Genomic DNA, 57,358 nt, shown 5'->3' on the forward strand with positions numbered 1-57,358 from the left:
GGTACCATCATCAAGCTCGCCGACGGCACGACGGCGACAGGCATCATCAATCTGCCGGCAATACTGATCATCGCGATCCTCACCACCCTGCTCGTGCTCGGTACGAAGGAATCCGCACGGCTCAACAACATCATGGTGGCGGTCAAGCTGGTCGTGGTGGTGGCTTTCATCGCGCTTGGCGTGTTTTTCATCAAGCCGGCGAACTGGCATCCGTTTATTCCGGCCAATACCGGTGAGTTCGGCAACTTCGGCATGAGCGGAATTTTGCGTGGCTCGGCGGTGGTGTTCTTCGCGTTCATCGGTTTCGATGCGGTGTCCACCGCCGCGCAGGAAGCGAAAAAGCCGCAGCGGGACATGCCGATCGGCATCCTCGGGTCGCTCGTCATCTGTACGGTGCTGTATATCCTGGTTGCCGGCGTTCTCACGGGGCTCGTTCCTTACGGGGAACTGAATGTTCCGGATCCGATCGCCAAGGGCGTCGACGCTATCGGCCTTACCTGGTTCTCCGTACTGATCAAGATCGGCGCACTGACGGGGCTAACCACCGTGATCCTCGTGCTGCTGTACGGACAGAGCCGCATCTTCTTCACGATGTCGCAGGACGGCCTGCTGCCGCCTCTCTTCGCGCGGGTTCATCCGCGTCTGCAGACGCCTCACCTGAGCCAGATCATGATCGGCACCATCGTCGCAATCGTGGCGGCGCTCACACCGATCAGCGTGCTGGGAGAGATGGTCAGTATCGGTACGCTGTTCGCGTTCATCCTGGTGTGCGGCGCCGTGATCTATCTGCGGCGCAGCGACTCCGACGCTTCACGTCCTTTCCGGGTGCCGGGGGTTCCGATCGTGCCGGTTCTGGGCATCCTGTTTTGCCTGTTGCTGATGGCGGGACTGCCGCTCGTCACATGGGTGCGGCTCGTCGTGTGGCTGGTGATCGGGCTGATCATCTATGTGTCGTATGGCCGCAATCATTCGAAGCTGCGCTTCCCCGAACGTCAGTGAGAGACCGGTGGCGCCGCATCGGCGCTATCGCAATATTTCTCACATAGCCGTGAAAAATGCTCGTTTGGCGCACACGTTCCGTCTGCCTATGCTGGTAGACGTGAACGGTGTCGTCATGCGCGGTGTGGTTTTCGCTTCGTCGTGGCGGCTCCCAGACTATGTGGAGTCTTCTCGTGGATATGCCTTTGCTTGAGATTGCGGCTGTCGTGGTTATTTTGAGTGTCGTCGGTATCGTGGTGGTCAGGGCGTTTGCCTCGTCGCGGGTTGATGGTATCGATGTTTTTATGCGGCGAGACATCGCGAATGAGCGTGACGGAAACTAGAAGGCGTCCGGTGTCGCGCGTCAGTTGTTCGATAAGGTGAGAGGATTCGGGATAGTGAGGACTTCCAGGAGCTGGCATCCTTGAGGTGAGGATTTCCAGGAGTTCAACGAAGCCGGGCAATCCACAAGGTGGACGCCAAATGGTGAGGATTTCCAGGAGTCTGTTTTTAACGAGCGTTTCTTTTACCTACCGGACCCATCCTCTCAAAGCATGATATCGACGCGCTGGCTTTGCGCCGTGAGCGGCCCCGACGGTAGCGCCCACACTTCGTCGAGACTGGGCCTCACCAGATCGAGCTCGGTCGACACGCCCGCGTCGCGACGAAAGCGTGTCTTGTTCGCGGCTTGCGCCTCCACGACCTCCTGATCCTGCCGCGCCACCCGGCGCAGAAACGGCCACGCCAGCGTCCGCACCGCCCATTCGGGCGCCCAGCGATTTTCGACGTGCAAGGTGCCGTGCACCTGCGTTAGCGCGTCGCTGATCGGGCTGAAATGGATCGTGAAGTACAGTGCGCTGCCATCCTGGTAGCGGTATTCGAGCTGCGCCGAGCCTGCCGCGCCCGCGGTGAAATGCGCGCGTTCGAGTTCGCGCGGCGACTCGAACAAACGGTACAACCAGCCGCCCTGTTGCGGCTGACCGCGATAGTCCACTTGCAGCACGCCCGCGGAGCGCGTGATGGTTGCGCTAACGATCTGGCGGTTGCCGTCGCCGCGCACGAGTCCGGGGTGCACGAAATGCGTGTGGAGGGGATCGAGAAAATTCTCCAGCGCGTCGACCGCGTGTGCTTTCCACGTCGTACTCCATGTAAAGCGGCGGCTTCCCGTTGGCAGTCTGCGCAGAAATTCGGGTAGATCCTGCGAACCGGCGCTGCCCAATGCCTCGGGTTTGACCCAGATAAGTCCGTCGTATTCCATCGCGCTGACCGAACCGACTCGCACCACTGGTTTGCACGCGTGTGCCGGCAGTCCGGGCAACGCCGTGCAGCGACCGTCGACGCCGAAGGTCCAGCCGTGATAGCCGCATTGCAGCCCTGCGGGCGTGACGCGTCCTGCCGAGAGCGGCGCATGCCGATGCGGGCAGCAGTCGTCGAGCGCGAGCAGTTCGCCCGACTGCAAGCGCGCGAGTACCAGCGGCCGGTCGAGCAGCGTCACGCCCAACGGCTCCGATTTCAGGCGTCGCGATTCGGCGACGACAAACCAGCTTCGATACAGCGCGGGGTTCCATGCGTTCATAGCTGAAAGCGCCTCATGATCGGCACGCCGAGTTTTGTCGTCAGCATTTGCAAGCCGCGTAGCGTGCGGCGCGTCGCCATGGGCAAGTGGCGGCTGAGAACTGCACTGTATTCGATGGCGGGCTCGCCGCCTCTGAGTCGTTTGAAGTGCGCCGCGCCGGCGCTCAGATTGAGCACGGCGTCGCGTTCGAGCGTGGTCTTGAGCACATGTGCCATCAGCAGACGGTACAAGCCGGCCGATGCCGGCCAGCTCGTGTCGTAGCCGACGATCGGCGCGCTCAGCAACGATCCCTGTCCAAACATCCCGACCACCGCGCGCAGTTCCCCGCTGTCGTCCCTGAACCCAGCGAACTCCAGCAGTCCCGCGCGATGCCACGCTTTCAGAAATGCCGCCGTATAGCTCGGATTGAGTCGCGAATACTTGTCGAGGTAAAGCTGCGCGTAGAGCGCTTCGCTGCGCACAAAGTCCGCATCCGTGAACGCGTCGTGGAAGACCGGCGTCAACGGCGTGGTGCGTAACAGATGCAGGTCGCGATGCAGGTTCTGATGCTTCATGGCGCCTTGCTTCATGTCGCGAAAGAGATAGACCTGCCGCGTGGGGATCAGGTCGAAGCCGGCCGTCATCAGCGCCTGCAGCCAGTCCGCGTGCTGGACGGCATTGAGCGAACGGAACCAGAGCGCGTGACGCGGCCAGCGCGCCTCGCACGATGCGGCGAGCGCGGCGAAATCGATGCCCTCGGTTGCGGGGTACAGGTTCGTGCTGAGCAACCAGTTGTTCAACGACACCGCGCTGTCCAGTTTGGCCCGGCGTAGCCACCGGTCGGCCACGCCTATTACGCCGCCCAGCGGTGCCGCAAGTAAGCGTGGCGCGACGCGCCGGGTCTCTTCGAGCGCGTAGCCGCTGTAGGTCGTCAACGGTGAGCAGACCCAGGCGTTTCCCGGCGTGACGCCGTTGACGGTAACGGGCAACGTCAGGCCGCCGGCGTCGAAGGTTTCCACGCGGGCGTCGATGTTCGAAACGAAGCCGCGCGTCGCCACCCCCGCATGCAGCGTGGCGAAGGCCGCGGCCTTGTCGGCGAAACAGGCGTGCGGCACGTACAGGCAGGTGCTCATGCTTCGGGCAGCTCCTGGCCGTCCCACTCGATATCCTGCGTTGCCGCTTCGCGCATATTGCAGCGCTGTGCCAGCGCGAGCCGTGCATACGACGCCAGATCGCGGATCGCGCCGGCAAGCGGACCGCGGTCGTGAGGCGTGCCGATCACATCGGAGGCGCGGCGATAGTCGTGCGCCCAGCGACGCAGTTCGCCGCGCCTGAGCGCATCGATCAGCCCCGCGCTCAGCATCACCGCGCTGATCATGCGCGGCGCGGTCGAGGACGGCTCGATGGGTGTCGTTTGCGTACCGCCGGGCGTGCCGCTGAGGGCGCGGCCAAGTGTGCCGTTGAGTGCATCGGGCAGCGGATCGTCAGGCGTGAAGAGATGGCAGCCGCTGGTCGCACGCGGATTGCATTCGAGCACGCTCACACGTCCATCTGCGTGCTGGATCCAGTCGAACGACAACTGGCCGGTAAACTCGAGCTTGCGCGAGAAGTGTTCGACAAAGCGGCGAATCGCTTCGATACGTACGCCTTCGAAATAGAAGCTCGAACTGGTCGACATTCTCCAACCGGGCCGATAGACGCTATGCGCCACCAGCCGGCCGCGATCCGCCACGCTGTACGAACAGAATTCGCGGCCCTCGGCGAACGCCTGCACCACCCAGTGACCCAACGGCGCGAGAGGTGGCGCTGCAGCGGGAATGCCGTGAGGATAAATCCGCACGTGGACACCGAAGCGCGAGTACTCCGGTTTCAGCACAACCGGTCGTGTGCCGGCCCAATCGCGGGCCTCGTCGAGAGATGCGACGCGTGCCGAGTCCGGCACTTCGACGCCGCAGTCCTGAGCGAGAGAAAGAAAACGCCACTTGCTGTGGACGTCGCGCATTTTATTGAAGTCGTCGGCGACCACGCGCACATGGGCTGGCAGCCGGTCCCGATAGCGCGAGACGAAAAACACTTCCTCGCAAGTGGGCACGATCAGGTCAATGCCATGCGTCAATGACGCGCGCCGCAAGTCGTCCACGAAACGCGCCGGCGTGTGACGCGGCGACGCAACCCGCAGCGTTTCACTCACCGCGCGCGAAGCGCCGCTGATCTGGCAGGGAATGCTGTCGGCCACCCACACTTTCCAGCCCTGATGCGCAAAGCGGCGCGCATGATCGAGCGCCGCGGGCGCACGTCCACCGAGGATCAGGACGTTACGCGCCATGCTGCCGCCTCGCGACCGTGCCATGCCGCAAGCGGAGAGAGCGGGCCGAGCCGTCAGCGAGCTTGCGCATGTCAGTAGACCATGACCATGCCGCCGATCGTCAGGCCCGCGCCCGAGCCGATGAGCATGATCGGGTCGCCGCGCTGCACGCGTCCACCCTTGATCGCGTGATGCAGCGCGGACGGCAGCGACGCCGCGACCTGGTTGCCGAAGTCCGCCAGGATATCCACCGTGCGAGCGGCGTCGACACGCAGCCGTTTGGCGAGGTGGTCGAGCGCGAGGCGGCTGGCCTGATGCGGCACGACGAGACGCAGTTGATCGAGTGTGAGCGCGGCGCCGCCGAGCAGGTCGTTGACGAAGCGCGGCATCTCCCGCGATACGGTCTTGAAGAGGCGCGGTCCGTCCATATGGAACAGCGCCAGCGGATCGATGCTGCTGCTCAGGCGCCTCGGATGGTAGCGCGAGCCGCCGGCCTTAATGTGGCAATACTCCGCGCCCTCGGGATAGGTTTCGATGCGCGAGGCCAGGATGGACGAGCTTTCGCCCGGCGCGGCTTTGCGGATCACGGCGGCTGCGGCGCCATCGCCGAAGATCGCCGATTCGCCGAGCGTCGACCAGTCCAGCGAGAACGTGGCGATATCGGCGGAGACGATCAGAACGTTGCGGTACCGGCCGCTTTCCACCAGATAGCTGAGCGTGTCGAGCCCCACCAGAAACGACAGGCAACTCGCGCCCATATCGAAGGCGGTAATCCGCTTCGCATCGCCGCCGCGCGCCGCCAGAATCAGCGCCGCGTTGTAGGGCAACGCCTGGTCCATGGTGGCGGACGCGGACACCAGGCAGTCAATGTCGCTCCAGCTCAGATCGGCCTGCGCGAGCGCCGCTTCGCACGCTGCGACCGCAAGCGAAGCCGAGTTCTCATGCACCGTGCGATGACGCGTGCGCACACCGTATCGCTTGAAGACCGTGCCGGCCGGCAGGCCGAAGCGCCGGTCGATTTCATCGCTCGTCAACACCTGTTCCGGTACGGCAACGCCGGTTCCGCAGATGCGGATATTGCGTCGATGGTTCGTCATATCTGTTCCTCCGCATAGCGGACCGTGCTTGTAAGCGCTTCTAGCAACAGCGCTTTATTGACTGTGAGAAAGACCTCGCGGCCCTCCTTGCTGCTCTCGAGCAACCCCGCCGACTGCAGCACGCGAACGTGATGCAGCACGGCGGTACGGCTGAGCGGAAGCACGTCGGCGATCTGCTTGATCGTCAGCCGCTCGCCCGGCTCGAAGAACAGCAGGATGCGCTGCCGGTAGCTGTCGCCCAGCGCCGCAAAAACGGCGGCGAATTGCTCCCAGTCCGCGGGAATACTGTTGGCGTATGCGTTTCTCATATCTATAAATCTAGATATGTAGTTATTTTAGGTCAAGTTTTTATTAAGGGGAAATCTACCCGGTGGTGCAACGAGCCGTCCGGCCGTCTTTGCGAGTGCGACGCCTTACGAGGGTTTACTTACAGCAACAAGACGTAGAGGTGTCGCGTGCCGCAAACGGCGCGATAGGCGCGACAACAGCGCCGCGCCGGCCGGATCGAAGTGCTTATTGGCCGGATCGGCGTTAAGCCTTTGTCCGGGTTGTAACGGCGTTGTAAAACACGATCCTTCGCGGGTTGATAGGGTGCGGGCATTGCATTTCACGGGCGCCAAAGCATTGGCGCCTGGGTTCGCAATACTCACGAAGGAGAAACGTATGAGAAAGTTCGCGATAGTGGCGGTCCTGGCGGCGCTGACCGCAACATTGAGCGGTTGCTGGTGGGGACCGGGTTGGGGCGGGCCCGGTGGTCCTGGCGGGGGCGGCCCTGGCGGAGGCGGTCCTGGTGGTCCGGGCGGCGATGGGCCACACGGCTCGATCACGGTCCCCGCTCACGTTGCTCAGGGCTGATGCCTGGCGATGGCTTGCGACGGCATTGCATCCGCCGGCAAGCTTGCGTTAAGCACATGCCCGCGTCATGACCGCGCGCCCCTTGACGTGTCGTTCGGTGCCTGAAGCAGAACGACACGTCACGGAACCCAAGCCTTCAGCACAATGCGTGACTAACCGCGCACATACGTCACGATCTCCACGCGACGATCCGGTTGAAGACAGCGGACCAGATCCGCGTTGTCCGTAGTTCCACATTGCGTCACCGGATCCTGGCTGCCGAGTCCTTCGGCGCGAATCTTGTCCGCCGGCACGCCTTGCTGGACCAGCACCGCTTTCACAGCCTCAGCGCGGCGCCGCGACAAATCCAGGTTATAGCCGTCGGACCCGAGGCGGTCGGTGTAGCCGCGCACCTCGACGTGACCGAACGGACTGGCGCGCAGGCGTGCGGCGATTTGCGCGAGGTCAGACAGGCCGGCGGGACGGATGTCGTTGATGTCGCCCCGGTCAAAAGGAAACAGCGCGTCCGCCGACAGACGCTCGACGCGTGGCGGTGGCGGCGCTTCTAGCGCGGGTTGAACCTGAGCCGGATAGGCGCCGTACACCACCGGTCCTTGCACCACCCAGTCGCCGGGCACCCACACGTAGCGGCCGTGAGCCCACGCCCAATAGCCGTGATGCCACATGTGCCCAGGGCGGGGCGGCGGAACATGCTCATAAACAGGCCCAGGAACAGGAACGAGCACGGCTTGCGCGAAGGCTGCCGGCGCTGCCGCGACGAGGACAGCAGCAGCGGCGATCCTGCGCAAGAGCGTGCGTGACCGCGATGCGCGATTGCGTGACGAGAGCGAGTGGTGTTCGACCGATTGTGATTGTAGGAACGTCATCAGGACAACTCCAGATTGTTATGGGCCGCCATGAGTGGGGGAGGCACATGCGCATTCTAGAAAGAGCGCATATAACAAGCTCTCTCGGTTTGTAACGAGACGTGTGTGCCGTTACGTGTTTGTGATTTAACGCCTGGGCTCACCACGAATGAATTGAAAACAATGGTTAAACGCGCTTAAACGGCTGTGTTGAGCGGCGCGTTCTTGTCGATCACGCTGGATCGATGAAGGTGAGGAGATTCGGGAGCAGGATCAGGCCAGGCACACATTGCGTTGCATAGCGGATGGCTTACCTGGGAATGCAGAATAACGGGCGGTGGACTTCGAAGGTGAGATTATTCGGGAGCTGCGCGTCGTGACGAACAGGTGCGCTCACGCATCTGCATGGTGTTCACCTTTTGTCTATCGTAGGTGAGGGGCATGCTGCATTCGCGTATCACCTTCTCAACCGGGCCGCAGCGTGTTCATCGGTCCGTGAGCGGAAGTCTGCACATGCTTGACTCCTGCGTCATAACGCCAGGCATTTCAACGACTTGCCTTGCTTGCCCGCAAGTTATACACACCCTTGCGAACAGAATCTGTGGACAACTCGTCCATTCGGCCGTGGCTCGCCGCGCAGCAGGAGAAACGGGCCAAACGATATATACTGTTTTTAGTATTTCCCACTCGGAGATGATGACCATGGCCGCACCCAGCACCAGAAAGGCAGCAAAGAAAGCTGTTTCATCGCCTGCTAGCTCGAACGGCACTGCCGTGGCCGCCGGCGCGCCGGCTGAGGCACCGCGGAAGAAAGCGGTGACGGCCAAAGCGGCCCGGCCGACCACACCGCGCGCGAAGCGTGGCAGCCCGGTGGAAGCCGAACCGGTCAGCGTGGCCGCCGAGCACAAGCCGAAGCGCGTGAAGAAGGAGAAGGTTGTCCGCGACAGCTTCACCATGCCGAAACCCGATTACGAGAAACTCGGGGAGCTGAAGGCGAAATGCCTGAGCGCAGGCGTAGCCGTGAAAAAGAGTGAGTTGCTGCGAGCCGGTCTGCTGCTGCTCGAAGCGGCGCCGCTTGCCCAGTTGCTCGAAGCGATTGCCGCGGTCGAGACGGTCAAGACGGGGCGGCCGGCTAAACCGTCGCATCAGACCGCGGCTCACTAAACGGCGCGAGGCCGCGCCACAGCACGCCAAGCTGCGACGGGTTGCGCGGCGTCATCAGCAGCGGTGGATGTGGCCGCCGCGAGTTTGAGTCGCCCGGTTGTATCGCTGCGCTTGCCAAAGGTGAGTCTTTTCGGGAGCTTGAGCCATGCAGAGGCGCTCGCCTCTATTCGCTCGGCACGCCCGATGCGACGCTGGCATCGCGAACGCTAATGTGTCGAATCACACTGCAAACAAAGACGACGCGCGTATCGCTCAGGGAAAGGTGAGTACTTTCGGGAGCGCGAACGCGGCGGCGAATAATGCCGAATGTGGCGATGAAAAGACGGGCGTCACGATCGCGAAGTGCAGGGCATTTTTGTTGACCCGCCACGGCTGTTTCCGCGAAAACAGTATACAGGGTCGCGTTTTATGCTTGCGTGTCGCATAGCGCGATCAGCGCGGCTGAGGTTGCGTCACGTACGCACGTTGGACGCGAGCCCGGGTGCGGGCTCGTGATAGGTGAGAGTTTTCGGGAGTCGAACGCCGTGGACCTGAGGTGAGTCAACCGCGCTGCGTCAACTCACGGATGTCCGCGACGGGTACCTCGCCGAAGACGTCGCTCAATGCGAAGTCGACCAACTGAATAGCGCACTGCTCCGGCGAAACGAGTTGCCCATTGCGTTTGAGTTCTTCGAACTTCTCGCGCAACGGAAATTGTTCTTTACCGCTGCTGCGAATCTCTGCCTGCATGTTGGTGTCGACGACGCCCGGCGCCACGCTGCAAATACGCAGCGCGCGGTTGGCATCGAGGACGACAGCCCGCGCATGGTGATCGAGCGCGGCCTTGGTCGCGCAATAGAGGCTCCAACCGGGGTAGGCATTGCGACCCGCGCCGCTCGAGATGTGCACGATGCGCCGGTCGTTCGCGGAAGTGCTGGCCGTGGCGACGGCGCTCGCCAGCATCAACGGCGTCGCCACGTTCAGGCTGACCGCGCTCGCGATGGCAATCGCGTCCTGCGATTCGAGCGGGCCGATCGGCTGCACCATGCCCGCGTTGTTGAACAACAGCACGCTATGCGCACCGTCGACGAAGCGGCTCAACGCGTCGCCCGCGATCCATTGTGCGACGCGCGCCGGATCGGCAAGGTCCAGCTCGACTTCTTCGAGTGTTTGGGGATACCGCTGTGCGAGCGTGTTGTTGCGTGAGCGCGAGAGCGCCAGCACGGCAATGTTGCGCGACAGCAGTTGTTCCGCGAGGGCAGCGCCGAGGCCGCGCGTATGGCCGGTAACGATGGCGCGAGTGATGGGTGAAGTCATGAGGGTCGACAGAGAGGGCAGATAAGAGCGCGTATTTTCTCACGAGGCACGTTGCGTCTGCAGCCGCGCGCCCCTCACGCCGAGCGGAAGCGCTCCCGGTACTGCGCCGGCGTCGTGCCGATGCGCCGCACGAACACGATGCGCATGCGGTCGGCGGTGCCGAAGCCGCAGTCGTAGGCGATCGCCTTGAGCGCGGCGGTACTGCTCTCCAGCCACTTGCGGGCCGCGTCCACTCGCGCGCGTTCGACGAACTCGTGCGGCGTCACACCGGTTTCTTCCACGAAGACCCGGGCGAAATTGCGCGCGCTCATGGCGGCGACATCCGCGAGCTGCTTCACCGTGAAGCGCTCGCCGATGTGTTCCATCACATGCGCCTGTACTTTCGCCACCGCCGACGTCTCATCCGCAGGGGCGGTCAGATAAGGGCTGAACTGCGACTGGCCGCCCTGACGCTGCGCGAAGACGACTAGCCGCTTCGCGACCGCAAGCGCGGTGCGCGGCCCATGATCTTCGGCGACGAGCGCGAGCGACAGATCGATCCCGGCCGTCACCCCTGCGGACGTGACGAGCCGCTCGTCGCGCAGATAGATGCGGTCGAAGTCGACCCGCGCGAGCGGAAACTGCGTGGCCAGTTGCTCGGCGTGTTGCCAGTGGGTCGTGACGTTGCGTTCGTCGAGCAGACCCGCGTGGCCGAGTGCAAATGCGCCGGTGCAGATCGACCCATAGCGTTTGCAACGCGAGGCGACGGTGGTGAGCCAGCGCGTCAGTCGCGGGTCGGGCGCGCTTTCCGGCAGCGCGGGGCCGCCGGCTACCAGCGCGAGATCGAAGTCGCGCCGGGTTCCTTCGAACGTATCGTCGGCGACGAGCGCCATGCCATTGGAGGCGCGCAATGCGCCCGGCTCCGCGCTGAGCAAGGTCACTTCGTAGTGCGCGGCGCGGGGCAGAAACTGATTGGCTTCCGAAAAGACATCCACCGGTCCTGCGACGTCGAGCGCTTGCACCCCGGGAAAAATCGCAACAGCGACGGTTGGCATCGAATGACCTCAGTGAGATTGGGAAAAGGTGAGGATTTCCAGGGAGTCGATTTTTTCACGCAAAGGTGATCGGTCTGATGACGCGGCACTCACGTGTCGTGATCTCCCGGATAGTCTCACCTTTGTGTGCGTCGCGATGATGATCATAAACGCCAGGCGGTCTCGGCGATGTGTCGCAAAGCATGCAGACGGTGCCTCGATTTGTGACTTATGGTGCGCCGGGTGTTGCGGTTCACATCACCTGCCATGCCAAAGGTGAGGCTTTTCGGGAGGCATGCTTGCATGCCGATTCCGACCGTCACGGCATCACCCGCGTCCATGCTGCGCGGCAATCTCCTGGAGATCGAGGTCGTATTCGAGGATGGTGAGCAGCTCGTCGTCGATCTGCCCCGATCGATGCATCCGCAACAACTCCGTGCGTCCCGCGGCGACGGCTGCCAACACGACGTCGAAGTGGGCGGCGCGCTCGTTGGCTGGGAAGGCGGCTTCGAGTTGATAGGCCTCGGTGATGCGTGCGCGGTAAGTGTATTGCTCGAGCAGGCGTGGATGGATCACGCTGCCGTCCGGACCGTGGACGAGCGGCTGGATCGCGGCGAGCTGAGCCGCTTCGAGACGCGCCCACGCTTGCGGCTCGGTCAACAGACGATCACTGGGTTCGGCCACATGAGCGGGCTGGACCCAACGGATCAGCGGACCGATCGTCGTGCCCTGACCGAGGACGGTCACCAGAATCACGGCAAAGGCGGCGACGAGAATCAGGTCGCGGCCGGGCATCGCATCGGGCAACGACAACGCAATGGCGAGTGTGACGACGCCACGCATGCCGGCCCAACTCGTGACGGTCGCGGAGCGCCAGTCGGGTGCGGCGCTGCTGCGTCGCATGAGCTTGCATAGCGCGCCGTTCAACGCTTCGACACTGAAGACCCACACGAAACGCGAAACGAGGACGGCTGCCAGCACGGCCGCCACCGCCGGCGCGAAGGCGGTCAACGCGTCGCCCACTCCGCCGAGGCGAACGATCACGCCACGCAGCGACAAGCCGATCAGGATGAACACCAGCGCTTCCATCAGAAAGATCACGACTTGCCAGAAGGCCGTGCCGCGCGTGCGCACCGCAGCTGGGAAGACTTCGTGCTGATACCAGCCGAGCATCATGCCGCAACTGACGGTAGCGATCACGCCGGAGACGTCGAGCATCTCGCCGACGATATAGCTGATCCACGCGGCCAGCACCGATGCCGTGATCATCAGATAAGCGTCGTCGAGATACTGGAGCAGCTTCACGACCAGAAAGCCGAGCGCGACACCCACGGCCACGCCGCCTAACGCCAGGACCGCGAAGCTTGCTACTGCATGTCCGGTGCTGAAGGCGCCAGTCAACGCCGCCGCGACCGCGAAGCGAAACAGCACGAGCCCAGCCGCGTCGTTCAACAGGCTCTCGCCTTCGAGCAGCACCATCAGGCGCCGGGGCAGCGCGACGCGTTCGAGCACGGCCTTGGCGGCCACCGCATCCGGCGGCGAGACGATCGCGCCGAGCGCGAAGCATGCGCCCCACGGCAGGCCGGGCACGACCTCATGCGCGACCACGCCGACCACCAGCGTCGTGAAGGCGACCGCGCCGATCGCAAGCAGCAGGATGCCGCCGAGGTTGCGCTTGAATTCGACCCAGACGGAGAAGTAAGCGCCGTCCATCAGGAGGGGCGGCAGGAACACGATCAGCACGAGCGCGGGATCGAGCGTGACGGTTGGCAGGCCGGGCACGAAGGCCATCGCAGCGCCACCGATCAGCAAAGCCGCGGCGGGCGGCAAGCGCAGGCGCTTCGCGAGGAGTTGCAGCCCGATCATCGCGATGAGCGACAGCAGGACGAGTTTGAAGGCCACAACGGAGGACATAGGGCGGTCTCGGTGAGTTCACTTCATGCGGTGGAACTGGGTTTCTACCATATGGCGGGGGTGGGTGGATGTGTTTGGGTTTTGTGTGGACGCAAGAACGTCCGAACTTTAGGAATTGTCCGATATCGAGCTTTCTCAATCTCATTAAAAGTTGCTACGCCCGTCGTCGGCTAAACGAAAAATTAAAGGAGAGAGATGAAAGCGTGGAAGCCTTTTAGGAGATTCTCGGCCGGAATTGGCCGCCTGGTTCTCGCGTCTGGCTTGCTGATGTCTGTTGCTTACACCAATGCTGCGACAGAAGACCAATGCATGCAGCTATTTGCTAAATCCCAAGGAGTTCCAGGTACCCCGATGTGCGCAGCGCTGACTGGTGGCACTATGGCCCTGACAGACGGTCCAGAAGATCCCTACAACCAAATCAATTCGGACCAAGATTGTTAGGGAGCGTACGATGGGTAAGGATATAGCCAAAGATGTGGCGTTAGACGTGAGCAAGCAACTATTGGACGCGTATTTGTCGGTCGAAAACGCGACAAGAATAATTCAGGAGAAATGCTCGAAAGCGGAATTTGAGGGCTTTCGCTCCGAGGCAGGTAAAGTAGCCGGCGGACTTTACCTGCTTCTAGAACCACTTTGGAAGGCATATCCGGACCTTGCACCTGAGGGTGTGGACATGACTCCACGTGAACGAAAAAGAGGGAAGCGATGAGTTATGGACTAGGTCCGATTGTTCGCCCCTAGTCCGTACAGAAATTGGAAGGCCGGATGCAAGGACTAGAGGTTCAACGAAGCATCTGAAGCACCACCAACAAAGCCTGCGCGATCAAACAACGGCTGTGCAGGGCGTGCCGGACGCCAAGGATCTGGATCATTACGCATCCTCGTTTTGCGGGAGCAAGATACGCCGCAGGCGAAGCCGCAATCGATTGATCAAGGAGTAGGGAAGCATGTTTCAGGATAAAACGTCGGCCACGGAACTAAGCAATCGGATGCCGAAGATAAACAGGGTACTGGACGAAGCTGTATCTTTTGTTCAGGACTGGTGCACAGCCGAGGAGCTTGAACAGTTCCAGCTTGCCGTAGGCGAAGTCATGTAGATGGTGTTTGAGAAAGCGCTCATTCCGATATACAGGGAACACCCCGACCTGGTTCCGAAGGGTCAAAGGGTGAGTGGAATTACCGACTGACTGGTCACCTCACCTTAGGAAGCCCCTGTGTATTTCTTCAAGCACCAGGGGCCGACTTCGGCTAATAAAAAGTGCCGTCGTGCAGCATCGGTAACAGGACGCAAAGCGTTGCACGGCAAGGGCGACGAGTGCCTGACCAATGAGCCGGTGACGATGAGATCGATCATGATTCTTCGCAATTCCTCACGAATTTTGATGTCCTGAATCAGGGCATTTGTTGTCGATTTGCATGGCGTCCGAAATTTTAGGAATTGTCGGATAGTTCGTGTGGAACGCTCCTTATAGGGTGCTTGGGTTTCAAACAAGTACAACCAATAAGGATGACTATGAAAAACAACAAAGTTACTGAGAGTCCTGCAAGTATGGCGGCACGCTTGCTGGCTGCATTTGTGCTGCTCCTGGTCGCGTTTGGCGCCAACGCAACGGACTGCAACGCGCTCTATGCGGCTACCGGTGCAGTACCGGGTTCCCCCACCTGCCGGTGGGACGTTTACGGCCGTGTGCCCGGCAGCATGGCCAACTACGCGTGCATCAACACATGGTCCCTCATCGACGCGTGGTGCGCGACACCGACTGCGGAAGAACCCGAAGCGAGTTGTCCCGTCGCTGACCCGGTGTATCCGGGCAATGGTGCCGTCACCTTGACTGAAGCCGACTTTGTCAGCGGCGACGACATTCCGATGCGATTCACACGGACTTATCGATCCAGGTCACTGGGTAGCTCCGCCACGGCGATGGGGCCGGTCTGGTTCCATAGCTGGCAGCGCAACCTGGGACTCGTGAACGCCAACAGCGGTAGCTCGTCCAAAGTGCTTGCGTATCGCGAGAACGGTGAACCTGTCACTTTCAACTGGGCAGCCGGCACGTGGCGTACAGCCGGCTTTACCGGCCTTGCACTGGCACAGAGCGGCTCTGGATGGACGCTGACCGATCTCAAGACCGATACCGTCGAATCGTATTCGGCCCAGGGCGTGCTGCTTTCGGAGAGCACGAAGACGGGATTTGTTCGAACGTTGACTTACGGCGGTTCAGGGCTGCTGACCGCGATTACGCAGCATGCGGCGAGCACTGACGCTAACAACGACATCACGCTTCGCCTCGACTATGACGACAAGAACCGCCTGTCACGCCTGAACGACTCCTTGGGCCGCATGACGCAGTACGGTTATGACGCGAACGGCAATCTTGTTTCTGTTACCTGGCCCGATGGCTATGTACACCGCTATGTCTACGACGACGCGCGTTTCAAGAATGCGCTGACCGGAGAGATCGACGAGGCGGGCAACCGCATTGCGACGTGGAGCTACGATGCTCAGGGCCGTGCGGTAGACGTCAGCCATCCGGGTACCACGCAGAATGCGCAGTTTGCCTATAACACCGGTTCGACGGTCATCACTGGTCGTAAAGGTGCCACCACGCTGAACATGTCGTCGATTGGCGGGATGCTTCGGCCTACGGGGACAACCTCCGCCGCCGGCAATAGCAGCTCCGCGTGGGATGCGTCGGGAAATCTGCTGAAGGACACCGACGCAAGCGGCGGCACTTCTGAATACAGTTACGACGATAAAGGACGGCCAGTCCGAGCGATCGTAAAGGACGTCACCGGTACGTCGATCACCACGATCCGTTATGCCGATGGGACGACTTTGCGTCCCTCGATGATTGCGTCGCCGAAACTGATGCAGTCCTTCGTGTATGACGCGAACGGCAACACGACTGGGGTTAGCGAGACACCGACCACCGATCCAACCGGCGCCACTGGCTTCGAAGCAGGCGAGGCAGATGGGGCGACGATCGCGTATGGGATGACCTATGACGCAATGAACCGGCTCGCGTTCGTTCAACAGATGACCGGCGGGAAGGTCGCCGGCCAGTGGAAGGTCACTCGCGATGCAACGGGCAATGCCTTTGCGATCGTCGCACTAGGGGAGGTTCAGCAAGCCACGGAGATGATCACGCGGGATGCCGCCCATCGCGCGCTGCTGGGTTATAACCCGACGGGCGATTTCAGCTTGCGCTACGACCGACGTGGACGAATCGATCTCTTCAAATTCAATGAATATGCAAGTCCGGCGAACGGCGGTGTGCGACGCGTTTTCAAGGTCAGGTTCGGGTATTCACCCGACGGCCAGATCGTGTCACGTAGTGGCACCGTCGCAAGGAACGGCAGCATTCTCGACCTGAACGACGGCACGGACATTCCGATCAGCAGCGACGAGATCAATCAGTGGATCGATAACTACAACTATGGTGACTCTCCGGTAGGACCGCCGGCCAATCTCCAGGGTGCGCGTCGGTTGCTGGGTGACAACTTGCTGAGCACGTCGACCGTCTGCGGTGACTGTCACTTTTCGGCAGGACTGTTTGACGGCTCTGTGCGCGGTATCTTGATCGTCTATCGACTTTTACAGAACCCGGTAGTCAGATACGGCATCGGTCAGGGTGCAAGAAAGGTCGCGGAAAACTGGGAGCGCATCAAGGAGATGTGCAAGCCCGCGGCTGAGACGGAGGTCGATGGGATTCCGCCGGGGCGGATCACCTCGGAATACACTGATATCACAACGGGGGGTAGTATTCGCAACATCCGAACCGATGTTGGCAAAGCGGAATTTGAAGCGAACTTGGTAGAGAGTGGCTACATGCAGACACTTAGCAAAGACGGCAAGTCTGATATCTTCACCAAAGGAGAGAGTCAGTACACTGTCCGCGACGAATCGAATTCCGGCTATATCACCGCGGACGTGAAAAGTGGCGGCGCAAACATAGCGAAGATCAGGCTGGGGGGGAAATGAGTAAGAGCGAATACCTGACAGACCATGAAGCTTTCGACCATCTGTGGAAGCAGGCGGGCGAAGGGAAGAGATTGGTCGCGGCTGCAGTCGAATCCGGCACGGCGCTTTACTTTGACTCATCCGACATTTGCACGTTTCGGTATCACGCATTCTTGCGGTCGCTTCTTTCGGAGCGGGGAGAAACCGCGTTTGCGGCACTCGTTTTACGGCCCGCGCCGGAAGCATATTTTTATCATCACTTTGGAAAATATCCCGCATTCATTTTCCTGCCCGAACATTCGGATCAGGATTTCGTTGCGTCACTCAACTCCGATCCGGGGGGCAGTTTAGCGGACGCATTCGACGCGAACTCGGAGCAGTATGTCGTCTTTCCGCTCAATGGCGAATGGGTGATTTACGCGGACCGAAAACAGGAGTTGGCTGCAATGGCGGGGCCGGGTGATGTCCTCGAGTTTACGCGTCGGCGCTACCCATTCGTGGTCTTTGAAGAGAATCCCGGGTTTGCGATCAGAGACTAAACCGCTTCCCGTTCTGCGAGTGAGCGGGGTGGGAGTGGGCACAGGGATCCTCGTTTTGCCGGAATATGGTGTTTGAGAAGGCGCTCATTCCGATATACAAGGAACACCCTGACCCGGTTCCGAAGGGTCAAAGAGTGAGTGGAATTATTGACTGACTGGGCATCGCGCCTTGGGGCGCGATAGCCGTCGGATATCTACGTTAACCCCTCAAGCCTTCAACGTCCCCCCCGCCACATCCTCCCTCGACTGCACCTGCAGCACCGCATCCCGCTTATCCAGCAGATGCTGCCGCAAGATCGCGCTCAGGCGCTTGCCATCCCGCGCTTCCAGTGCTTCCAGCATCTCGCCATGGTCATGAACCGCGCGGTCCCACTTAGGAATCTGAAAGTTCGAGCGAAAACGCAGCGCCTGCAATCGTCGGTTGACCGAAATATAGGTCTGCCGCAAGGCTGAATTGCGCGCCGCCTCATTGATCTTGTCGTGGATCGCCTGATTGCGGCTGTAGTACCCCGCCAGATCGTTCTGTGCACGGCACGCCAGCATCGCGTAGTGCAGCGCCTTGATCTCGGCCAGTTCCACCGCGGTGATCCGCTCGGCCGCCAGCTCGCCCGAAAACGCCTCGAGCCCGCTCATCAGTTCGAACGTCTCGCGCAACTCCGCCTCGGACATCTTCGACACCGACGCGCCGCGGTTCGGCCAGATCTCGATCAGCCCTTCGGCCGCGAGCACCTTCAGCGCTTCCCGCAACGGCGTACGGGAAATGCCGAGCGTCTCGCACAACTCGCGCTCGTTGAGCTTCTTGCCCGGCTCCAACACGCCTTCGACGATAAAGCGCCTAATGTGCTCGACGACCGTGTCGTGCAGTCGCTGCCGCTCAACCTTCGGCATGAGCGGGGTGCCAGCCGTGTCCGCCTCGAAATCCGAATTTTGCATACAAAAACCCTCATACCTATTTCAGGCAATTTTATAGGAACCTGATGCATAAAGGCATTAGGTAAGATAGCGGGTAAACACCGGTCCGGACCGTGCATATTTGCCTTGGGTTCGTCATCGAACTGCTGATATAGTTTTTTGCATGCAAAATTCAATCGGAGAAGACCCATGCTGAAACTCGACTTTCATCCCGCTGGCCGTCACTTCCTGCAGATTCCGGGGCCGAGCCCCGTGCCGGACCGCATCCTGCGGGCGATGAGCTATCCCACCATCGATCACCGTGGCCCGGAATTCGGCGCGCTTGGCCTGAAGGTGCTCGACGGCATCAAGAAGATCTTCAAGACCCAGCAGCCGGTGGTGATCTACCCGGCCTCGGGCACCGGCGCATGGGAAGCCGCGCTCTCCAACACGCTGAGCCCCGGCGACCACGTCCTGATGTTCGAGACCGGCCACTTCGCGACGCTGTGGAAGAAGATGGCGGAAAGCCTCGGGCTGAAGCCGGAGTTTCTCGGTCTGCCGGGCATCGAAGGCTGGCGCCGTGGCGTGCAGCCGCAGATGATCGAAGCGCGTCTGCGCGAAGACACGCAGCACGCCATCAAGGCCGTCTGCGTGGTGCACAACGAGACTTCGACGGGCGTCACCTCCGACATCGCCGCCGTGCGTCGCGCGATCGACGCCGCCGGTCACCCGGCCTTGCTGCTGGTCGACACCATTTCGGGTCTGGCCTGCGCCGACTATCGCCATGACGAATGGGGCGTGGACGTCACGGTGTCCGGTTCGCAAAAGGGTTTGATGCTGCCGCCGGGCATCAGCTTCAACGCGGTCTCGCCGAAGGCCATCGCCGCTAGCAAGCAGGCCAAGCTGCCGCGCAGCTTCTGGGACTGGACCGAGATCATCGAAATGAACAAGTCCGGCTACTGGCCGTACACGCCGAACACGAACCTGCTGTACGGCTTGTCGGAAGCGCTCGACATGATTCTCGGCGAAGGGCTCGACAACGTGTTCGCGCGTCACGAGCGCCTCGCCGAAGCCAGCCGCCGCGCCGTGCGGGCGTGGGGTCTCGAGATCCAGTGCGCCGACCCCGCTGTCTATAGCCCGGTGCTGACGGGGGTGATGATGCCCGAGGGAATCGACGCCGACGCGGTACGCAAGACCATCTACGAACGCTTCGACATGTCGCTCGGCACGGGTCTCGGCAAGATGAAAGGCCGCATGTTCCGCATCGGTCATCTGGGCGACTGCAACGACCTCACGCTGCTGGCGACGCTGGCCGGCTGCGAAATGGGCCTGAAACTGGCGGGCGTGCCGGTTGCTGCGAGCGGCTTGCCGGCGGCCATGGAGTGGCTCGCCAGCCAGGCGCAAGGCGCAGGATTGAAGGCCGCCGCCTGAGCAGCGGCGGGACATGACGGGGAGGGTGGGGAGCCTTCTCCTGACGGTAAGCGGGCGTAGCGGTTCATAAAGCGCTACGCCCAGGCAGCGCACGCTAGGGGATCAACGACGCAGCGCGCCGTTCCAGGCACGCGGTCGACACCAGCAACGGAGACGTACGATGAAGCGGTTTCGTGTGACCAGTGCGAGCAGTATCGTTTTATTGATGCTATGCATCATGTACTTCATTACCTACCTTGACCGCGTCAACGTCAGTACCGCAGCAGCCGGCTTCGGTAAGGAGTTCCAACTTTCTCATACTCAGATTGGCCTCGTCTTCTCGGCCTTCGCGTATCCGTACCTCGTGTTTCAGATCATCGGCGGCTGGGTGAGCGACCGGTTCGGCGCGCGGCGCACGTTGATCTGCTGCGGCGCAGTGTGGGCGCTGGCCACCATCCTGACCGGCCTCGCCGGCGGCCTCACTTCGCTGCTCGCCGCACGCTTGTTGCTGGGTTTCGGCGAAGGGGCGACGTTTCCGGCCGCAACAGCCGCGATGGCGCGCTGGGTCGCCAAAGAAAAGCGCGGCTTTGCGCAAGGCATCACACACGCGGCCTCGCGCATCGGCAATGCGGTGGCGCCGGGTGCGATCGTCCTCGTGATGGCCACCTGGGGCTGGCGCGAATCGTTCTACATCTGCGGGATATTCAGTCTCGTGTGGGTGATCGTCTGGGCAATCACGTTCACGGAGCATCCGAAAGACCATCCGCGCATCACGGCTGACGAACTCGAGGTCCTGCCGCAGCCCAAGCCGAAGGCCGCCAACGTACCGTGGAAAGCCCTGTTTCGCCGCATGGCGCCGGTCACGATTGTCTACTTCTGCTACGGTTGGACGCTGTGGCTCTTTCTTAGCTGGATTCCGCAGTACTTTCTGCATAGCTATCACCTCGACCTGCAGAAGTCGGCCATCTTTGCTTCGACGGTGTTTTTCGCGGGCGTACTCGGCGATACGCTCGGCGGTATCGTGACAGACAGGATCTTCACCCGCACCGGCAGCCTGAAACGTGCGCGTAGCTGGATGGTGTCGATCTGCATGCTGTTGACGCTCGCCGTGCTGGTGCCGCTGATGTTCGCGCACAACCTCTATATCTCAATGGCATGCCTGTCCGCCGGTTTCTTCTTTGCGGAAATGACGATTGGTCCGATGTGGGCGATTCCGATGGACATCGCGCCGGAATACTCCGGTACCGCCAGCGGCATGATGAACACCGGTTCGGCGCTGGCCGCCATCATCTCGCCGGTAGCCGGCGGCTTTCTGATCGACCGCTTCGGCAGTTGGGAATTACCGTTCGTCGGCAGCATGCTGCTGATGGGCATCGGCGTGGTACTCGCCTTCCGCATGCAGCCGGAAAGCAAATTCGAAGCGAACGCGACACCGGACGCGCAGCCGGCAACTGGCTTCAAAGTCTGAGCGCGCGCAGCACGCCCGGTTTTTAATCTCTGACCCGTAACGACGTAACGATGACCTCTACCGACATTTCCCCCTTGAGCCAGCGTCTCGCCGATGCGCGCGCACATCACCTGACGCTCGACAGCGTGCCGACGGAAATGATCCCAGTTGACGCAGACGCCGCCTACGCGATTCAGCACGAGATTCTGCGTGCATCGGGCGCGCGGATCGGCGGCTGGAAAATCGGCGCGAAATCCGAGACCGGCCCGATTCAAGGTGCGCCGCTGCCGGCCGGCGATGTGTATGACGACGGCGCGAAACTCTCGCGTGAAGCGTTTGCGCCGCTCGCGCTCGAACTGGAGATTGCGTTTCGCTTCGGCCGCCGCTTCGAACCGGCAAGCGAACCGTACAGCGAAGACGAAGTGTTCGCGGGTATCGGATCGTTTGGCACAACGATTGAAATTGTCGCGAGCCGCTACGCCGCATGGCCGAACATCGACAAGCTCGCGCAACTCGCCGATCTGCAAAACAACGGTGCGCTCATCGTTGGCGAATTCGCGCCTTATCGTGACGACTTTCCATTTGTCGCGCCGTCGCTGCGCTTCAGTTTCGAAGGGCGCGATGTGGTGCTCGCCGCCGCGGCGAACCCTGCCGGCGATCCACGCCGCCTGCTCCCGTGGCTCGTGAATCACTGTGCAGTGCATCGCGGTGTGGCCGTTACGCCGGACATGGTGATCACGGCCGGTTCATACACGGGCATGTTTTTCCCGCAGAGCGCAGGCACGGCGAGCGGCCGCATTGAAGGGCTCGCGCCCGTCAGTGTGACGCTCTTCTAGAGATTTCTTCGGGCCGACGATATGACGAATGCCGCTTCCCCCTTACTCGTCAAACCCATTCACCTGGTTCCGTCCAGCGCGCGGTTGACGACGCCGCTCGCGAAGCGTCTGCGCGAAGCCTTGCGCGGCGACGTGCTGTTCGACGCAGCCAGCCGCGGCCGTTACGCCACGGATGCGTCGATCTACCAGATCACGCCGATCGGCGTCGTCGTGCCGCACGATCAGGACGATCTGCGCATCGCGCTCGAAGTCGCGCGCAGCGAGAAGGTGCCGTTGCTCGCGCGCGGCGCCGGCACGAGCCAGTGCGGACAGACGGTGGGCGAAGCGCTGGTGATCGACACCAGCAAGTGGCTGAACAATATCGTCGCGTTCGATGCCGAGGCGCGCACCGTGACGGTCGAACCGGGCGTCGTGCTCGATCATCTGAATGCCTGGCTCAAGCCCCATGGGCTGTGGTTTCCGGTGGATGTATCGACGGCGGCGCAATGCACGATTGGCGGGATGGCCGGCAATAACTCGTGCGGCTCGCGCTCGATCGAGTACGGCAACATGGTGCACAACGTCGAGGCCATCGAAGCGATCCTCGCCGACGGCAGCGAGGCGCGCTTCGCATCGCTGCGCGAGGTGCCGCAAGGGGCGCGTCTGCAGGAGATCGTCGAAGGCGTGAAGCGCATCGCGCTGCGCGAACGCGACGAGATTGTCGCGCGCGTGCCCAAGGTGCTGAGGCGCGTGGCCGGCTACAACCTCGACGTGTTCGATTGCCAGAATCCGCGCGCCTACACCGACGATGGCATCGCCAACCTCGCGCATCTGCTGGTTGGCTCGGAGGGCACGCTGACGTTCAGCCGGCAGTTGACGCTGAAGCTCGCGCCGTTGCCCGCGCACAAGACGCTCGGCGTGGTCAACTTCCCGACCTTCTGGCAGGCGATGGACCTGACGCAGCACATCGTCAAGTTGAAGCCCGTGGCGGTTGAACTGGTGGACCGCACGATGATTGATCTGGCGATCGGCAATCCGGCGTTCCGCCCGGTCATCGAGAAAGCGCTGGTCGGCCGTCCCGAAGCGATCCTGCTGGTGGAATTCGCCGGCGAAAGCCGTGACGCGCAACTCGCCGGTCTCAAGCAACTGACCGAACTGATGGCCGACCTCGGCCTGCCCGATTCGGTCGTGCAGATGCCGGACGCAAACGAGCAGAAAGCGCTGTGGGAGGTCCGCAAGGCGGGTCTGAACATCATGATGAGCATGAAGGGCGACGGCAAGCCGGTGTCCTTCATCGAAGATTGCGCGGTGCCGCTCGAGCACCTCGCCGAGTACACCAGCAAGCTGACCGAGGTGTTCCACCGTCACGGCACGGAAGGCACCTGGTACGCGCACGCGAGCGTCGGCACGCTGCACGTGCGGCCGATTCTGGACATGCGTCGCGACGGCGCGCTCAAGATGCGCGCGATCGCGGAAGAAGCGGCCGTGCTCGTGCAGGAATACAAAGGCGCCTATTCGGGTGAGCACGGCGACGGACTGTGCCGCGGCGAATGGGTGGCGTGGCAATACGGCCCGCGCCTGAACCAGGCGTTCAGCGAGATCAAGACGCTCTTCGATCCGGACAACCGCTTCAATCCGGACAAGATCGTGCGGCCGCCGAAGATGGACGACACGCGCAATTTCCGCTTCGCACCGGGCTATCGGGAGCGCGCGGTGGAGACGGCGCTCGACTGGTCCGCATGGAATGTCGAACGCGATCCGCTCACCGGCGAGGAGAGCTTGCCGGGGACAGGTAACGATCTGTCCGGCGGCCTCGCCAAGGCCGTGGAGATGTGCAACAACAACGGCCATTGCCGCAAGTTCGATGCGGGCACGATGTGCCCGAGCTACCGCGTGACGAAGGACGAGCAGCACGTCACACGCGGCCGCGCCAATACGCTGCGGCTGGCTATTTCAGGGCAGCTCGGCGAGGCAGGGCTTGCGAGCGACGACGTGAAAGACACGCTGGATCTGTGCGTGTCGTGCAAAGGCTGCAAGCGCGATTGCCCGACCGGTGTCGATATGGCGAAGTTCAAGATTGAAGCACGGGCGGCGCGCGTCAAGCGGCACGGTCTGAGCATGCGCGACCGGCTGGTGGCGTTCATGCCGCGCTATGCGCCGTTCGCCAGCAAGGTGCCGGGCCTGATGGCTTTGGCCGACAACGTGCCGGTGCTCTCCACGTGGTTCAAGCGGACGGTGGGTTTTGCGCCGCAACGCACGTTGCCGCGCTTCAGCAAATCGTTCCTCGCAAGTGCTGTAGCCAGCGGAAGAGCCACCGCGGCAAAGACACGTTCAGATGCAGACGGCGTCGTCAAAGAGGTGTTGTTGTTCGTCGATACGTTCAACAACAACATGGAGCCGGAGAATGCGCGAGCGGCGCAGCGAGTGCTGGAGGCCGCCGGTTATACCGTGCACTTCAACACACGCGAGGGAGAGCGGCCGGTGTGCTGCGGCCGTACTTTCCTCGCGGCGGGTCTGGTGGACGAAGCGAAACAGGAAGCGCGGCGCATGCTCGACACGTTCCGGCCGTTTGTCGAACGCGGTGTGCCGATTGTCGGACTCGAACCGTCGTGTCTGCTGTCGCTACGCGACGAGTTTCTCCACTATGGTTTCGGCGAAGAGGCACAACGGCTGTCGAAGTCGGCATTCCTGTTCGAAGAATTTCTGGTGCGCGAGCAGAAGGCCGGGCGTCTGGCGCTGGAACTCAAACCGTTGCCTACACCGACCGCCCTGGTGCACGGCCATTGCCATCAGAAAGCCTTCGACGCCTTCACGCCGGTGCAAACCGTGCTGAAATGGATTCCGGAGCTGACGGTGTCGACGGTCGAATCATCCTGCTGTGGGATGGCGGGTAGTTTCGGCTACGAGGCCGAGCATTACGAAACCTCGCAGGCGATGGCGGAGTTGTCGTTGCTACCTGCCGTGCGCAAGATCGGCGCCGATACGGTGATGGTGGCCGACGGCACCAGTTGCCGGCATCAGATTCACGATGGTGCAGGCGTCGACGCGGTGCATGTGGCGCGTGTGCTGGCGATGGCCTTGAAGTAACCAGACCTACGCCGCTGCGCTCACCGCTTGCCGGTATAACACCGGCGCCACACCCACCGCTTCGCGGAAGCGGTGGCTGAAGTGGCTCGCATTGGCGTAACCGCAGCGCGCCGCCACCTGGGTGATCGGCAGCGTGGTGGTGCGCAACAGCACCCGTGCCCGCTCGATGCGCTGCTGCGCGATCCACGCAGCCGGCGGCAAGCCGAACGAGGTGCGGAACATGCGGGCCAGGTGGTACTCCGACAGACACGCCACCTCGGCCAGATTGCCGAGCGTGAGCGGCTGGGTCAAATGCTCGTCGATGTAATCGCGCAGCCGCCGGCGTGTCGCCACCGAGAGCCCGCCCTTCAGTTCCGCACCCATGCGGCTCACGCCTTGCGAGCGCAGCAGCAGGCTCAGGACTTCGTGGGCCGTTTCGTTGGTTCGCAACAGACCATCGGCGTCGTCCCAGCTTTCGTGGGTCAAGGACTGGCACAGCGTGGCAATGCGGGCGTCTTCGAAATAGGTGCGGTCAGCCAGCGTCACTTCGCGCGGTTCCCGGTCAAGCTCGCGCACGGCGCGCTGCGTGAAATGTTCCGGCAAAAAGTACAGGTGCATGAAGTGCATCTGGCCGCGCACCCACCAGCGCGATTCGTGGTCGCCGGGCAGCGCGCAAAGCCGTGCCGGCGCGCCGTACAGTCCCGGCATTTTCTGGCGCTCGGTGCGGTAGCCGCCGTCGAGGTAGCACGACAGCGTGTGATGGCCGGGGTTGTCGTAGACGGTTTCGTCCTCTTTGGTCACGCGGGTCCACTCGGCCACTGCCAGATGGTCGCCGAGCCACGCGAAGCGCTGCAGCGTCGCATTGGCGTCGCGCAGCGTGTGACACACCGACTGGAGGCCAAATGGCGTCTCGGTGGGGTCAGTGGCGGCGCTAGGCAGGTGGGTGTTCACGGCGCGAGAGAGTGGCGAATAGCATAGCTCGCAGTATAGAGCGGGCGTGGCCGTCCCCGCTCGCCGCGGCCAACATGTGCGCAATCCTGGACAAGTGACGGGCGGTTCGCGGGCGCACAGTCGGATGATCGAATCCCCGAACCTCTTTTCCGCCAGCCTTGCCATGAACCTGCTTCTCTACGCGATAACCGTCCTGATCTGGGGCACGACCTGGATTGCCATCAAGTGGCAGCTCGGCGTGGTGCCGCCGCCGGTGTCGATCGCCTGGCGCTTTGCGCTCGCCGCGCTCATCCTGTTCGCAGTGCTGCGCATCCTGCGCCGGCCCATCTGGCCGCCGCGCGCCGCATGGCGGTATCTGGTGGCACAGGGGCTGGCGCTGTTCTGCTGCAATTTCCTGTGCTTCTACTACGCCGAGCAGATCGTGCCGAGCGGTCTGGTCGCGGTGATCTTCTCGATCGCGCCGCTCCTGAACTCGATCAACGGCCGGCTGTTCATGGGCCGTCCGCTGCAACCCACGGTTATCGTGGGGGCGATGCTCGGGCTGATCGGCATCCTGTGCCTGTTCGTGCCGCAGATGGCCGGACATCTCGGCGACCGCACCGCCTGGCTCGGCCTCGCGATCGCGTTTCTCGGCACGCTGTGCTTTTCCACCGGCAGCCTGCTGTCGAGCCGGATGCAGTCGATGGGCCTGCACCCGCTCGTCACCAATAGCTGGGCCATGCTGATCGGCGCCAGCATCCTGACGGTGGGCAGCGCGTTGGCGGGCTTGTCGTTTGCTGTCGAGCCCGATGCGCGCTATCTCGGCGCGCTGGCTTATCTGGCCGTGTTCGGTTCGGTGGTCGGCTTTACGGCCTATCTGATGCTGGTCGGGCGGATGGGCCCGGAGCGCGCCGCCTACTGTACCGTGCTGTTTCCGATCGTGGCGCTGGCGGTATCGACCGTCTACGAGGGCTATCACTGGACCGCACTGGCCGCCGTCGGCCTGGTGCTGGTGGTGGCCGGCAATCTGGTGGCATTCGATCTGACGCGGCGGTTCTTCGCGCGGCGCGCGACGGCCTGATTCAGCGCCGCTCGGCGGTGAGGGTCTGCCAGGCGCGTTGCACACCGGCAAGTCTTTGAGGTGAGGCTTTCCGGGAACTGATCCGGTGCAGTGTTTCCCGTAGAACCGCAGAAGGTGAGAACTTACGGGAACGCTGAATTCGCTGAGCCTAGCGAGCGTGCACACCGTGGCCCTCACCCTCGCGCCATCTCGGCGCAAACGCCGACATCAGCGCAGCGGCTGCGTACATCACAAAGCCTACACCGCCGACCCACCACAGCGCGATCGACACCCGCGGTGCGAGAATCGTCGCGGCGCCGGCAATCGCCACGCCGAACAGACTGCCCGCCTGACGCAAGGCGTTCAGCAGACCCGCGGCCACCCCAGCCAGCTCGCCGGGCACCTGTTCCAGCACCGTCGAGATCATCGGCGCTACCGAGAGCGCGGTGCCGCAGCCGAACACGATCATCGCCGCATACGTCAGCACCCACGGCGCGCGCATCTCCAGGCTCGCGGCCATCAGCGGAACAGCGACGGCGGCAAAGCCAAGCCCGCTCGCCATCAGTTGCGTTGCGTTGAAGCGGCCATGCAACTTGCCCGACAGCAAATTACCCAGAGACAGGCTAGCAGCGATCGGCAGCAGCGTAAGACCGGTCTGACGTGCATTCATGCCCATCTCGCCGTGCAGGTAAAGGCTCAGCACGAACAGCAAGCCGAAATAGCCGACGTACACCGAGGTCCCTGCCAGATTCATCGCGACGAACAGACGGTTGCGAAACCACTGCGGCGGCACCATTGGATCGTGCGTGCGCCGCTCGACCGCAATCAGCGTCAGCGTCGCCAGCACGGCGATTAGCGCGGCGCCCCACACCTCACGCGCCGCGATGCCGCGCGACGGCAGTTCGATTGCCGCATAGCACAGCGAGCCCAGCGCGACGATGGTTGCCAGTTGACCGGCCCAGTCGAAGCGGCGCGCACCGCTGCGCAGGCTGTGACGCACCACCAGCCACGCTCCGCCGAAACCGACAATCCCCGTCGGCACGTTGATCAGAAAGGCGCTGCGCCAGCCATACCCTTGCACAAGGATGCCGCCAAGCACCGGCCCGACCGACGCCGCCACGGACGCAATCGTGGCCCATACCGCAATGGCCCGCGCCCGTTCGACAGGGTCGTCGAAGGTGCTGCGGACAATCGCCAGCGAGGCCGGCAGGAACAACGCCGCACCTGTGCCCTGGACGAAGCGCGCCACGACCAGCGCGCCGACATTCGGCGCGAGCCCACAGGCTGCCGACGCCGCCACGAACAACGCCAGCCCGCACAGATACACAGCCTTCGCGCCGAAGCGATCGGAGGCGACGCCGCCTGCCAGAATCAGGGCGGCGAAACTGAGCGTGTACGCATCGACGATCCAGGCGAGGCCGCCCACCGATGCTCCGAGCGTGGCATGCATCGCGGGCAGCGCGACATTGACGATAGTCGTGTCGAGCACCGCCATGAACATGCCGCTCGCCACCAGCGCCAGCGTCAGGCGCGGGCGGGTGGTGGGTTTCGACGCCATCAGGGTGGCGGGGGCAAGCGTCTCGACAGCGCATTCGGTCATGTGCGGCTCCGGGGTCATCGCCGAAGTCTAGACGGCGCGGGCGCTGCAACAAAGCCATGAATACGCATCGGTATGATGCAGAATTGCAGTACGGAGGACGCCTTCGATGATGAACTGGGACAACGCCCGCTTCTTTCTCGCCGTCGCGCGCACGGGCACGTTGCGCGGCGCGGCGGTGCAACTGAACGTCGACCAGGCCACGGTCGGCCGCCGCATCGCGGCGCTCGAAGAGACACTGGCGGCGACGCTGTTTTTGCGCACGCCGGCGCTGTTCGTCCTGACGCCGGCGGGCGAGGCCTTGCTTGGGCCCGCTGAGTCGATGGAGCAGGCGGCCCTGCTGATCGAACGGCGCATCGCCGGTCTCGACGATCAGTTGGCCGGAACGATTCGCGTCGCGACGACGGACTCGCTCGGCAAGCGTTTCGTGGTGCCGGCCATCGCCAAGGTGCGCCGCGCGCATCCGGGCATCGAGATCGTCTGCGTGACTTCGGCGCAGATCGCCAACCTGACGCGGCGCGAGGCGGATCTCGCCATTCGCACGCTACGTCCCGATTCGCCGGACCTGATCGCGCGAAAGCTCGCGCAACTGGAATCGCGCTTATATGCGTCGCGTGACTATGTCGCGGCGCGTGGCGAGCCGCGTGAAGGCGAGGCGTTCGAGGGCCACGACCTGGTGATGTATCAGCAGCCGGTTGTGCCCTCCATGTGGAGCGCGTTGTGCGGCGAGCCGACTTCGCGCGGCCGGGCGGTGTTTCAGACCTCGTCGACGGCGATGCTGTTCGAGGCGACCATCGCTGGAATGGGCATTGCGGAGTTGGCCTGCTTTCGCGCCGAGGACGAACCCGAACTGGTGCGCGTCATGCCGCATCGCTACAACCATTTCGACGTATGGCTGGTGGCCCACGCCGATCTGTATAAAACCGCGCGCATGCAGGTGCTGGTCACGGCCGTAGTGGAAGCATTCGCGACTGCGGTCTAGCGCGGCATGGTTGCGCCGTCGCGCGGAAAACTTTGCCCAATGCGTAATATTTGAAAATATATATCGGCAAAAGAGGCCGCCATTTCAAATTTGGCAATGCGGATTGCATTATGATTTTTGATAATTTATCAAAGAGATTTTTTATCGATTAATTTCCACAAAAAGTATGCGAGGATAAATCGCCCCTCGCAAGGAAACGATCGTGAAACTCTCCTCCCGCTTTGGCGCAGCACTGCTCGCTTTACAGAGCATCGTGCCCTGTGCCGCGCTTGCTCAATCGCAACTGACCTACACTACCTCCTGGATTGGCAATAGCTTTGGATTCGGTGACGGCAATTGGATGCAGCAGGATATTCAATCCATCAATGTCGCGCCGAATGGCACTGTTTATACCAATTCGCCGTGGGATGAAAGCGGCAGCGAAATCGCGTCCTATCAGAACGGCAATAAACTTGCCGTAGCCGGCAATACGCACGGTTGGGGCGCGGCCGGTGGCGATGCAGTGGCCACCAACAGCACGTATCTGTACGCGGCGATGTCCATCGGCAATGAGAGCAACGCGCTGGTCGGCGCGGACTATCCGCCGCAAAACCAGACGTGGTTCGGTCTCACGCGGCGCCTGTTGTCGAACATCGCCACCGGTGCGCCGTTTGCATCCGGCATCGGCAACAGCGCTAACGCAACCAAAGACAGTTTCCTGCGCGTCGAGGCGGTAACCGCCGGCGTCGACGCGGGCATTCGCGGACTCGCCGCCACCGACAGCGAAGTGTACGTGGCCGATACCTACGGCAACCGGATTGTCGTGCTCGACGCACAAACCATGCGGCAGTTGCGCTCATGGAGCGTGACGGCGCCGGGCCGCATCGTGATCGATACCGACACGACGTTGTGGGTCATCAGCGGTTTCGATTCGGCGAGCGGCGCGAGTGTCGTGCACTACTCGAACACCGGCACTCTGCTGGCGGGCACCTTGCCGCTGCCGGCGGGCACGATCCCCACCGCCCTTGCGATCGCACCGTCAGGACAGATTCTCGTGGCGGACAATGGCCCCTCGCAGCAGATTCTCGTGTTCGACAAGCTCACCGGCGGCCAGACGCAACTCGACACTGCGCTCGGCACGCGCAACGGCCTCTTCCATACGGTCGAAGGCACGCCTGGGAACTGGCGCTTTAACGGCATCACCGGCATCGGTTTCGATCAGAGCGGCAATCTGTATGTGGGGCAGAACAACGAGGGGCCGCGGCCCCTCGGCTCGGCGACGGTTGGCGAGGGCGCGGTGCTCGAGAGTTATGGATTCGCGTCGCAGCAACTGAACTGGCGTTTGTACGGGCTGACCTTTGTCGACAGCGGCGACTTCGACCCGGCCAATCCCACTAGCGTGTATAGCGGCTCGAAACGCTTCACGCTCGATTACAGCCAACCCACCGGCAAAGAGTGGTCGTATGCCGGCTTTACGCTGAACCGTTTCGCTTACCCCGACGACCCCTCCTTCTATCTCACTCGCAACGTGCGCGGCGAGCCGATGATGCGGCGGATCAACGGCCAGCCGTATCTGTACACGCTTGACCCGTACTCGCACTATCTGAGCGTGTATCGGTTCGACACGGCCCATGGCGAAGTCGCGATTCCCTCTGGCCTGCTGGCCGAGAATCCGATTCCGGGCACCTGGCCGGCCGGACAGCCGACCTCCGGCGAGTGGATGTGGCGCGACAGCAATGGCGACGGCGTGGTCGATGCGAACGAGATCACCAGCAACCCGTCCACGGGCAGCACCGTCGGCGATGGCTTCTGGTGGGTGGACAGCGCCAGCAACGTCTGGCTCGCGACGCCCGTGAGCGGTATCCGCGAGATGCCTTTGCAGGGGCTCGATTCGTTCGGCAATCCGATCTATCAGTACACCGGCGCGAAGACGTTCGCAATGCCGTCGCAGTTCACCCGACTCGGACGGGTTGTCTACGTAGCGCAGACCGATACGATGTACGTGACGGGCTTCACGAGTGCGAACCCATGGAATTCGACGCTCTGGAAAGAAGCCGGCCCATTGCTCGCGCGCTATGACAACTGGAGCAGCGGCAACCCGTCGTTGGTCTACACCGTTGCACTGCCGTGGAATACGCAAAGCGATCCGCAGGTGACCACGGTGGGTGTCGCGGTGGCGGGCAATTACATTTTCGTGGCCGAGTTGTTCACGCAGAAAATCGATGTGTACGATGCGCGCTCGGGTCAGGCAGTCGGCTATATGACGCCCGGCGCGAGTGTGGGTAACACGAGCGGTTGGGTCGACGTGGAACTCGGCATCAACGCAGTGGAGCGCGACAACGGCGAGTACGACGTGCTGGTGGAGGACGATGCCCGCGCCAAGATCCTGCTGTACCGGTGGACGCCTGCGTCTTAACGGCTTCGTGTGCGGCGAATGGACGAATGGACGACCGATCGCGATCGGTATATAACAACATTAGAGATTCATTCACCCCTGCCACACATGGAGAGATGGTCCATCATGACGCGTGATGTTTCGCAAAAGCAGGAAACGGGCGAAAGGCCCGATCTCGAACACCTTGACGCAGCCATCAGCCACGTCGACCAGTTGGTGAGTTCGGGCGGCATTGCATCGGGCGCGGCCAAAGGGCTGTTGTATAGCCTGATCGAAACGCTGGGCACGCTGGTGGGCGATCCGGATCTACCGGAGCACGCCCGTTCCGGCTATGAAGGCTTGCTGGAAACCGCCCGCGAATTACGGATCAAGCTCGAACACTGAAATTGATCTGGAGATTCACGCTTCCGCGCTTTCTTGCGCGGCTAGCGCTTCCAGCAGAGCCTCCGGCGCCGACGTGATCTGCACGTTCGGCGTGCCATGCCAGTCCGCACAGCGCTGGAACGCGCGCTGAAGGTCCGCGGCGAGACGGCCGCTGACGCGCACTCCCGGTTCCAGATGAACCGCCTTCAGTTCGAAGATGCCGCTCGTCCGGTGCGCCTTCGCATCGGCGCGGCCTACCAGCTTGCCGCGGCTCAGGATCGGCAGCACGAAATAGCCGTACTTGCGTTTGGCCGCCGGCGTATAGCATTCGATTGCATAGTCGAAGTCGAACAGCGCGGCGGCGCGCTTGCGGTCCCACACGACCGGGTCGAACGGCGACAGCAAGGTCGTCACGGTCGAGGTCAGTTTGCCGTTGATGGCATCGTCGATCAGCGGTGCAAACTCATGATGCACGTAGGTGTCCTGCTTCCAGCCATCGACGCGAACCGGGATCAACTCGCCTTCGTCGGCCAGTGCGTGCAGCGCATCGACATAGGGCCGGCGCGGCAGGCGGTAGTAATCGGCGACCCAATCGGCGCGCGCGACGCCCAGGGCGCGGCAACTGCGCCGCAGCACTTCCTGCGCAACCGCCTCTGCCGGCTGCAGATCGCGCTGATCGTTCCAGCCCGGCAGCACCCGTTCGGTCAGATCGTAGACACGATGAAAATTGCGCCGCTCGGCCACCATCAATTGACCGATGGCGAACAGCACTTCGAGGTGGCGCTTCTCCGGCTTCCAGTCCCACCAGCCGTTACTCTTGCCCGCCTCACGGACAAAATCCGCCGAGCGGACCGGTCCGTTTGCGCGGATCTGTTCGAGCAGGCGCGCGATTTCCTTGCGGTATTTCTTGTGCCACTCCGCCGCGTATTTCCAGCCCATACCGCTGGGGTCGAGCATGCGGTGACGCAGCAGGCCGTAGTCTTCGATCGGCACGAAGCAGGCCTCGTGCGACCAGTATTCGAAGAGCTGGCCTTCGGCGAGATGCTCGTCGAGCCACTGCGGCGTGTAGGCGCCGAGGCGGCTGAACAGCACGAGGTAAGGGCTGCGTGCGACGACGTGAATCGTGTCGATCTGCAACTGCGCCATGCGGCGAATTGCGTCGAGGACGTCGGCTTTGGTGGCTTTGCGGCGCGGCGGGGTCAACAAACCTTGCGCGGCCAGATGGAGGGTGCGGGCGGCGGATAACGGGAGAGTCTTCACGCGGTCGATCGCTGAGTGGAGGGAGCGGCGCAGCGGCGCTGACGAACTGGCGCCTGGGCGGACCCCGAAGAGGCGCCGCCCGGCCGGACAACCGCTACTTTAGCGCGAATGCGCCAGGCGTCATGCGCCCAGTGCCACGGCCTCCGGCTCTCCCGCGGCGATGGCCAGCATCTGATGGATCTGCGAGACCACGGCAGCCCCTTCGCCCACTGCCGCTGCCACGCGCTTCGTCGAGCCCGCGCGCGCATCGCCGATCGCGAACACGCCATCAACCGTGGTGCCGAGATCGCAGGTGGAGTTCAGGCCTTTTTCGCCGGTCAGCACGAAGCCTTTCGGGTCGAGTTGCACACCGCAGGTTTGCAGCCACTCGGTGTTCGGATCCGCGCCGGTGAAGAGAAACAGATGACGCGTGTCGAAACGGTCCGTGCCGTCCGCCAACGGCGCCTTCAACACCACCGACGCGAGACCGACCTCATCCGCATCGAGCCGCCCGATCTCCGTATGCGGATGCACGAACACATTCGGCAACGAGCGGATCCGGTCGATCAGATAGCGCGACATGGTCGCTTCGAAGCCGCTGCGCCGGATCAGCACATGCACTTTCGCCGCGTGCGTGGCGAGATAGACGATGGCCTGACCGGCGGAATTGCCGCCGCCCACCAGCACGATCTCTTCGCGCTTGCAGAGCTTGGCTTCGACAGGCGAGGCCCAGTAGTAGACGCCGCGTCCATCGAAACGCTCGAGACCCTCGATGGCGGGCCGCCGGTACACGGCGCCGCTCGCAATCACGATGGTGCGCGCTTTCACGCTGCCGCCGCACTTGAGTTCGAGGCGATGTGGCGACTCCTCGCAATGCAGGGATTTGACCCTGACCGGAATGGCCACGTGTGCGCCGAACTTCTGCGCCTGCACAAACGCGCGGCCGGCCAGCGCCTGACCGCTGATGCCGGTGGGAAAGCCCAGATAGTTCTCGATGCGCGAACTGGCGCCCGCCTGGCCGCCTGGCGCGCGGCTGTCGAGCACGATCACCGAGAGGCCTTCCGAGGCCGCGTAAACCGCGGTCGCGAGTCCCGCCGGGCCGGCGCCGACGATGGCGACGTCGTAGATCAACGACGCATCGAGTTCGGGCAGCATGCCGAGGCAGGTCGCGAGTTGCGGATCGCTCGGATGACGCAGCACGGAACCGTCCGGACAGATCACGAGCGGCAGATCGTCAGGCTGCGCGCCGAACTGTTCGATCAGGCTGAGCGCGTCGTCGTTGCGTTCGTCGATCACCGAATGCGGGTGACCGTTGCGCGACAAAAAGCCTTGCAGCGAGACGAGCCGTGCGTCGTTGCTCTTGCCTACCAGGATCGGGCCGCCCGCGCCCTTTTCGATCAGCGAGACGCGCCGCAGGATCAGCGCACGCATGATGCGCTCGCCCAGTTCCGCTTCCGCCACGATCAACGCGCGTAGCCGGATGGGGGGAATCAGCAGCGCCTCGACGGGTTCAAGCGCCATCCCGCTGACGAGACAGACACGCCCGGACAGTTGACCGACTTCGGCTAGGAACTGCTTGGGACCACGCTCGGAAATGAGGCGCTCGCGTCCCAGTCCATCGCGTTGGAAAACCTTGACGCGTCCTGCCAGCGTCACGAACATGCCCGGCCCGATATGACCGGTTTCGAACAGCAATTGACCGGGTTCCCAGTGTTGCACTTCGCCGAATTTGCGCAGCCGGTTGATTTCTTCCCAGGTCAGTTCGGGGAACATCTGATGTTCCCGTGTCGCCAGCGAAGAGAACGGCGCGTCGGCAACCACAGCTTGTTGTTGTTGCACTTCGGCTTCTTGAATCTCAACCATCAAACCGCTCCTTCTGTTTTATGGTCCAGCTTATGGTCCAGCATAGGGTTCGGCGACGAGGGCAGACGCCAGGCAAACGGGCAACCGGCCACAGGCGATCGGCAAACCGTGCGAGGCCAAGCGGCGTTTTTACACCGCCGGCGCTACGCCCGGATGCACTTCGGAGACCGGCTCTTCGTCCAGCGGCTCGAGTTGCCGCCCGGCGTCGCGCCATGCGTCGAGACCGCCGCGCAGCGGCAGCACGTCGCTGAAACCGGCTTCGTTGAGTTGCTTGGCCATCCAGGCCGCCGAAATTTCATTCGGGCACGAACAGTAGATGACGAGTTTCTGCTCGGGCGAGTACTTCGCGACGATTTCATTGAGTTGGCGCTCGTCGGCGAACTGCGTGCCCGGAATCACGAACGGATCGAGCTTGCGCTTCTCGCGCGAACGAATGTCGAACAACACCGGTGGCTTGCCCTCGGCGATCAGCGCGTAGAGCTCATCGACTTCCATCCGAGCAGTGGCGAGCTTGTTGATGAGCTGGCGCCGGCGGATCCAGCGGTAAGTGGCATAGAGTAGCAGCAACGCGAGGATCGCCACGCCCGCCATGCGGCCAAGGCGGCCTGCGCCGGCCATCAGCATGTCGATCTGCTGCGCGAACAGCGCGCCGATGACGAGACCGGTACCCGACCACAGGGCGGCGCCGATGCTGTCATAGGTCAGGAAGGTGCGGTAGGCCGTGCCCATCGCGCCGGCCATCGGAATGGAGACGATCGACAGGCCCGGCACGAACTTCGCCACGGCGAGCACGCGCACGCCCCAGCGGCCGAAGAAGCGCTCGGTCTTCTTCACGCAGGTGTCGCGCGAGAGCGACAGCTTGCAGAGTGTCTTCAGCGTGTTGCCGCCGTAGATGCGGCCCGCGAGGTACCACACGCTGTCGCCGATCAGCGTGGCGAAGATGGCGAGGATGAGCACCGACGCGAGTTGTGTGCCGACGGTGGCCGGATGCATGGCCGCCATCGCGCCGAACAGGACGAGACACGGCATCGCGGGCACGGGCAGCCCGAGCGATGCGGCGAGCACATTGGCAAAGACGAGTGCAGGCCCGTACTGCTCGACGAGGTCATGTAGCATCGGCTTACTTCCGTGGCCGTTTCCGGTGGGAAGCGAAGAGGGAACTTATCGATTATGGACGCATTTCCGTGACGTGCAAGCGTCCGGTAATGTGGTGTGCGGGTAAAGCCGGAGAAGCCTTGCTGGGTCAGCCGCAGCGGGCAGAAAGCCGCGCGTGGAGCGACGTTCCGGCCAGCCGGTCAAGGTGGGCAAATGCGGCTGGCGGACGGGGGTTGCAGACGAGGGGCGCGCTTGCGGTTCGGCGGCAGGTGTGCGGCATTCGCGTGCGCCAATGCCGCCACCCCTGTCAACTACGGTGATTGTGCTGTTCGCCCGGCAGTTCGGCACCGTGCGCGCGAATGGCCGCAATCAGTTCCGCCGGGGTGATTTCATAACGCACTTCGCGGTGGATGCCCGGCTTGCGTTCGTCGACTTCGATCAGAAGAATACCCTTGCCGTCTTCTGTCGATTCGAGGCGCAGCGAGCGAAGTTCGCGCGCCGTTGCGTCGTCGTATTCGGTGAGCAGGGCCATTGACCCGGAAGACCCGGTAGTGCGCATCGAAGTTGTCCTCGTTCCGTTGTTGATCAAACCCATTGTACGGGCAGCTTGGCGCGCCGTGTTTCGCGCATGGCCGATACCGTGACATCCCACGCACCTCGGAGAGCCGCGCCACGCAATGTTATCCGGCCTGCGGCTGCGTCGTGGCAACCAGTTTAACGCGACTCATTGCGTCGCAAGATGCATTTTTCGTGCCCCGCTGCGGTGCAACCATTCCGCCCGATTGTCACGGCCCTGACGCGCGGCCGGGTTAGGCGGTTGCGCCGCGAATGTGCGCAGCGGGCGTTTAATCCGGGGCCGCTGCACGCGCTTAGGGCACGCGTCGGGCACGCTTACGGCACCAGCCGCCGCCCTTTTGCTGTAAACGGTGCGACCCGTTCCGCCGTTGACCGGCGTCGCCATACTCATGTCCGAATCTGGCCAGTGACGCACCCGGGGATGCGCTACATTGCCAGCATGACTCTCGATCGTGAAACCTGCTATCAGGCGGTACTCTCGCGCGACCGGCGCTTTGACGGCTGGTTCTTCGTGGCGGTGACGTCGACAGGTATTTATTGCCGTCCAGTGTGCCCGGTCCGGCCGCCGAAGTTCGCGAATTGCCGTTTTTACGCGAACGCTGCGTTGGCTGAGCATGCGGGATTTCGACCGTGCTTGCGGTGCCGTCCGGAACTGGCGCCCGGTCACGGCTTGCTCGATGTCTCGGCGCCGCTCGCACAGGCGGCCGCTGCGCTGATCGACGGCGGCTTTCTCAACGACAGCAACCTCACCGCGCTGGCCGCGCGAATCGGCGTGAGTGCGCGACATCTGCGGCGCATATTCGAAGCGGAGTTCGGCGTGTCGCCGATCGATTACGCGCAGACGCAACGCTTGTTGCTGGCGAAGCGTCTCCTGACCGACACCACGTTGCAGGCCGCGGAGATTGCCTTGACGGCGGGCTTCGGCAGCGTGCGTCGTTTCAACGACCTGTTCCGCAGTCGCTACGGCTTTAGTCCGGCGCGTTTGCGCCAGCGTCGGCGCGAGGCGGTGAGTACCGACACCTTCACGTTCGAACTGGGCTATCGGCCGCCGTTTGCATGGGATGCGCTCCTCTATCACCTCACCGACCACGCGATCGAAGGTGTCGAACAGGTAACGGAGCGCAGCTATGCGCGTGCCGTCGATATCCGGCAGGACGGCCGGCACGTCACCGGTTGGCTGCAGGCAGAGGACGTGCCGTCGCGGCACGCGCTGCGGCTCACGGTGACGGCTTCGTTGACCGCGGTGTTGCCGCGTCTGCTGTCGCAGGTGCGGCACTTCTTCGATCTCGATTGCCGTCCTGATCTGATCGACGCCCGACTCGGCGAACTGGCCGCATCGCTGCCGGGCATTCGGGTGCCCGGCGCGTTCGACGGCTTCGAAATCGCCGTGCGTGCCATCGCCATGCGTCAGTGGCCGCGCGCCGACGCATGTGCATGGCTGCGCCGGATCGCCGAGACGTTCGGTGCGCGCGTGACACAGGCGCCGGAGGGCTTGCGTGCGGCGTTCGCCACGGCGGACGTGCTGGCGCAAGTGCCCGCTGAGACGCTGCGGGCAACCGGACTATCGGCACGGGGTGTCCACCTGTTGCTGAAACTCGCTGATGACGTCGTCCAGCGGCGGGTGTTTCTCGAACCTTTGACCCCGCTCGAGGAGACGCTTGCGCATTTGCGCACTGAGGTGGGCTTCGACGAGTGGTCGGTCCAATACATCGCGATGCGGGCGATCGGCTGGCCGAATGCATTTCCGGCGGGCGATCCGTTGAGTGCCGCAAGTGCGGCAAGCGCCGCATCGACCGACAGCGCCGCGCAATGGGCGCCGTGGCGCGCGTATGCGGCGCAGCACCTCGCGCTCGTTCACGAAGAAAAGGCACACGCGGCATGAAACACTACCTGTCGATTCCCAGTCCGCTCGGTACGATGTTGCTGCGCGCAGAAGACGACGCGCTCACCGGCGTGTACTTTGTCGGCCAGAAGTACTTCCCGCTGGATGCTCCGAACGCGGCCAACATGGCGGTCGCTGCGCCGTCACGCGTACTGGCGGAAAGTGCGGAGCAACTCGCCGAATATTTCGCCGGCGAGCGGCAGCGTTTCACTGTCCGGCTGCAGATGGCGGGTTCGACGTTTCAGCGGCGCGTCTGGAGCGAACTCGTGAAGATCCCGTTTGGGGAGATCGCAAGCTACGGGCAGCTCGCCCTGCGCCTCGGTCTCGCCGCGGGCAGTGCGCGTGCGGTGGGGGCGGCGAACGGGCGCAACCCGGTGTCGATCATCGTGCCGTGCCACCGGGTGATATCGAGCGCGGGCGAACTCACCGGATACGCCGGTGGACTAGAGCGCAAGGCCGCGTTGCTGACGCTCGAACGGCCCGCGGCCGCGCAACCACGGCAACTGGAATTGCTCGATACCGAAGGCGTGCGATAGTCCACATCCGGCGCGCGAACGCAGACGCAACATAGGCAAAAGCGCAGATAAAAAATAGCCCGTCCGCAATGGGACGGGCTGCCAAAACGCCGTTATTACTCGGGTCAGCCAGCCCCGCACAACCAGGGCACTGACGGGCTTATCCTGAGCCGCACGCGCGCCTTTGTCGAGGTGGGAGTAACGCCGATCTATCAGACTAAAGCGGCTTCCTTCGACTCGGCCTGGCGCGCCTTCGCGTTGCGTTGCAAGGGCCTCGAAGGCGCTGCGTGGGCAACCGGCGCGACGTCCGCCACCGTGAACAGGCGCACGGCTTCGTCCAGCACATCGGCCTGTTCCGCGAGACGTTGCGCCGTCGAGGCGGCTTGCTCGACGAGCGCGGCATTCTGCTGCGTGGCGCCATCCAGATGCGAGACGGCCTGATTCACCTGACGGATACCCTCCGCCTGTTCGCTGCTCGCATTTGCCACTTCGACGATGATCGACGAGACGCGGCTGACAGCCTCATCGATCGCGCGCATTTGCGAGCTGGTGCGCGCCACCAGTTCGGTACCTTGCGCGACTTCGGTGGTGCTCGCCTCCACGACCGACTTGATCTCTTTCGACGACGCCGCGCAACGTTGCGCGAGCATGCGCACCTCGCCGGCAACGACGGCGAACGAGCGACCCGCTTCGCCGGCGCGCGCCGCTTCGACGGCCGCATTCAAGGCGAGGATGTTGGTCTGAAACGCGATGCCGTCGATCACACCGGTGATGTCCGCAATGCGCTTCGAAGCGGCGGTGATGCCCGCCATGGTCTGCTCCACCTGGCCCGCGATCTTGCCGCCCACCGCCGCTGCGGCTTGCGCGTCTCTGGCCAGATCGAGCGCGCGCACGCTGGCGTCGGCGTTGGCCTGCACGGTGGTGGTCAGTTGCTCCATGGTCGCCGCGGTTTCTTCGAGTGAAGCCGCCTGCAATTCGGTGCGGCGCGCCAGATCGACATTGCCGCTCGAAATTTCGCGGGCGGCGTCGAGCATGCCGCTGATCTGCGTGCGCACGTCGTAGACGATCGCGGCGAGATTCGCTTTCAACTGGTTCAGCGCCTGCAGGACTTCGCCCAGGTCGTCGTGACGCGCGATCACCAGGTCGGCGGTGAGATCGCCGGCGGCCAGACGCGTCGCGAATCCTGACATCTCGCGCACGGGCTCGGCCAGATGACGGGCAAGCAATTGCCACGAGCCGACGCTGATCAGCGAAGTGACGCCGAAGGCGATCCAGAACGGCAGCGGCGGATGTCCGCCCCACGCGGCGACACCCGTCAGCAGCAACGCGAGCGGCGCCAGCGCATAGCCGAAGGCCGCGCGGCTTGCGACCGGTAGCCGCATCATCGCCTGCAGTCGCCCCGCCAGGCCGGTCCTTACGACCGTGCCGCGATGCAGCTTGTGCGAGCGCGAGTTGCCCTCGCGGATCTTCGCGTAGAGCGCTTCGGCTGCGCGCACGGCCTCGCGGGCCGGCTTCACACGCACGCTCAGATAGCCCACCACGGCGCCTTTTTCGACCACCGGCGTGACGCTCGCGCGTACCCAGTAATAGTCGCCGTTCTTGCGCCGGTTCTTGACCAGCGCGGTCCAGGGACGGCCGTCGCGAATGGTTGTCCACATGTCGGCGAAGGCTTCGCGGGGCATGTCCGGATGGCGAATCAGATTGTGCGGCTGGCCGATCAGTTCGTCTTTCGTATAACCGGAAACCGCAATGAACGCCGGATTGCAGTACTCGATGCGGCCGGTCAGGTCGGTCGCGGAGACGAGCATCTGTGAGGAGGGGAATTCAAACTCTTGCTGTGTAACAGGCTGATTGTTGCGCATGGCTTTCCTTGCAGGGTGGGCGCGCACACGGCGCAGCCCTTTCGTCGCTGCAAGGCTTAACGGCAATAACCGCGTGAGCTTGAGGGTTATCCTGGTATTCCGCTCAGGTTTTGTGCTCGCGTTGCCGTTATTGCAGGGTTTGCTAGTAGCATGCGGGGTCCGCCGGACAGCCTCCGGCGCATCTGTGCCGATGCCCTGTGCATCGTGCTTTCAGGGCACTTCAAACGGGTTACACTGCGCCGGAAGACGCGGTCTGGCCTGCGGACGACGCTGCCAGCAATCACGACTGGCAGCAGTCCGCGAGTACCAACGACGTTATCGACGCGACCCTATGCAGAAGACTCTCGACCGTACCCAGGCGTCGCTCGCCCAGGCGTTCGCCTCGCTGGCGAGAAATGCGAAGCGCCAGCAATCGCTCTACCTGACGGCCATCGTCACGCTCATGGCGATCGTGGTCTTCTCGGCACTGCTGCTGGCCGTGCTGGCGGTCGACAACCAGCTCGATTACCGCCGCTCCCTCGTCACCCAATATGCCGCCGACATCTCCTTGCTCCTGCATCGAGAGGTCTCGTTCCTGCGGCGAACCGAACTGACGGTGGGGTACTACCGCCACTCGGGCGACGTGCGCAACCTGCCGGATGGCGTCGAAGCGTCGATCCGGCAAACCGGCATGGCGCGCTGCCATGCCGATGCAGCGGATGCCAGCTTCGACCTGCTGATCGCCGACGCCACGCGCAACGCATGGGACGCCACGCTGAACGACAAACTCCTGTGGCTCTACTGGGCAGGCCAGTCCACGCTGGTGACCCAGCAAGCGTTCGAACTCGATCACCGTGCCATGCTGATTGGCGTCAGTGAGGACTACGCCATGATCCTGCCGGCGGTCGAATCGCAGACGGGAGCCCATACGCCGCGTCTCGCGCCCTCGGACGTGATTACGCTACGCGATACGCTTGAGCGTCAGCTGGCGGCGCAGACCGGTCGACGCGTGCCGGCCAGAGGCGAGCGCCTGTGGGTGGGGCCCTATGTCGACCCGTGGCTCGGCGTGCCGGTGATGACGGCGGTCAGTGCGTACTACGAAGGGGACGTGCCGGTCACGCTTGTGACCATGAGCGTTCCGGTGGACTGGTTGATCGCGCGGCTCTCGCGGCAACCTCGCGCGGGCACGCTGCTGCTGTTGGCGGACGACCAGCGAGCGACGGTGTCGTCGCCGCCCGTGAGCGCCGCGCTCGAGCGCGAGCTGCGCACGATCGGCGCGGAGCTGCCGGATGGCGGCTATCGGTACACGCGTCATGGCGCGGTCTTGCGCGAGCCCATCATCCCAGGCTTCGGCTCGTTGATCGGCTATCTATCCTGGGGCGTGTTGATTGCTACGATCGCCTGGCAACTCGGCGCGGTTGCGGGCGTGGCGTTATGTCTGCTGGTGGGCATCGCGCTCACCGCACGGTTCTGGGGAATGCGCCTGCTGCGCACCAGCCACGACGAAACGACCCGTGCGCTCGAGAACGAGGCGATCAACCATGTCCTCGTCAGCGCCACGCCCATCGGCCTTTGTATTGTCCGGCAAAGCGACTATTCGATCCTGACGGCCAATGCGCTCGCAGGTCAGTTGCTGGGCATCGAGCCATCCGCGAACATGCTGCCCGCGCACATCGTGTCCGCCTTCCAGACGCAGTTCGCCACGCAACCCGGCTCCGTCAATGGCTCGAAGATCGCGGTATTCGCCGTGCCGGCCCAGCCCGGGCAGGCCGATCCGGCGAGCGGGCAGTTCCTGCAACTGACGTGTGCGCCGGCGCGCTATGCCAACGAGGATGTGCTGTTCTGCGCGATCCTCGATGTCACCGCGCAGCACGCGCTCGAGCAGCAGTTGCGCGCCGCGCAGCAGGCGACCGAGACCACCATGCGGGCGCGCTCGACGTTCTTCGCGTCGATGAGCCATGAGATCCGTACGCCGCTCAACGTGCTGCTGGGCAACCTGGAATTGCTCTCGCGTACACCGGGTCTGGAGACACACGAGCAGCGCCTGCGAGCGCTCGGCATGGCCGCCGACGCGCTGCGCCGCATCGTCAACGATATCCTCGATTTTTCGAAGATCGACGCGGGCGAGATGAAGCTCGTGAGCGAGTCGTTCAGGCCGATCGACGACCTCGAAAATCTCGCGCTCTCGTATGCGCCGATGGCCGAGGGCCGGCCGATCCGCTTCTACTCGCATCTGTCGCCGACGCTGGATCAGGTGCTGCGCGGCGACCGGACCCGCATTGCGCAGATCGTCAATAACTTGCTCAGCAATGCTTATAAATTCACGTCCTGCGGCAAGATCATACTCAATGCCGAGGTGCGCGAGGACTTGCAGGGCCGCAGTATTTTGCATTGCCGCGTGTGCGACTCGGGGATCGGCATGGACCCGGCGTTGGTCGCGCGCATCTTCCACCCCTTCATCCAGGGCGAAAGCAGCACATCCAGCCGGTATGGCGGCACGGGCCTCGGGCTCTCGATCTGCGCGAGCCTGTGCGAGTTGATGGGCGGTCATATTGCCGTGGACAGCGTTCAGGGCGTGGGGAGCGCGTTCAGCGTGTCGATTCCGCTGGCGCTTCCACCTGAAGACGAGCGCGTACCGGTGGCCGCGCCGGCGCGGCGCGGCAACGCGATGGTGTTGTGCCAGGAGACGGAGTCCGGCCAGATTATCGATGGCTGGCTCGCCAGCGCAGGATGGTTCACGCGCAGTGTGAACGCGTTGCGCGCCGCCGAGGATTGGCTGCGGGGCAACCAGCCCGATGTGCTGGTGGTCACCGGGGAGTACGGCCTCGAGATCATCGCCGCGTTACGCGCTTTGCAAGCGGTGAAGGCGGTATGGATTACGCGCACGGGTCCGCATCGTCCGACGGCGCGTGGCGAGGGCGTGTTCGAAGTGAGCGAGTTCAGTCGCGTGGCGATTCTGGCGGCGGTGGAATTGGCGGCCAACAAGGCGCATGCGGGAGCGACAGGCGAGGCTTTGGCGACGCCGGATGCGCGTCGTCCGGCCCATGCCGCTGCACCGCCTGCAGCCTCCGCCTCCGGCGAGCCTGCGTTGCTCGGTCTGGCGATTCTCGTCGCTGAGGATAACCCGCTGAACCAGTCGCTGATTGTCGAGCAGTTGAAGGCGCTGGGTTGTGAGCCGATTCTCGCCGGTGATGGTCGCCAGGCGCTGGCGATGCTCGAACACACGGAGGTCGACGTGGTATTGACCGACATCCACATGCCCGTGATGGACGGCTATGAGCTGCTGGCGGCGCTGCATCGGCTTTACCCGGGCTTGCCGGTGTTCGCCTTCAGCGCGGTCACCGATACGCAGCAGACCGACGAGTGGCGTCAGCGTGGTTTCACCGGCTACATTTCCAAGCCGACTTCGCTCGCCGAGCTGGAGGCCGCGCTCAGCGTGTTGGGGGCGAATGAGGAGGAGGGGACGGCGCCTGCGCTCGAGTCCACGGCCGGTGACAGCCTTGACGCCAGGCCCGATTCCACGCTGAAGCCAGCCCCTGAGCCGCAGCCGGTGGCAGGCTCCGCACAGTCCTTCGACGCGGAAACCCAGGCGCGTTATATCGCCATGCTGAAAGAACACCTCGGCACGGACCTGCCCAGGCTGTCCGCAATCGTCGAGCGCCGCGACCGGCTCGCGCTGCGCGATTGGGCCCATAGCGCGGCCGGCGGCTTTCTCATCGTAGGCGAACCGCAGTTCGCGGCGCAGTGCCGCGAGCTGCAAACCCTTTGTCAAAAGCAGGCGCAGTGGAGCGAGCAGTTGGCCGGCCTCGCCATCGAATTGCATGACGGCGTGCGCCATCACTTCGGTCTTGACGAGGCTTCGACGCACTGACGCGCGTCTTCCCCTTCCGCACACGTTCTGTTCTCCCTACGGTTTCTTTGAAGACGAGCCTCAAGATTCCTGTGAGCGCGTCGTAAACGAGCTTGTCTGGGGCGCATGCATTACGCATGCGGCCATGTCCCTCGGGTAGCACCCCGCCTCAGTCATCTCTCCACACGATTCGACCTCACGGGAATTAGTACGATGAAACGCTTGGTTGTCGCTTTGCTTGCAGGCCTGACTGCGCTGTACGGACCGCTTGCGATGGCGGATGAAGTGTATGGGCAGATCGGCACCGAAGGCGCGGGGATTGGCTACGGTCACTCGCTCGGTTCGCTCGCCAACCTTCGCGCGGAATTCAACGGCGTCAGTTTCTCCCATAGCTTCAATTCGGGTGGGCTGCATTACGACGGCACGGCAACGCTCGCACATGCCGGCCTTTATGGCGACTTTTTCCCGGCTCCGACAGTCGTGCCGTTTCGCTTCACCGCCGGCCTGCTGATTGGCGGCGACAATGTGGATGCGAACGCAACCAGCATGTCGGGCACTTACACGATCAATGGCGTGGCGTATTCGACGCTCGGCGAGAGCATTCACGCGAAGGCGACGTTCCCGGCCGTGCGTCCGTACCTGGGCATCGGCTTCGGCCATTCGCCGCTCGCGACCAAGGGCTTCTCGCTGTTTGTCGATGCAGGCGTTGCCTACGGCAAGCCGCGGGTGGACTTCGACGTGCCCGCCAACATCGTCGCCGAAGCGGGTCAGGCGAACGTCGATGCCGAGAAGCAATCGCTGCAGAACACCGCGGACCGCTTGCGCTTTTATCCGATCGTGAAGGTCGGCGTCACTTACCACTTCTAACCTAACGCGCGCTTTCCACGCGCACGTCTAACCCGCGGCTTTGAATCGCGATTCTGCAGCGAAGCGTCGATGCGCGGCGCCCGGTCAGATTCAGCCGGGCCGCTTCGCGATGAAATCGATTTCCACGAGCGCGTCACGCGCGAGGCCCGTGACGCCGATGCAGGTTCGCGCCGGCAATGCATCCTGTGGAAAGTAGGCGCGGTAGGCCTCGTTCATCGCCGCATAATCGCGTTTGAATTCGGTCAGGAAAATGCGCGCCACCAGGACGTGTTGGAGTCCGAGGCCGAGACCTTCGAGCACGATCTTCAGGTTGTCCATCACGCGCTGCGTCTGTGCGCTGACGCCTTCGGGCAGCGGCGCGGCGTCGTCGGTGGGCGAAGTGGGCATCTGTCCCGTCACGAATACCCATCCGTCGCTTTCGCTTGCATGCGAAAACGGCGCGACCGGGGTCGGCGCGTTCGGAATCATCCAGAATGTGGGGCCTTGCGTCATACCGCTTTCTCCATTCACAACGTTGACTTTGAAATAGCCGGACTCGCCGGCTACGTCGAAAGTAACTCGCCAAAATGGATGGAGCAGTGGATGACGCCGCTCGGTGCAATGTCACGCGGACGGCATTTTTCGCATGCTACGATGGTCCGCGATGCGACTGAGGGGCGAGCGAACCATGGCAACCCTATACGACAAGCTGGGTGTTCAGCCGAACGCCACCGTTGAAGAGATCAAGCGCGCGTACCGCAAGGCCGCGATGCGCTGGCATCCGGACCGCAATGCCGGTGCGGAAGAGGCGGCACGTGCCGCGTTTCAGGACATCAAGGACGCCTACGGCATCCTGTCCGATGCGGCCCAGCGTCAGGTGTACGACGCGGTGTTTGCCGAGCAGATGCGCGAATGGGAAGCACATCATCAGCGCGCGGAGCGGGAACGGGCCGAGCGTGAAGAAGCGGCCCGCGCTGCCGAACAGGCCGCCTACGCGAAGATGGTTTCGCTCGCGATGCGCTACGCGGATGAGGGTTACAACCGCGACGTGGTGTTCGGCGTGCTGTTAGGGCATCAATGCGATACAAGCCGCGCGGCACAGATTGCGGATAGCGTGCTGGCGCTGCATGCGTCGCGTCAACAGGCTAGTGTGCCTGAGGAATCTTCATCCGACGAGCCGCAGCAACCATTTGAACATGCTGCGTCGCGAGACGCTCATGCTACGGCCGGGCACGGCGGTACGCTCGGCGGATTGTGGTTTCAATTCCTGAACAGTCTGCGATTTTAAGCCGCGCGCTATCGTGGCGTCCGTCGAAAAAGAGCGTCGCGGCCGCGCTGGCATTGCTTATAGTAGAAGTGTGCCGGATCGGAGAAGAGACGGGTCTGCCGTCTCTTGACGTGCACATCTGACGGGGGAACGGTGCGATGACAACAGCAGCCGGTTCAGCCTACGCAATGCGAACGAGTACGCCCGCCTCGCTACGGGAGCTCGCCAACTATCTCGAACTGGCGCTCGACGCCGGCCAGGCTGTCGTCGTCATGCGCTATGGCACGGGTCAACGTTCGGTGTATATCGGCGACCCGGAGAACTCGCTCGATGCGCTATCCAGTAGCGACGCAGTCCCGGCCCACCTCGCAGAGGAGATGCTTGCGCTCACCGAACCGGGTATGAACCGCATCACCGCTGACGGCCAGGTGTATCGCTTTACGCGAACGCATCGCTATATCGAGGACCGCCAGGCCGTGATTTTCGCGCCGGCATGAACGGGCCCATGCAGGGTCGTCGCGATTGCGCCCGCAGAAAATCAAAAAGCGAACCGAAGTTCGCTTTTTGAAATGACCGACCGCTTGCTGGCGACTAACGAAACGTTACGCGCCGGCCGATACGGTTGCCACGAATTGCTTGGCCGCCTTGGTGGCCGATTCGTACGTAGCGTTGGCTGCGGAGAAGGCCGAGTTCCATGCTGCTACTGCGCCTTCGCTGCCGGCCGGAGCATTCTTCGTGAGGCTTTCGATAAAGCCTTGGGTTTCTTTCTGGGCCTTCTGAAATTGCGCGGTGGCGGCGCTCGAGAACTCAGCTTGCGCACCCGACAGGATTTCGTGCACGTGACGGCCGTATGCAGCCGCCTTTTCCGATGCGGGTTGCGACAGGCTTGCCGACAGTGCGATCAGTTCGCTCGGATCTTTCACCGACGCGGCCCTGGTCACGATAGCTTGCGTTTCGGCGAGCGTGGCTTTGCCGACTTGCAGATTCAATGCAACCAGCTTTTCGATGCTCGCAAACGCCTGGTTCGCGAAGCCGAACAGGGTTTCGAGGCTGGCTTGCTGTGCGGCGATCAATTGTTGGGGGGTAGGCGTGCTCATCACTGCTCCAAAGGGTAAGGCGGCGAGTGCGAGGTGGCTCTGAGTAACACAAGATCCGCGCGCCGCAAGGGCTGAAGGTTTATTGCTGCAGTGCAACAAAACCCATTGTACGGGGGAATTTTGGGATGTCAACCGATTTCGGCGGGGATCGAGCTGGAGCGTCGCCTTCAGGATGCGGATCGTAGCCCTCGGCGTGCCACCGTGGCATAGTGCGACCCATTCACAGGTGATTGCGGGAAGGAGCCGGACGACTTAGATGAACAGCACCCTTGATTCTCATCAGCAGGACCAGGTTGTCCTGCTGGACGACGTGCCGAGTCCGGCCGCCGATGCTCCCGAGCCGTTTGTGGTGGCCAATGAACGGCGTGTGGTGATTGCCTACCGGATCGCCAAGGCGAACTTCGAGCGCTTCGGCCCGTTCGACGAAGACGACGATCCGTTCTGCGCGGTCGAATTTTCGATGGCCGCGTTTCATCAGTTCGGTCCGCCCAACGACGAGGGGCTTTATGCTCATCCGTTGGCGGCGCAAGGCTTACGCGGATATTCGGCGCACGAAATCGTGAACTCGACGCTGGTGGCCGATTCGTGGGGGCCGGACGCGGCGCAGGACGGCTTTCGTCACTATGTCCTCACGTTTCAGGACAGCACCTATGAGTGCGTGGCCGCGGATTGCACCGTGGTCGGCATTTACGGTAACGGCGATATTGCTGCGCGCGAAGCGTTTTCGCTGTGCAAGTGACGGGGTAACGGCGCTTGCGAGGGCGCCGGGTGCGTGAGCTAGTATCGGAAGCCGTCAAGGCGTTTTATCGCTGTTTTTCATGACGGCCTCAACATAAGTTTGTCGCTAATGACAGACTTTAGCTTTGCCAGCAAAACACGCACCGCACCCCCACCCCTTAAACCAACCCCGTCGTGTAATACACCGCAATCACAAAGAACACCGCCAACGTCTTGATGATCGTCACGGCGAAGATGTCGCGATACGACTCGCGGTGCGTCAACCCCGTCACGGCCAGCAACGTAATCACCGCGCCGTTGTGCGGCAGCGTATCCATCCCGCCGCTTGCCATGGCCACCACGCGGTGCAGCACTTCCATCGGGATATGCGCCGCTGTGGCCGCCTTGATAAAGGTATCCGACATGGCGGCGAGCGCGATACTCATACCGCCCGACGCCGACCCGGTGATCCCCGCCAGCGAGCTTACCGACACCGCCGCGTTAACGAGCGGATTGGGAATGCTCTTGAGCGCATCGCTCACCACCAGAAAGCCTGGCAGTGCCGCGATCACGCCACCGAAGCCATATTCCGACGCCGTATTGAGCGACGCCAGCAGCGCACCCGACACAGCAGCCTTGGTGCCGCTAGCGAAACGTTCGCGCATGCGGCGGAACGCGGTCAGCATGACCAGCACGATGCCGAGCAACAACGCACCTTCCACGGCCCAGATGCCGACCACGGTTTTGATCGCCGTCGTGACCGGCGCATGAATGCCGGGCAGCACTTCCGGCGCAACCGTGTACGACGCGCCGTACCAGTCGGGGATCAGCTTGGTCAGCGCGAAGTTTGCGACGCCCACCAGCACGAGCGGTGCGACCGCCAGCAGCGGATGTGGGAGCTGCTTCGACTCGACGCGTTCCGGCTCATTGACGAGCGACGTGCCGTAGCCTTCGCCCTTTGCCATCGCCGCGCGCCGGCGCCATTCCAGGTACGTCAGCCCGACGATGATGATGAACACCGAGCCGATCGTGCCGAGCCACGGTGCGGCCCACGAGGTGGTCTTGAAGAACGTGGTCGGGATGATGTTCTGGATCTGCGGCGTGCCCGGCAGCGAATCCATCGTGAACGAGAAGGCGCCCAGCGCGATCGCACCCGGCATCAGGCGCTTCGGAATATTGCTCTGGCGATACAGCTCGGCCGCAAACGGATACACCGCGAACACCACGACGAACAGCGACACGCCGCCGTAGGTCAGCAGTGCACACACCGCGACGATCACCGCATTGGCCCGCGAGCGTCCGATGTAGCGGATCGCAGCGGCCACGATGGACTCGGAGAAGCCTGACAGTTCGATGACCTTGCCGAACACGGCGCCGAGCATGAACACCGGAAAGTAGAGCTTCACGAAGCCGACCATCTTGTCCATGAAGATGCCGGAGAACACCGGCGCGACAGCGGCGGGGTCGGTCAGCAACACGGCCCCCAGGGCGGCAATCGGCGCGACCAGAATCACGCTGTAGCCGCGATACGCGGCAAACATCAGAAACGCCAGAGCGGCGAGGACGATAACAAAGGACATTGAGTCTCCAAAGCTTGGTTGTTCTACGTGTCCGCGCGCCCGGTGGCGCAGCGACCCGGGCCCCTGAATGCAGGTTCCGTGCCACTCGAGCCAGACCGGCCTGTTGCCTCGCTTTGGCTGCGAAGCGCCGGCGCGCGATTCGAACGATTGTACCGAATCGTCTCAATTTCGGGATGCTGGGCGTCTCAATCTCGATCGTGCGGACCGAGGCGCCTTATTTGACGGGCTTGCCGGTGATCTCCGCAATGAGATAAGCTTGTCTACAAATCGAGACAACGATAACGATAACTGCTTTGCATGGGACCAGAGTAAGCGCTAAAGCGCCAACTCGGGTCGACAGGAGACCACGACGGCATGATGAACGACTGGGCGGGACTGCCCGCCAACTACAGCGATGTACTGCGCAGGGCGATGGAATCGCTGTTTCGGACCTTCGAGAATTTCAGCGAGGGGACGTTCATTGTCGATGCCGATGCCCGCGTGGTCTGGATCAACAAACGCTACGCTGCCCGCTTTGGCTTTGCCGATCCGCAACAGGCGATCGGCCGCGATTGCGAGGCAGTGATTCCCAACAGCCTGATGCGCGAGGTCGTGAAGACCGGCAAGCCGATCCTGCTCGATATCCTCGAGACGGACCGCGAGCCGCTCGTCGTGACGCGTCTGCCGTTGAAGGACGATAGCGGCGCAACGGTCGGCGCGGTCGGCTTTGCCCTGTTCGACGAACTGAAGGCGCTGACGCCGCTCTTCTCCCACTATTCGCGGCTGCAGGAAGAACTGATCGCGACGCGCCAGTCGCTGGCGCAAGCGCGGCGGGCGAAATACACCTTCGCGAGCTTTGTGGGCACCAGCGCGGCGAGTCTCGAGGTCAAGCGCCAGGGGCGCCGCGCGGCCCAGGTCGATTCGCCGGTGCTGTTGCTCGGCGAGACCGGCACCGGCAAGGAACTGTTGGCGCATGCGATCCACGGCGCGTCGGGGCGGGCCAACCAGCCGCTCGTGACGGTCAACGTGGCGGCCATTCCCGACACGCTGCTCGAAGTCGAGTTCTTCGGCGCGGCGCCCGGCGCCTACACCGGCGCCGATCGCAAAGGCCGGGTCGGCAAGTTCGAGCTGGCCAATCGCGGCACGCTGTTTCTCGACGAGGTCGGCGATATGCCGCTGCCGTTGCAGGGCAAGCTGTTGCGCGTGCTGCAGGACAACGAGTTCGAGCCGCTCGGCTCGAACCGCATCGTGCGCTCGGATGTGCGCATCATCGCGGCGACCTCGGCGGATCTGCCGGCGCTGGTGGCGGCAGGGCGTTTTCGCGCGGATCTGTTCTATCGCCTGAACGTGCTGACCATCCATGCGCCGCCTCTGCGCGAACGCATCGCGGATATCGAATCGCTGGCTTACGCGATGCTCGAGGACCTCTCGGCGCGGGTGCACGGCGGCGCTCATTTCGAACTGCAGGAAGACGCGCTGCGCTTCTTGTGTTCGCACACGTGGCCGGGCAACGTGCGTGAATTGCGCAATACGCTGGAGCGTGCGGTGATGTTGTCGGATAGCGAACGCATCGATGCCGACGCACTCGCGTCTTTCATCAGTCCGCTGCCGGCGGGTGGTCATGGGGCAAAGGGCATGGCGTTTGCGCCGGTTGGGCAGAGTGCCCCGGCCGTATCGCAGGCGTCGGTTGCTTCGCCCGAGGCCGTGCAGGCGTCGTGGGCCGAGGCGATGGCCGGCTTCGAGAAGCGCTTTCTGAGTGACGCGCTGCGCGCCAACGGTGGGCGCGTGATCGAGGCGGCCGCGCAGATCGGCATGGGGCGCGCCACGCTCTACAAGAAAATCGCGGCGTACGGGATCGAGGTCTGAGCAAAGGCGGCTGCCGCGTCGCGACGGCGGATGCATTGAGCGGTTTGGTCAATCGATGCAGTCGGAGGTGTCATGAAACCCTGGCCTGTCGCAATCCTGCCATTCCTGCTGAGCGCGGCGCTTCATGCTCAGGAGCCCGAACTCAAGAACTGGTACAACGACCCGTTCTTCGCGCTTTCGCAAGGCTTCGCCGACTGTCCTGTGCCTCTCGGGCCGTTCATGAACCACGCGGAAATGGAGGACGACGCGCACTACCGTGTCGAGCGCGGCACGACCTGCTGGCTGGCGCACAAGTGCACCAAGCCAAACTCGTATATGTACGACGCGGATATCGCCGGGGCGATTCGCGCCCACTTCACCGATTCCCATGTCTTCGACGGCACGAGCGTGTGGATTACCGTGCAACGGCGCTTTGTCTACGCCGAAGGATGCGCGCCGCGCGCGTTCGATGTTCATGCGCTGCAACAACAGCTCGAAGCTATTCCGGATGTCGAGCAGGTCTTCGTGCGTATCAGCGCGGATGCGCGCGGGCCGCTTCCCTACAAAACGCTTGCCGCGCCTAACCAGCCCGCAAGCGAACCCGCGAACGATCCCGCTACTCACGAGTGACGCAGTGCAGCGCGCGCGTGGCACAATCGCTGGGTCGAAGAATTAGAAAGGGATCGGGGTTCTCAATGAAACGCAGCTACACATCCTCTGTTCGAACCAGCCGCCTTATGCGTACCGCGCTTGGCGCGACCGGTCTCGCTGTGCTGGCGGCGCTCGCCGGGTGCAGCAGCAGCCCGCCGCTGTTCCTGCCGGACGGCCGTCCGACTACGCTCGTGCAATGTCCGGAAGGCTCCGATTCGTGCGCACAGCAGGCACGCGCCAATTGCAGCGGCCAGTTCGAGGTGGTGCGCCAGTCGAGCGACAACGGCACGCTCAGTCTGATCTACGCGTGTCCGGTACGGGCACAGTAGAGGCGGGCACCGCCGTTCGTGCCGGGCAAGTGCAGCGGCGGACGGATGACGATGGATCATGACGGATCAGCTCAGGCTGGCGCCAGATTGAAGGCGCCAGCCGGCGTGTCACGCCTTGGCGTTGCCTCTCCCATACGACGATGACCTGAACCAACGCCGCGCCGAAACCGGCGGGTGGCCCACCGCGTACAAGAATCCCCCGCGCGTTGAGCGTTCAATTTCCCATCGCATCATCAGTGCGGCGCACAAAACGGTCATATTGGTCAGGGCTTAATTCAACTATGAGACCGTCTCGCGAATGTATTGCCAGACGGGAGTGATTCATTGTCCGATATTTATTTCGAGAATATGAAATAGATGGGTAGCCTCCGCCTCGCCATCTTTAATGGATTTAATTTAATCACCGGCGTTGCCTGATCGATGAACTCATGTCGTTCAGTGCGGCGGCCAACGGAAGCTCGCTGTATCTGCCTTTATCGTCATGGGTAGAGCGCTCCCGCAGTCGCGTCCATGTCAACGGGCCGACATATTGCCAATTCGTAGCGAAGAAAAGGCAGGCGAGGAAAATTTCCGGTCTACGGTGAAAGAGGCGCCGCGCGGCACGTTTCATGCTTTTGTGTTCGGTCTGATAAGAATTTCCGGGGAAAGCAATGAATCACCACCAACTCGAAAAAGACATTGAGCATCTGGAACACGTGATTACGCGGATTTCCGCCGCGGACCGCATTCCGCTATCGTATTGGCGGAGTCGGCTCAAATCGATATTGGGCGCGGCTTTGGTGCCGTCGCAGGCGAGCCGTCTCAAACGGCTCAACGACGCGCTTAGCGCGCTCGAGGCAAGAGAGAACCTGGCGCCCAGCGCGGGCAATGTGCGGTAACGTTGAGCTGGTGAAGCCATAACGTTACGTATCATTCTTACCTGGCAGGCCGAAGCGACCTGCAGATTCTGCCGGGCCGTGCCGGTTGCAATGAGCGAGGTTCTCGGGGCCGAGAACCGGACGTCAGCCGATGCGCCCTCAACAACGTAGCGACGCAGGTTCACTGCGCACCCAGGACGACCGATGCAGAAAGCAGGCTTTTCCGCGGCAAGACTCGCGCAATTGACGTCGGCCATGCAGGGCTATGTCGACCGGGGTGAGGTAGCCGGCGTCGTCACGCTTGCCTGGCGGCGCGGCGAAACGGCGCACTTCGAGCCGTTGGGGTGGCGCGACGACGCCGAACAGCTTCCCATGCAACGCGACACCCTGTTCCGAATCGCCTCCATGACCAAGCCGGTCACGAGCGCGGCCATCATGATGCTGATCGAACAGGACCAGCTCACGCTCGACGCACCTGTTGCGCAATGGTTGCCTGAACTGGCGGCGCCGCGCGTGCTGCGCGATCCGGCAGGGCCGCTCGATCAGACGGACGCCGTGCGCGCCCCGCTTACCGTGCTCGATCTGCTCACCCACCGCGCCGGCTTCGCATACCACTTCACCGCCACCGGGCCGCTCGCCGGGGCTTACGAGACTGTGTTCAACGGCGTTGAATCGCGGGCGACGCCCGACGCCTGGCTCGCGCGGGTTGCGACGCTGCCGCTGATGTTCCAGCCGGGCACGCGCTGGCACTACGGCATTGCGACCGATATTCTCGGCGTGCTGATTCAGCGTGTGAGCGGGCTGACGCTTGGCGACTTCTTCCGCACCCGCATCTTCGAGCCGCTCGGCATGCGCGATACGGCGTTCTGGGTGCCCGAGCCGCAACTCGCCCGGCTGGCGACAGCCTACGGCATCCAGCCGGGCACGCGCCAGCGGATCGTCGAGGATCGTCCGGCGACGAGCCGCTGGGCAAATCCGAAGCGCTTTCAAGGCGGCGGTGGCGGACTGGTGTCCACTGCCGAAGACTATCTGCAGTTCGCGCGTTTGCTGCTGGGGCGTGGACGGGTTGGGCAGACACGTCTGCTCTCGCATCGCTCGGTCGATCTGATGCGCTCCAATTTCCTCAGCCGCGATCAGCGCCGGGTGCCGGCGTTCGGACATATCGTCTGGGCGGGCCAGGGTTTCGGGCTGGGCTTGTCGATTGTCGACGACCCTGCGCAGCAGTTGCCGCTCGGCTATCGGTCAACCGGCTCATTCGGTTGGCCGGGCGCATACGGCACGAGTTGGTTTGCCGATCCCGTGGAAGATCTGATTGGTCTGATGTTGATTCAGCTGCGCGCGCTCGAGCCGTTTCCGATGCCGATCGAATTCGAGCGGCGCCTTTATGACGCTATCGACGACTGACCGCATGGCTTGTTTCGGTAGCGCGAATCCGGGAATGCGTGAACGAGTGCTATCCGGCACTTTTTCGATCTGATAGGGTCACACTGCAGTTATCCAACCGACTGGAGACGACGCTTCATGGCCACTTACAAACAATTGACTGCGCAGCTCGAAAAGCTTCACAAGGAAGTCGCTGTCGCTCGTGAAAAGGAAATAGAGCTGGCGATTGCCGATATCAAGCAGAAGATTGTGGAATACGGCATCACCGCGGAGGAACTTGGCTTCTCGAGCAAACGTGCGGGGGCGAAGAAGACGCCGCTGCCGGCGAAATATCGCAACCCGAAAACCGGCGAGACCTGGAGTGGCCGCGGCCGTTCGCCGGGCTGGCTGGCAGGCAAGAATCGCGAACGCTTCCTGATCACCGATTAAGCGTTACGTACGGGACGGCGCGTCCTGCAACGACGTGCCTTCCCCCACAAGTGAAGCGGCGGCGCCGATTTTGCGCACCGCCCCACTGGTCCCGAAAACCCTCACCTTTCGTATTTGCCGCGGCCGTTGGGCTCCTGCGCGACCGGGCTTTGCGCTCGCGTGACGCCGCTCTCCTTGATCCCTCTTCGTTGAGCTTGCGTCGTGCGCATGCACGGGTCATGAGCGCCGTTGTGCGCGCTGACCGGCGCCTCGCGTGAAGTTGGAATCCCTTATCTGATAAGCGTTTGCGCGTTTTATTACGCCGTGTGGCTTGTCGCTCGCCCCGCTTCTGTCTGCCTCGTTTCGTCTATCGTCGCACCATCGATTTATCCGGGAGTCCAGAATGTCCGGTGCGCGCGGCATGCCCATCCACATCACCTCAAGCAGCTGTTGGGCTGTTTTCGCCGCTGGTCCCGAAAACCCTCACCTTAACGTCGAAACCGTTGCCAACGCATCGGTGTGCCCAGGACAAACCCGGAGTTGAGTCCGTCTCATACCCCGGATCAAAAAACATCGATTCATGGTGGCGCAACTCGAATAGCACAATCCGCTCATCCACCCAACCCTTGACGGGATCAGACATGAGCGTATCGACGGAAAAGCAGTTGTATATCGGTGAAGGTTTTGAAGGCCCGGGCGTGAACCTCGCGCACATCAATGTATTGGTCGGTCCGCGCAATGGACCGGCAGGCCAGGCATTCGCCACCGCGCTGTCGACGCCGTCCGCCGGTCATGCGCCGTTCGTCGTGATCGCCCGTCCCGGCATTCCGACCAAGCCGCTCACGCTCTATGTGAACAAGGCACAGATCGAAGGCGACTTTCACGGCAACGCAACGTGGGGTGCCTCGCAAGCCGGCATCGCCAAGGCGGTCGCCGAATCGCTCGAGAATGGCACGCTGCCGCCGGAAGCGGAAAACGACTGGGTCGTCGTGTCGGCGAACTGGGTGAATCCGAAGACCGACGATCTCGATGCCGTGTTCGAGAACAACTACCGCGCGTGCAAGAACGCGATTCTCGCGGCGAT

Annotated in this window: 49 protein-coding genes (2 of these 49 cut by a window edge); 29 read left to right on the plus strand and 20 right to left on the minus strand. The window is 62.9% G+C overall.

Annotated elements, in window-relative coordinates:
- Both BUS12_RS01630 and BUS12_RS38640 read left to right on the plus strand, forming a co-directional pair.
- Positions 1-999: the 3' portion of an amino acid permease gene (locus BUS12_RS01630; protein ID WP_074293934.1), read on the plus strand. It extends 462 nt beyond the left edge of the window; the window shows 999 of its 1,461 coding nt (coding positions 463-1,461); its start codon lies off the left edge, out of view; its stop codon occupies positions 997-999.
- A gap of 173 nt (positions 1,000-1,172) precedes the next feature.
- On the plus strand, positions 1,173-1,322 hold the full coding sequence (locus BUS12_RS38640) for a hypothetical protein (RefSeq protein ID WP_171991574.1): 150 nt from the start codon (positions 1,173-1,175) through the stop codon (positions 1,320-1,322).
- A 203-nt stretch (positions 1,323-1,525) separates the two neighbouring features.
- Here the strand turns inward: BUS12_RS38640 and BUS12_RS01635 are convergent, their stop codons facing one another.
- From BUS12_RS01635 to BUS12_RS01665, 6 genes are all read right to left on the minus strand, one after another.
- Positions 1,526-2,554, minus strand: coding sequence for an aromatic ring-hydroxylating oxygenase subunit alpha (locus tag BUS12_RS01635; protein ID WP_074293935.1), 1,029 nt, complete (start codon positions 2,552-2,554; stop codon positions 1,526-1,528).
- Positions 2,551-3,666: a GNAT family N-acetyltransferase gene (locus tag BUS12_RS01640; protein WP_074293936.1), complete on the minus strand. Its 1,116-nt coding sequence runs from the start codon at positions 3,664-3,666 to the stop codon at positions 2,551-2,553. Before BUS12_RS01640 ends, BUS12_RS01635 begins: the two co-directional genes overlap by 4 nt.
- On the minus strand, positions 3,663-4,859 hold the full coding sequence (locus BUS12_RS01645; protein WP_074293937.1) for an ATP-grasp domain-containing protein: 1,197 nt from the start codon (positions 4,857-4,859) through the stop codon (positions 3,663-3,665). The genes BUS12_RS01640 and BUS12_RS01645 overlap by 4 nt, the downstream gene beginning before the upstream one ends.
- 71 nt (positions 4,860-4,930) lie before the next feature.
- A complete protein-coding gene (locus BUS12_RS01650; protein WP_074293938.1) occupies positions 4,931-5,935 on the minus strand; it encodes a 3-oxoacyl-[acyl-carrier-protein] synthase III C-terminal domain-containing protein in 1,005 nt (334 codons plus the stop codon).
- Positions 5,932-6,243 (minus strand): ArsR/SmtB family transcription factor, encoded by a 312-nt coding sequence (locus BUS12_RS01655; protein ID WP_074293939.1) that lies wholly within the window; start codon positions 6,241-6,243, stop codon positions 5,932-5,934. The genes BUS12_RS01650 and BUS12_RS01655 overlap by 4 nt, the downstream gene beginning before the upstream one ends.
- 699 nt (positions 6,244-6,942) lie before the next feature.
- On the minus strand, positions 6,943-7,656 hold the full coding sequence (locus tag BUS12_RS01665) for an OmpA family protein (RefSeq protein WP_083640198.1): 714 nt from the start codon (positions 7,654-7,656) through the stop codon (positions 6,943-6,945).
- Positions 7,657-8,337: 681 nt separating this feature from the next.
- On the opposite strand from BUS12_RS01665, the gene BUS12_RS01670 reads away from it, so the two are divergent.
- On the plus strand, positions 8,338-8,799 hold the full coding sequence (locus BUS12_RS01670; protein WP_074296979.1) for a hypothetical protein: 462 nt from the start codon (positions 8,338-8,340) through the stop codon (positions 8,797-8,799).
- 540 nt (positions 8,800-9,339) lie between these two features.
- Here the strand turns inward: BUS12_RS01670 and BUS12_RS01675 are convergent.
- The 3 genes from BUS12_RS01675 to BUS12_RS01685 form a co-directional block, all read right to left on the minus strand.
- Positions 9,340-10,095 (minus strand): SDR family oxidoreductase, encoded by a 756-nt coding sequence (locus tag BUS12_RS01675; RefSeq protein WP_074293942.1) that lies wholly within the window; start codon positions 10,093-10,095, stop codon positions 9,340-9,342.
- A gap of 74 nt (positions 10,096-10,169) precedes the next feature.
- The gene (locus BUS12_RS01680; protein ID WP_074293943.1) at positions 10,170-11,129 is read right to left on the minus strand and encodes a GlxA family transcriptional regulator; all 960 of its coding nucleotides are present in this window, start codon (positions 11,127-11,129) and stop codon (positions 10,170-10,172) included.
- A 306-nt stretch (positions 11,130-11,435) separates the two neighbouring features.
- Entirely contained in the window at positions 11,436-13,022 is a 1,587-nt protein-coding gene (locus BUS12_RS01685; protein WP_074293944.1) for a Na+/H+ antiporter, read from the minus strand.
- Between the two features lie 451 nt (positions 13,023-13,473).
- Between BUS12_RS01685 and BUS12_RS37995 the strand changes: the two genes are divergently transcribed.
- The 4 genes from BUS12_RS37995 (at position 13,474) to BUS12_RS01700 (ending at position 17,519) form a co-directional block, all read left to right on the plus strand.
- A complete protein-coding gene (locus tag BUS12_RS37995; RefSeq protein ID WP_143788226.1) occupies positions 13,474-13,731 on the plus strand; it encodes a hypothetical protein in 258 nt (85 codons plus the stop codon).
- A 238-nt stretch (positions 13,732-13,969) separates the two neighbouring features.
- The gene (locus BUS12_RS39190) at positions 13,970-14,119 is read left to right on the plus strand and encodes a hypothetical protein (RefSeq protein ID WP_253189981.1); all 150 of its coding nucleotides are present in this window, start codon (positions 13,970-13,972) and stop codon (positions 14,117-14,119) included.
- 416 nt (positions 14,120-14,535) lie between these two features.
- Positions 14,536-17,001 (plus strand): DUF6531 domain-containing protein, encoded by a 2,466-nt coding sequence (locus BUS12_RS01695; protein ID WP_074293945.1) that lies wholly within the window; start codon positions 14,536-14,538, stop codon positions 16,999-17,001.
- Complete coding sequence (locus BUS12_RS01700) at positions 16,998-17,519, plus strand: hypothetical protein (RefSeq protein WP_074293946.1); 522 nt, start codon at positions 16,998-17,000, stop codon at positions 17,517-17,519. The genes BUS12_RS01695 and BUS12_RS01700 overlap by 4 nt, the downstream gene beginning before the upstream one ends.
- A gap of 207 nt (positions 17,520-17,726) precedes the next feature.
- On the opposite strand, the gene BUS12_RS01705 is transcribed toward BUS12_RS01700, so the two are convergent.
- Complete coding sequence (locus BUS12_RS01705) at positions 17,727-18,452, minus strand: GntR family transcriptional regulator (protein WP_074293947.1); 726 nt, start codon at positions 18,450-18,452, stop codon at positions 17,727-17,729.
- A 168-nt stretch (positions 18,453-18,620) separates the two neighbouring features.
- On the opposite strand from BUS12_RS01705, the gene BUS12_RS01710 reads away from it, so the two are divergent.
- The 4 genes from BUS12_RS01710 (at position 18,621) to BUS12_RS01725 (ending at position 25,169) form a co-directional block, all read left to right on the plus strand.
- Positions 18,621-19,841, plus strand: coding sequence for a pyridoxal-phosphate-dependent aminotransferase family protein (locus BUS12_RS01710; protein WP_074293948.1), 1,221 nt, complete (start codon positions 18,621-18,623; stop codon positions 19,839-19,841).
- Between the two features lie 160 nt (positions 19,842-20,001).
- Entirely contained in the window at positions 20,002-21,288 is a 1,287-nt protein-coding gene (locus tag BUS12_RS01715; protein ID WP_074293949.1) for an MFS transporter, read from the plus strand.
- A gap of 50 nt (positions 21,289-21,338) precedes the next feature.
- Positions 21,339-22,103: a 2-keto-4-pentenoate hydratase gene (locus BUS12_RS01720; RefSeq protein WP_074293950.1), complete on the plus strand. Its 765-nt coding sequence runs from the start codon at positions 21,339-21,341 to the stop codon at positions 22,101-22,103.
- A gap of 21 nt (positions 22,104-22,124) precedes the next feature.
- Positions 22,125-25,169: an FAD-binding and (Fe-S)-binding domain-containing protein gene (locus tag BUS12_RS01725; protein WP_074293951.1), complete on the plus strand. Its 3,045-nt coding sequence runs from the start codon at positions 22,125-22,127 to the stop codon at positions 25,167-25,169.
- A gap of 6 nt (positions 25,170-25,175) precedes the next feature.
- Here the strand turns inward: BUS12_RS01725 and BUS12_RS01730 are convergent, their stop codons facing one another.
- Positions 25,176-26,099 (minus strand): helix-turn-helix domain-containing protein, encoded by a 924-nt coding sequence (locus BUS12_RS01730; protein WP_074293952.1) that lies wholly within the window; start codon positions 26,097-26,099, stop codon positions 25,176-25,178.
- Positions 26,100-26,262: 163 nt separating this feature from the next.
- Between BUS12_RS01730 and BUS12_RS01735 the strand changes: the two genes are divergently transcribed.
- Positions 26,263-27,159, plus strand: a complete 897-nt coding sequence (locus BUS12_RS01735; protein WP_074296981.1) for a DMT family transporter — start codon at positions 26,263-26,265, stop codon at positions 27,157-27,159.
- Between the two features lie 148 nt (positions 27,160-27,307).
- On the opposite strand, the gene BUS12_RS01740 is transcribed toward BUS12_RS01735, so the two are convergent.
- Positions 27,308-28,738, minus strand: coding sequence for an MFS transporter (locus BUS12_RS01740; RefSeq protein ID WP_074293953.1), 1,431 nt, complete (start codon positions 28,736-28,738; stop codon positions 27,308-27,310).
- A gap of 109 nt (positions 28,739-28,847) precedes the next feature.
- Between BUS12_RS01740 and BUS12_RS01745 the strand changes: the two genes are divergently transcribed.
- The 3 genes from BUS12_RS01745 to BUS12_RS01755 all read left to right on the plus strand — a co-directional run bounded on the left by BUS12_RS01745 (position 28,848) and on the right by BUS12_RS01755 (position 32,475).
- The gene (locus BUS12_RS01745; protein ID WP_074296983.1) at positions 28,848-29,717 is read left to right on the plus strand and encodes a LysR family transcriptional regulator; all 870 of its coding nucleotides are present in this window, start codon (positions 28,848-28,850) and stop codon (positions 29,715-29,717) included.
- Between the two features lie 202 nt (positions 29,718-29,919).
- Positions 29,920-32,112, plus strand: coding sequence for an NHL repeat-containing protein (locus BUS12_RS01750; RefSeq protein ID WP_074293954.1), 2,193 nt, complete (start codon positions 29,920-29,922; stop codon positions 32,110-32,112).
- A gap of 105 nt (positions 32,113-32,217) precedes the next feature.
- On the plus strand, positions 32,218-32,475 hold the full coding sequence (locus BUS12_RS01755) for a hypothetical protein (RefSeq protein WP_074293955.1): 258 nt from the start codon (positions 32,218-32,220) through the stop codon (positions 32,473-32,475).
- 15 nt (positions 32,476-32,490) lie between these two features.
- Here BUS12_RS01755 and BUS12_RS01760 read toward each other — a convergent pair whose 3' ends face one another.
- The 4 genes from BUS12_RS01760 to BUS12_RS01775 all read right to left on the minus strand — a co-directional run bounded on the left by BUS12_RS01760 (position 32,491) and on the right by BUS12_RS01775 (position 37,210).
- Positions 32,491-33,714, minus strand: a complete 1,224-nt coding sequence (locus BUS12_RS01760; RefSeq protein ID WP_074293956.1) for a winged helix-turn-helix domain-containing protein — start codon at positions 33,712-33,714, stop codon at positions 32,491-32,493.
- Positions 33,715-33,834: 120 nt separating this feature from the next.
- Positions 33,835-35,556: an FAD-dependent oxidoreductase gene (locus BUS12_RS01765; protein ID WP_074293957.1), complete on the minus strand. Its 1,722-nt coding sequence runs from the start codon at positions 35,554-35,556 to the stop codon at positions 33,835-33,837.
- 129 nt (positions 35,557-35,685) lie between these two features.
- Positions 35,686-36,672, minus strand: coding sequence for a DedA family protein/thiosulfate sulfurtransferase GlpE (locus tag BUS12_RS01770; protein ID WP_074293958.1), 987 nt, complete (start codon positions 36,670-36,672; stop codon positions 35,686-35,688).
- Between the two features lie 286 nt (positions 36,673-36,958).
- Positions 36,959-37,210 (minus strand): hypothetical protein, encoded by a 252-nt coding sequence (locus BUS12_RS01775; protein WP_074293959.1) that lies wholly within the window; start codon positions 37,208-37,210, stop codon positions 36,959-36,961.
- A gap of 456 nt (positions 37,211-37,666) precedes the next feature.
- Here BUS12_RS01775 and BUS12_RS01780 point away from each other — a divergent pair, with 456 nt between their 5' ends.
- The gene (locus tag BUS12_RS01780) at positions 37,667-39,109 is read left to right on the plus strand and encodes a DNA-3-methyladenine glycosylase 2 family protein (RefSeq protein ID WP_143788227.1); all 1,443 of its coding nucleotides are present in this window, start codon (positions 37,667-37,669) and stop codon (positions 39,107-39,109) included.
- Positions 39,106-39,645 (plus strand): methylated-DNA--[protein]-cysteine S-methyltransferase, encoded by a 540-nt coding sequence (locus BUS12_RS01785; RefSeq protein WP_074293961.1) that lies wholly within the window; start codon positions 39,106-39,108, stop codon positions 39,643-39,645. Before BUS12_RS01780 ends, BUS12_RS01785 begins: the two co-directional genes overlap by 4 nt.
- Before the next feature lie 191 nt (positions 39,646-39,836).
- On the opposite strand, the gene BUS12_RS01790 is transcribed toward BUS12_RS01785, so the two are convergent.
- Positions 39,837-41,486: a methyl-accepting chemotaxis protein gene (locus BUS12_RS01790; RefSeq protein ID WP_074293962.1), complete on the minus strand. Its 1,650-nt coding sequence runs from the start codon at positions 41,484-41,486 to the stop codon at positions 39,837-39,839.
- 331 nt (positions 41,487-41,817) lie between these two features.
- On the opposite strand from BUS12_RS01790, the gene BUS12_RS01795 reads away from it, so the two are divergent.
- Positions 41,818-45,336: a hybrid sensor histidine kinase/response regulator gene (locus BUS12_RS01795; RefSeq protein WP_074293963.1), complete on the plus strand. Its 3,519-nt coding sequence runs from the start codon at positions 41,818-41,820 to the stop codon at positions 45,334-45,336.
- A gap of 192 nt (positions 45,337-45,528) precedes the next feature.
- Entirely contained in the window at positions 45,529-46,182 is a 654-nt protein-coding gene (locus BUS12_RS01800) for a hypothetical protein (RefSeq protein WP_074293964.1), read from the plus strand.
- Positions 46,183-46,272: 90 nt separating this feature from the next.
- Here the strand turns inward: BUS12_RS01800 and BUS12_RS01805 are convergent, their stop codons facing one another.
- On the minus strand, positions 46,273-46,674 hold the full coding sequence (locus BUS12_RS01805) for a RidA family protein (RefSeq protein WP_074293965.1): 402 nt from the start codon (positions 46,672-46,674) through the stop codon (positions 46,273-46,275).
- A gap of 175 nt (positions 46,675-46,849) precedes the next feature.
- On the opposite strand from BUS12_RS01805, the gene BUS12_RS01810 reads away from it, so the two are divergent.
- On the plus strand, positions 46,850-47,449 hold the full coding sequence (locus tag BUS12_RS01810) for a J domain-containing protein (RefSeq protein ID WP_074293966.1): 600 nt from the start codon (positions 46,850-46,852) through the stop codon (positions 47,447-47,449).
- A 137-nt stretch (positions 47,450-47,586) separates the two neighbouring features.
- On the plus strand, positions 47,587-47,925 hold the full coding sequence (locus tag BUS12_RS01815) for a hypothetical protein (protein WP_074293967.1): 339 nt from the start codon (positions 47,587-47,589) through the stop codon (positions 47,923-47,925).
- A gap of 105 nt (positions 47,926-48,030) precedes the next feature.
- Here the strand turns inward: BUS12_RS01815 and phaP are convergent, their stop codons facing one another.
- Positions 48,031-48,525 carry a TIGR01841 family phasin gene (gene phaP / locus BUS12_RS01820; RefSeq protein ID WP_074293968.1) on the minus strand — a complete coding sequence of 165 codons (495 nt, stop codon included), beginning with the start codon at positions 48,523-48,525 and terminating at the stop codon, positions 48,031-48,033.
- A gap of 256 nt (positions 48,526-48,781) precedes the next feature.
- On the opposite strand from phaP, the gene BUS12_RS01825 reads away from it, so the two are divergent.
- The gene (locus tag BUS12_RS01825) at positions 48,782-49,264 is read left to right on the plus strand and encodes a hypothetical protein (protein ID WP_074293969.1); all 483 of its coding nucleotides are present in this window, start codon (positions 48,782-48,784) and stop codon (positions 49,262-49,264) included.
- 157 nt (positions 49,265-49,421) lie between these two features.
- Here BUS12_RS01825 and BUS12_RS01830 read toward each other — a convergent pair whose 3' ends face one another.
- A complete protein-coding gene (locus BUS12_RS01830; RefSeq protein WP_074293970.1) occupies positions 49,422-50,822 on the minus strand; it encodes a GntP family permease in 1,401 nt (466 codons plus the stop codon).
- Positions 50,823-51,176: 354 nt separating this feature from the next.
- Here BUS12_RS01830 and BUS12_RS01835 point away from each other — a divergent pair, with 354 nt between their 5' ends.
- The 7 genes from BUS12_RS01835 to fae all read left to right on the plus strand — a co-directional run.
- Positions 51,177-52,667 carry a sigma-54 interaction domain-containing protein gene (locus tag BUS12_RS01835; RefSeq protein WP_074293971.1) on the plus strand — a complete coding sequence of 497 codons (1,491 nt, stop codon included), beginning with the start codon at positions 51,177-51,179 and terminating at the stop codon, positions 52,665-52,667.
- 72 nt (positions 52,668-52,739) lie between these two features.
- Complete coding sequence (locus BUS12_RS01840; RefSeq protein WP_074293972.1) at positions 52,740-53,276, plus strand: BON domain-containing protein; 537 nt, start codon at positions 52,740-52,742, stop codon at positions 53,274-53,276.
- 107 nt (positions 53,277-53,383) lie between these two features.
- Positions 53,384-53,626 (plus strand): hypothetical protein, encoded by a 243-nt coding sequence (locus BUS12_RS01845; RefSeq protein ID WP_171991575.1) that lies wholly within the window; start codon positions 53,384-53,386, stop codon positions 53,624-53,626.
- A 650-nt stretch (positions 53,627-54,276) separates the two neighbouring features.
- The gene (locus BUS12_RS01850; protein WP_074293974.1) at positions 54,277-54,504 is read left to right on the plus strand and encodes a hypothetical protein; all 228 of its coding nucleotides are present in this window, start codon (positions 54,277-54,279) and stop codon (positions 54,502-54,504) included.
- Positions 54,505-54,687: 183 nt separating this feature from the next.
- Entirely contained in the window at positions 54,688-55,887 is a 1,200-nt protein-coding gene (locus BUS12_RS01855) for a serine hydrolase domain-containing protein (RefSeq protein WP_074293975.1), read from the plus strand.
- Positions 55,888-56,004: 117 nt separating this feature from the next.
- Positions 56,005-56,295: an H-NS histone family protein gene (locus BUS12_RS01860; RefSeq protein WP_074293976.1), complete on the plus strand. Its 291-nt coding sequence runs from the start codon at positions 56,005-56,007 to the stop codon at positions 56,293-56,295.
- Between the two features lie 620 nt (positions 56,296-56,915).
- A protein-coding gene (gene fae, locus BUS12_RS01865; protein WP_074293977.1) for a formaldehyde-activating enzyme crosses the window boundary here: on the plus strand, positions 56,916-57,358 show its 5' portion. It continues 82 nt past the right edge of the window; the window shows 443 of its 525 coding nt (coding positions 1-443); the start codon lies at positions 56,916-56,918; the stop codon falls past the right edge of the window.

Source organism: Paraburkholderia phenazinium (assembly GCF_900142845.1).
Taxonomy (GTDB): Bacteria; Pseudomonadota; Gammaproteobacteria; order Burkholderiales; family Burkholderiaceae; genus Paraburkholderia; species Paraburkholderia phenazinium_A.

Coding starts and splice junctions, on each gene's coding strand:
- BUS12_RS01635 (WP_074293935.1), bottom strand. CDS start 2,554: ATGAACGCATGGAACCCCGCGCTGTATCGAAGCTGGTTTGTCGTCGCC.
- BUS12_RS01640 (WP_074293936.1), bottom strand. CDS start 3,666: ATGAGCACCTGCCTGTACGTGCCGCACGCCTGTTTCGCCGACAAGGCC.
- BUS12_RS01645 (WP_074293937.1), bottom strand. CDS start 4,859: ATGGCGCGTAACGTCCTGATCCTCGGTGGACGTGCGCCCGCGGCGCTC.
- BUS12_RS01650 (WP_074293938.1), bottom strand. CDS start 5,935: ATGACGAACCATCGACGCAATATCCGCATCTGCGGAACCGGCGTTGCC.
- BUS12_RS01655 (WP_074293939.1), bottom strand. CDS start 6,243: ATGAGAAACGCATACGCCAACAGTATTCCCGCGGACTGGGAGCAATTC.
- BUS12_RS01665 (WP_083640198.1), bottom strand. CDS start 7,656: ATGACGTTCCTACAATCACAATCGGTCGAACACCACTCGCTCTCGTCA.
- BUS12_RS01670 (WP_074296979.1), top strand. CDS start 8,338: ATGGCCGCACCCAGCACCAGAAAGGCAGCAAAGAAAGCTGTTTCATCG.
- BUS12_RS01675 (WP_074293942.1), bottom strand. CDS start 10,095: ATGACTTCACCCATCACTCGCGCCATCGTTACCGGCCATACGCGCGGC.
- BUS12_RS01680 (WP_074293943.1), bottom strand. CDS start 11,129: ATGCCAACCGTCGCTGTTGCGATTTTTCCCGGGGTGCAAGCGCTCGAC.
- BUS12_RS01685 (WP_074293944.1), bottom strand. CDS start 13,022: ATGTCCTCCGTTGTGGCCTTCAAACTCGTCCTGCTGTCGCTCATCGCG.
- BUS12_RS37995 (WP_143788226.1), top strand. CDS start 13,474: ATGGGTAAGGATATAGCCAAAGATGTGGCGTTAGACGTGAGCAAGCAA.
- BUS12_RS39190 (WP_253189981.1), top strand. CDS start 13,970: ATGTTTCAGGATAAAACGTCGGCCACGGAACTAAGCAATCGGATGCCG.
- BUS12_RS01695 (WP_074293945.1), top strand. CDS start 14,536: ATGAAAAACAACAAAGTTACTGAGAGTCCTGCAAGTATGGCGGCACGC.
- BUS12_RS01700 (WP_074293946.1), top strand. CDS start 16,998: ATGAGTAAGAGCGAATACCTGACAGACCATGAAGCTTTCGACCATCTG.
- BUS12_RS01705 (WP_074293947.1), bottom strand. CDS start 18,452: ATGCAAAATTCGGATTTCGAGGCGGACACGGCTGGCACCCCGCTCATG.
- BUS12_RS01710 (WP_074293948.1), top strand. CDS start 18,621: ATGCTGAAACTCGACTTTCATCCCGCTGGCCGTCACTTCCTGCAGATT.
- BUS12_RS01715 (WP_074293949.1), top strand. CDS start 20,002: ATGAAGCGGTTTCGTGTGACCAGTGCGAGCAGTATCGTTTTATTGATG.
- BUS12_RS01720 (WP_074293950.1), top strand. CDS start 21,339: ATGACCTCTACCGACATTTCCCCCTTGAGCCAGCGTCTCGCCGATGCG.
- BUS12_RS01725 (WP_074293951.1), top strand. CDS start 22,125: ATGACGAATGCCGCTTCCCCCTTACTCGTCAAACCCATTCACCTGGTT.
- BUS12_RS01735 (WP_074296981.1), top strand. CDS start 26,263: ATGAACCTGCTTCTCTACGCGATAACCGTCCTGATCTGGGGCACGACC.
- BUS12_RS01740 (WP_074293953.1), bottom strand. CDS start 28,738: ATGACCGAATGCGCTGTCGAGACGCTTGCCCCCGCCACCCTGATGGCG.
- BUS12_RS01745 (WP_074296983.1), top strand. CDS start 28,848: ATGAACTGGGACAACGCCCGCTTCTTTCTCGCCGTCGCGCGCACGGGC.
- BUS12_RS01755 (WP_074293955.1), top strand. CDS start 32,218: ATGACGCGTGATGTTTCGCAAAAGCAGGAAACGGGCGAAAGGCCCGAT.
- BUS12_RS01765 (WP_074293957.1), bottom strand. CDS start 35,556: ATGGTTGAGATTCAAGAAGCCGAAGTGCAACAACAACAAGCTGTGGTT.
- BUS12_RS01770 (WP_074293958.1), bottom strand. CDS start 36,672: ATGCTACATGACCTCGTCGAGCAGTACGGGCCTGCACTCGTCTTTGCC.
- BUS12_RS01775 (WP_074293959.1), bottom strand. CDS start 37,210: ATGCGCACTACCGGGTCTTCCGGGTCAATGGCCCTGCTCACCGAATAC.
- BUS12_RS01780 (WP_143788227.1), top strand. CDS start 37,667: ATGACTCTCGATCGTGAAACCTGCTATCAGGCGGTACTCTCGCGCGAC.
- BUS12_RS01785 (WP_074293961.1), top strand. CDS start 39,106: ATGAAACACTACCTGTCGATTCCCAGTCCGCTCGGTACGATGTTGCTG.
- BUS12_RS01790 (WP_074293962.1), bottom strand. CDS start 41,486: ATGCGCAACAATCAGCCTGTTACACAGCAAGAGTTTGAATTCCCCTCC.
- BUS12_RS01795 (WP_074293963.1), top strand. CDS start 41,818: ATGCAGAAGACTCTCGACCGTACCCAGGCGTCGCTCGCCCAGGCGTTC.
- BUS12_RS01800 (WP_074293964.1), top strand. CDS start 45,529: ATGAAACGCTTGGTTGTCGCTTTGCTTGCAGGCCTGACTGCGCTGTAC.
- BUS12_RS01805 (WP_074293965.1), bottom strand. CDS start 46,674: ATGACGCAAGGCCCCACATTCTGGATGATTCCGAACGCGCCGACCCCG.
- BUS12_RS01810 (WP_074293966.1), top strand. CDS start 46,850: ATGGCAACCCTATACGACAAGCTGGGTGTTCAGCCGAACGCCACCGTT.
- BUS12_RS01815 (WP_074293967.1), top strand. CDS start 47,587: ATGACAACAGCAGCCGGTTCAGCCTACGCAATGCGAACGAGTACGCCC.
- phaP (WP_074293968.1), bottom strand. CDS start 48,525: ATGAGCACGCCTACCCCCCAACAATTGATCGCCGCACAGCAAGCCAGC.
- BUS12_RS01825 (WP_074293969.1), top strand. CDS start 48,782: ATGAACAGCACCCTTGATTCTCATCAGCAGGACCAGGTTGTCCTGCTG.
- BUS12_RS01830 (WP_074293970.1), bottom strand. CDS start 50,822: ATGTCCTTTGTTATCGTCCTCGCCGCTCTGGCGTTTCTGATGTTTGCC.
- BUS12_RS01835 (WP_074293971.1), top strand. CDS start 51,177: ATGATGAACGACTGGGCGGGACTGCCCGCCAACTACAGCGATGTACTG.
- BUS12_RS01840 (WP_074293972.1), top strand. CDS start 52,740: ATGAAACCCTGGCCTGTCGCAATCCTGCCATTCCTGCTGAGCGCGGCG.
- BUS12_RS01845 (WP_171991575.1), top strand. CDS start 53,384: ATGCGTACCGCGCTTGGCGCGACCGGTCTCGCTGTGCTGGCGGCGCTC.
- BUS12_RS01850 (WP_074293974.1), top strand. CDS start 54,277: ATGAATCACCACCAACTCGAAAAAGACATTGAGCATCTGGAACACGTG.
- BUS12_RS01855 (WP_074293975.1), top strand. CDS start 54,688: ATGCAGAAAGCAGGCTTTTCCGCGGCAAGACTCGCGCAATTGACGTCG.
- BUS12_RS01860 (WP_074293976.1), top strand. CDS start 56,005: ATGGCCACTTACAAACAATTGACTGCGCAGCTCGAAAAGCTTCACAAG.